Source organism: Isoptericola maris (assembly GCF_048065335.1).
GTDB lineage: Bacteria > Actinomycetota > Actinomycetes > Actinomycetales > Cellulomonadaceae > Isoptericola > Isoptericola rhizosphaerae.
Genome location: NZ_JBLUNY010000010.1, coordinates 41897 through 97530, shown reverse-complemented (window position 1 = coordinate 97530; position 55634 = coordinate 41897). Strand labels below are relative to the sequence as shown.

Here is a 55634-nt window from a genome sequence, read left to right as displayed (position 1 = left end):
TCCTGGAGGGTGGTTCGGCGATGGTGCTTGTGGTGCGGTGGTCGCTCGCGGCTCAGTCGTGGACCGGGCTCTCGGTGCGCGTCCGCTTGAGCTCGAAAAAGTGCGGGTTGGCGGCCAGCGTGACGGCGGCGTCGAACAGCTCCACGGCATCTTGTCCGCGCGGCACGCGCGTGAGGACCGGGCCGAAGAACGCGACGCCGTCGACGTGGAACGTCGGCGTGCCGACCTCGTCGCCGACCGGGTCCATGCCCGTGCGGTGGCTGGTCGCGAGCGCGTCGTCGTAGGCGTCCGACGTCGCGGCGTCGGCGAGCTCGGCCGGCAGGCCGGCCGCGGCGAGGGCTTCGGCGATGACCGTGTCGAAGTCCGTTCCGCCCTGGTCGTGCCAGCGCGTACCGAACTCCGTGTAGTAGCGGCTGAAGGCCTCGTCACCGTGCTCGACCCGCACCGCGGCGGCGACGCGCCCCTGTCCCTGGCTGGCCATGACGCGCTCACGATAGGACTCGGGGATGTCCTTGTCCTTGTTCAGGAGGTACAGGCTCATCTGCTTGAACGTGAGGTCGACGTCGCGGTGCTTCGCGACCTCGAGCGCCCAGCGGGACGTCACCCAGGCGAACGGGCAGGTGGGGTCGATGTAGACGTCGACGACGGGAGGGGTGGTGTCGGTGGAAGTCACGTCCAGCACAGTACTCCGGGACGCGAATCGGTTCGAGGCCGCCCGGTCCGGTTACGCTCGGGACGTGCTCCAGACTCTGCGCGACATCCGCTGGGCGAGCATCCTGACCGTCCTGGTCGCCGGAGCCTTCACCCTGGTAACCCTCGTGGCCGCGCTGCGCGGGCGGGTGTGGGCATGGGTCCCGTTCACGCTCTCGGCTGCGATCCTCGTGCGCGAGCTCCGCTACCTGCAGCGTGCCCGACGGCAGCCCGCCGGTTTCGACGAGCCGGACCGTCGCGCGGGACGCAGCTAAGGGTGCTACCTCGGCGAGCGCCGCACTACCTCGCGCCGTCGCGCATTACCTCGGCGCGCGCTGCACCACCTCGCGCCGGGGCGAGACCGCGGGCCACGCCCGCCGTCGCCAACCGCCCTGCGAGGAACAGCCCGAACCACGTGCACGCCAGGAAGCTGCCCAGCATCAGCGTCACGAACGTCACCAGGACAGCCGGCGCCATCGCGCCCATGTCGAACGCCACCCATCCCGAGGCGACGTACGCCGCACCGAACACCAGCGCGTCCACGAAGAACAGCCAGGGCCGCCAGACGCGGTAGCGGGTCACCAGGAACGCCAGCTCGACGGCGGCGCCCGCCATCAGGCACGTGACGACCGAGTAGACGCCCACCGGGGAGGCGGACGACACGACGCCCGCCACGAACATGGTCAGGATCCCCGCGCCCGGCCGTCGCAGCAGCGCCATGGCGAGCACCGGCCCGATGATCCACAGCCCCACCATCGGCGCGTAGGCCATGGGTGCCGCGGCCGCGAGCGGCGCGCTCACGAAGTTGGCCGGGACGAGCAGCACCCCCATGGCGGCGCCGATGGCGGCGCACGTCATGAGGTAGCGGGTGGTGACGGACTTCATGAAGGCCTCCGAGGCGGGACGGGTCAGGCGAGGGTGACGGTCGCGGCCAGGACGACGCACGCCGCGCCCCCGGCCCAGAACGACAGGAGCAGGACGACGTCGCGCGCCCCGAACGGGACGGCGGTGCGCTCGGTGCGGGTCGGGTGGGCGCCGAACCCCCGGGCGTCCATCGCGAGCGACACCCGTTCGGCGTGCCGGATCCCGCCGGCGAGCAGGGGCACGACGTATCCGGCCTGTCGGCGCACGGCCACCACCGGCCCGCGGCCGGGCGCGACGCCCCGGACACGGTGAGCCCCACGGATCACCTCGAGCTCGTGACCGAACCGGGGCACGAACCGCAGCGCCGCGAGCGCCGCGTACCCGACGCGGTAAGGCAGGTGGAGCTGCTGGGTCAGCGCCCGCACGAGCTCGGCGCCCGACGTCGTCAGGCCGCCGAGCAGCACGAGCATCATCAGCGCCACCGTCCGCACCGCGGTGGCGAGTCCGACGGCCAGGGCGCCGGACCGCACCTCGAACGTCCCGACGGTTGCGAGCAGCGCCGTGCCCTCGACGAGCGCCGGGTCGGTGAGCAGGCCGAACGAGAACGTCATGACAGCGCACAGCACCACCGCTCCCCCGGCGATCGCGGCGAGCACCCGCGGGCGCAGCCGACCCATGCCGGCGAGCACCGCGAAGGCACCGAGCGCGACCAGCGCCGGCGTGAGGACGTCGCGAGTGGTCACGACGTAGACCATGACGGGGACGGGGCCGAGCACCTTGACGAGCGGGTTGTACGAGCGCAGGTCTCCCAGGCCGGTCATGCGTCCACCTCCGCGAGACGCGCCGCGGGCAGGTCGGCCAACCGGGTCACGGCCCGCCACGCCGGGTCGCGCAGGGCTCGGGTGGCGCGCGCGAGCGGCGGCGTCCGCAGCCCGGCGGCGGCCAGCACCGCGTCGTCACCGAGCACGACGGCGGGGCTCCCGTCCGCGACGACGCGCCCGTCGGCCAGCACCACGACGCGCGTGGCGTGCTCGGCGACGAGCTGCATGTCGTGGCTGACCACCACCACGGTGGTGCCGTCGTCGTGCAGAGCCGTCAGCAGGTCGAGGAGCTCGACGGCGCGCTCGCGGTCCTGGCCGTACGTGGGCTCGTCGAGGACGAGCACGTCGGGCCGGCAGACGATCGCCGTGCCGACGGACAGCCGGCGCTTCTGCCCGCCGGAGAGCCAGAACGGGTGGCGGTCGCGCAGGTCGCCGAGGCCGAAGCGGTCCAGGACGTCGTCCACGCGGGCCGCGATCTCGCCGTCGGGCACCCCGCGCACCCGCAGGCCGTGGGCGAGCTCGTCGTCGACGCGGCCGGTGACGAACTGGTGCTCGGGGTTCTGGAAGACGAAGCCGACGGCGGGGGGGCGGGCGGGGCGGCCCCCCGGCCGGGGGGCGCCCCCGGGCCGGCGCACGGAGCCGGCGACGGCGCGGCGGCGGGGCCGCAGGACGCCCGCGACGATCTGGGCCAGCGTCGTCTTGCCGGCGCCGTTGGCACCGACCAGCGCGAGCAGGTCGCCGCGCGCGACGTCGAGGCTGACGTCGTCGAGCACGGTCCGGCCGCCACGGCGGAGCGTGAGGTGGTCGACGCTGATGACGGCGTCGCGGGCGTCCGGCGGCCGGTCCGGCGGCGGCCGGTCCGGCTCGCCGACCACCGGCGCCGGGAGGGTGACGGCGTCGAGGGCGGCGGTGAGCTCGGCCGGGGTGAGCGGCAGCGGGTCGATCGGCACGCCCGCCGCGCGCAGCCGCAGGGCGGCGATCGTCGTGGTGGGCAGCCAGACGCCCAGCTCGGCGAGCAGCTCGGCCCGGTCAGCGAGGACCTCGCGCACGGGGCCGGTGGTGGCGACGCGCCCGGCGGCGTCGAGCACCACGACGCGGTCGGCGGCGTCGACGGCGGCGTCGAGGTCGTGCTCGACGAGCAGCACGCCCCTCTCGCCCGCGGCCGTCACCGACCGCAGCGTGGCGTAGAACTGCTCGACGCCGTCGGGGTCGAGGTTGGCGGTGGGCTCGTCGAGCACCAGCAACCGGGCGCCCACGGCGAGGGCGCAGGCCAGCGCGAGGCGTTGGCGCCCGCCGCCGGACAGCAGCGCCGGGTCGTCCTCGCGGCGCTCCCACAGGCCGACCTGCCGCAGGGCGTCCTCCGCGCGGGCGAGCACCTCCGCGGGCGGCAGGCACAGGTTCTCGGGGGCGAAGCAGACCTCGTCGAGCACCGAGCCGGTGACCACCTGGGCGTCGGGGTCCTGGAAGACCATCGCGACGTCGGCGGCGAGCAGCGGCGGGCGCGTCTGGGCGACGTCGTGGCCGCCCGCGGCGACCTCGCCGGTGACGTCGGCGGCGACCGCGTGCGGGACGAGCCCGTTGGTGGCGAGCGCCAGGGTGGACTTGCCGCAGCCCGACGGCCCGAGGAGCAGCACGACCTCGCCGGGTCGCACGGCGAGGTCGACGCCGTCCGGGGCCGGTGCGCCGAGCCGGTGGCCGCCGTCGTCGAGCGGCAGGTGGTGCCGCACGCGCAGGCCACGCAGCTCCAGCAGGGGGGAGGTCACCTGGTCAGGATAGGCAAACCTCACCCCTCCTGGCGAGGGTCGGTGACCCCCCTCACATCTGAGCGGCACTTCGCGCTCTGTCCGGCACCTCGAAGTGCCGGGCAGAAGACGAAGTGTCGGACGGACGCCGCGCGCGACGCGGTCTCGTCCGGGAGTAGCCTCCTGCACATGACTGCCGTTCGGACGCACACGCACGCCCAGGCCGTCGACGCCGCCATCGACCTGTTCTCCCGCCAGGGGTTCGAACAGACGACGGTCGAGGAGATCGCCGACGCCGCGCAGGTCAGCCGCGCCACCTTCTTCCGCCGCTTCCGTTCCAAGGAGGACGTGATCTTCGCCGATCACGAGCTCCTCCTCGAGGAGGTGGTGGTCATGCTCGCCGCCACGCGGCCCGAGGCCCGCGAGACCGACGACGCCGGTGGCCGCGAGACCGCCTGGAACCCCGCCGTCGACCCCTACCTGGAGGTGTGCCGGGCCGCGCGGCTCGTGTTCGACCACCACGTGGGCCAGCGCGAGACGTCCCTCGCCCGCCACCGCCTGCTGCAGCAGGTGACCGCGCTGCGCGACCGCGAGCTCGTCACCACGCACCGCTACGAGCGCGCGTTCACCGCCTACCTGCGCGACACGCTGCCCCCGGACCGGTCGAGCACCACCATGTCGATCGCGTTCGCGGCCTCCGTCGTCGCGGTCCACAACGCGGTGCTGCGCCGCTGGCTGCGCAACCCCTACCTCGACCTGCGCCCCGACCTGGAGGAGGCGTTCGCCGAGCTGCGTCGCGCGGCCTGGGCACCCGGGGCCGACGGCGGCACCCCGGCCGACCCTGCGGGCACGGCCGCGCCCGGGGCCGCCGTCCCCACGAACCGTCGCGTCGTGGTGGCCGTCCTGGACCAGGACGCCGACGCCGACGACATCGCGCGGGCCGTGCGCGACGTCCTGGCCTGAGGAGCGAGATGATCGACTGGCTCTTCAGCGCCACGTTCAGCGTCGGCGCCGAGCAGGTCCTGTGGCGCGAGGTGATCGGCAACGCGTTCGGGCTCGCGTCGGCGCTGGGCGGGATGCGTCGCAAGGTCTGGGCGTGGCCGGTCGGCATCGTCGGGAACCTGCTGCTGTTCACCGTGTTCCTCGGGTCCCTGTTCGGGGACGCGGACCGCGTGGACATGCTGGGCCAGGCGGGGCGGCAGATCATGTTCATCGCCGTGTCCGTCTACGGGTGGATGCGGTGGCGCGAGACGCGCCGTCAGGACCTGGAGGTGCGCGCCGACGGCAAGATCCCGGCGTCGGGCGCGGAGGGTGTGCACCCGCGATGGGCCACCTGGTGGCAGCGGCTCGGCCTGGTGGCGGCGCTGGTCGGTGGCACGCTCCTGCTCACGCCGCTGTTCCGGGCGCTCGGGTCCTACGAGCCCGTGTGGGCGGACGCCTGGATCTTCATGGGCTCGCTGCTGGCGACGTACGGCATGGCCCGCGGCTGGGTCGAGTTCTGGCTGATCTGGGTGGCGGTCGACGTCGTCGGGGTGCCGTTGCTGTGGAGCGCCGGCTACTACGCGACGTCGTTCATGTACATCTTCTACGGGGCGTTCACGCTCGTCGGGTTCTTCGTCTGGTGGCGGGTGCACCGCCGCGAGCAGGCGGCCGCCGGCTGAGGCCGCCTGCTCTGCGGGCGGTCAGAGGGTGGCGTTCATCGCCTTGGCGAACCCGCGCGGGGTCAGCTCGCCGGTGAACACCCGGTGCAGGTTGTCCAGGAGCGGCCCGGCCTGGTCGGACGGGATCGCCTGGTCCCAGGAGAGCTGGAAGTGCGGCGCCGAGGCGACCATGTCGTAGACGTACTCCAGGTACTCGGCGTCGTCCCGCTGGGCGAGATGCTTGCCGAGGTTTCGGACCGGCGGGACGGTCCGCACGACGAGGAACCGTTCGACGGCGACGTCGGAGTACACCTGCTCGTTGAGGAAGTCGATCGCGGCCTGCTGCTCCTCCGGTGTCGCCGCGGACGAGACGGACCAGAAGTTGGCCGGGTTGCCGACCACGTTGTCCGGGTCGCCGGCGCCGTCCTCGACCGCGGGGAAGGGTGCGAACCCGAGCCCGTCGTTGGCGACCAGCGCCGGCGCGGCGGTGACGAAGTCCGGGTAGACCCAGGCGCCCTGGAGCACGAACGCGGCGGTCCCGTTCGCGACGAGACCCACGTCGCCGGACTCGTCGGCGACCGTCTCGGTGAAGTACTCCCCGAACGCGCCGGCGTCGACGAGCTCGCCGATCTTCTCCAGCGCCTCCAGGATCGCGGGGTCGGACCAGGCGTCGGGCTCGCCGTCGACCACGCGCTGGAAGACCTCGGGCCCGCCGATGCGGTCGGTGAGGTACTGGATGTACATGAGCTCCGGCCACCGGCTGCCGCCGGCCAGCGCGATGGGGATCACGCCGGCGTCCTGGAGCACGGGCACCGCGTCGAGCAGGTCGTCGAACGTCTCGGGCGGCTCCAGCCCGGCGGCGTCCAGCACCTCGGCGTTGTAGTACAGGACGACGGGCTGGGTCTGGTTGTTCGGCACGGCGTACGTGCGCCCGTCGACCTCGCCGTTCGCGGCGACGGCGGGCAGCACCCGTTCCTGGACGGGGCCGACGGCGTCGCTGAGGTCGACGACGGCTCCGTCCGCGACCATCCGGTCGAGGTCGCCGCCGGCCCAGCCGAAGATGAGGGTCGGGGGTTCACCGGCGCCGAGCGCCTCCTGGATGCGAGCCTTGTACTCGTCGTTCTCCATCCACGTGACCGCGATCTCGTCGCCGGGGTGGCCGCTGTCCCACTGCTCGAAGGTCTTCTCGAGGACCACGTCGCTGCCTCCGGAGAGCGCCCAGGCGGTCGGTCCGTGGGCGGGTGCGGTCTCGGGCCCTGTCGCCACCTCCTGCGGACTCTCGGCACAGGCGACGAGCAGCAGGCTCACGCCCCCCACTCCCGCCAAGACCTGCCCGAACCGTCGCCTCATCGCTTGCCCCTCCACGCCGTCGTCTGGGTCGTCACCCGGTCTTGCCGACGGTGTAAACCGTTTTCGATCCGGGCTGGTGCACATTACGTCAGAATCCGCGACCATCGTCAAGATCCTCGTGAGTTTCGATATCTGGCGAGACCTTGTTTCAATAATCAGTCGAATACCGGCCGCGAAATCCTTTCGACGCGAGAGGTCCGTGCCCACCGCGCCCGACCTCGGCAGGTGGGCCGACGACTACCTCCCTACCCTGAGCCTGTGATCTCGACACCCGGTACCTCGCGCCTCGCCGCGGCCTGGCCCGCCGAGCCCGGACGCGCCCGACGGGGGATCGTCGTCGGCGACCTCCTGCGCGTGTCCGCGCTGGTCAGCGTGGTGGTGACCGGCATCTGGTTCGGCTGGCCGGCCGTCGCGCTCTTCCTCCTCGTGCTCGGCGGCACGATGCTCCCCCGCGCCGCCGGGACACGTCCCGCGCTGGACGTCACCTATTGCGCGTCGCTGCTCGCCGCCGCATGGTGCGCGCAGCTCGGCGTCTACGAGCGCGTGGACCGGCTCGACCTCGTGGTGCACGCCGCGACGACCGGCGCGATCGCCGCCGTCGCCCACCACGTTTTCACCCGCGCAGGCCTGGTCGCACCGAGCCGGCACGCGCGCGCCTCGGCAGCACTGACGACCGTCGGGCTGGGCTCGCTCGTCGCCGTCGTCTGGGAGCTCCTCGAGTGGGTCGGCCACACGTTCGTCGACGACAGCATCTTCGTGACGTACACCGACACCCTCGGCGACCTCGCCGCAGGCCTCGTGGGCAGCGTGCTGGCGGCCGCGCTCGTGGCTCGCGGCGCCCGGGCCGAGACATGAGCCCCGCCGCCGCCCGACCGACCGTGTCGGTCGTGGTGCCCGCCCGCGACGACGCCGACGAGCTCGACCGGTGCCTCGCACTCCTGGCCGCCCAGTCGGTGGCGCCGCTGGAGGTCGTGGTCGTGGACAACGCCTCGCGGGACGCGACGGCGGAGGTCGCCCGCCGGTGGGGCGCCGTCGTCGTCCCCGAACCCCGCCTGGGCATCCCCGCCGCGGCGGCCGCCGGGTACGACGCCGCGCGAGGTGACGTGATCGCCCGCCTGGACGCGGACTCCCGGCCCGGCCCGCACTGGGTGCGCTCCGTCGTCGACTCGATGACCACGGACCCCGCCCCCGACGCGGTGACCGGCACCGGCACGTTCGTCGACCTACGGCACGGCGGCCGGCTCGCCTGCACGCTGTACCTCGGCCTCTACTACGCCCTCACCCGACTGGCGCTCGGCCACACCGCCCTGTGGGGCTCGAGCATGGCGGTCCGCCGCAACGTGTGGTGGGCCGTGCGCGACGCCGTCGAGCGCCACGACCCCGAGGTGCACGACGACATGGACCTCGCCTTCGCGCTCGGGCCCCACCGACGCCTCGTCCGGGACCGCCGCCTGCACGTCGGGGTCTCGGCCCGCTCGCTGCGCTCCGGACGACGACGGCGGTTCCGGCGCGCGTGGCGCACGCTGCGGAGCAACTGGGCCGACGCGCCGCCGTGGATCCGCTGGTGGGAGCACTGGCGCGGGCAGTGACCGGCGCCTCGCGGCACGCCGTTCGTCCACCGGCCTCCGATGCCACGGTGAGGCATGCGCATCGTCGTCGTGGGTCAGTCGGGGAACGTCGGGACCGCCGTGCTGCGGGCCCTGCGGTCCGCACCCGAGGTGGACTCCGTCCTGGGCATCGCCCGCCGCCTGCCGGACCGCACCTCCGCGCCGTACCAGGACGCCGACTGGGCGGCGCTCGACATCTCCGAGCCCGACGAGGAGAGCGTCGTCGACACGCTCGCCACGCACTTCCGCGGGGCGGACGCCGTCGTCCACCTCGCCTGGCTGATCCAGCCGAACCGTGACCGCGAGCTGCTGCGCCGCACCAACGTGGAGGGCACGCGCCGGGTGGCCGCCGCGGTGGTCCGGGCCGGCGTGCCGCACCTCGTGGTCGCCTCCTCGGTGGGCGCCTACGCGACGGTCGACGACGACGCCACCCGGCGCGAGGACTGGCCCACGACGGGCATCCCCACCTCGCACTACAGCGTGGACAAGGCGGCCCAGGAACGCGTCCTCGACGAGCTGGAGCGCGACCACCCCGAGGTCGGCGTCGCCCGCCTGCGCACGGCCCTGGTGTTCCAGGGCGACGCCGGGCACGAGATCGTGCGGTACTTCGTCGGGCCGCTCGCCCCCGTGCGCACCGCCCTCGCACTCGCCTACGCCGCCCACGCGGTGCCGGCCGACCCCGGCTGGCTCGACATGGGCATGGGTGCCATCTGCTCGGGCTCTACCTGTCCGACCACCTGACCGGCGCCACGGCCGGGCTGGGGCGCATCGAACGGATGGCCGGCTCGTACCAGGACACCCCGTTCCACGCCGACATCGCCGAGCTGACGGAGCAGATCCGCGGCGAGCGGCAGCTCTACCGCACGCTGCTGGCCACCCTGCGCATCCGCCGTCGTCGCTACCGACAGGTGGTCGCCGGCGTCGGGGAACGGCTCGGCCGCCTCAAGCTGAACGGCCGGCTGACGGAGCGGTCACCGCTGACGGTGATGCTCGAGATCGAGCTCATGCGATCAGCCGTGACGGGCAAGCTGGGCGGCTGGCAGACCCTCGAGGAGTACGCCGACGACCTGGGGCTCGAACCCGAGCGGTTCGCCCGGCTCGCCGCGGTGGCACGACGCCAGCTCGCGCTGCTCGAACGCCTCCACGAGCACGCCCGCGAACAGGCCTTCCGCCGGCCCGGCTGACCGGCCGGCCCGGACTCCGACGCCCGACGACGAAGCGCCGCCCCGGATCTTTCGGGACGGCGCTCGCCGCAGGTGCACCGCCTCGCCGGCTGGTGGACGGCGGCGGTGATGCACACGACCGGCGTCGACCCACGCCGGGAGCTGGTCGGGGACGTCTCAGGCGAAGGAGGAGATGCCCGTGATGTCGCGGCCGACGATCAGCGCGTTCATCGACTCGGTGCCCTCGTAGGTGTGCAGGGCCTCGATGTCGGCGAAGTGCCGCGCGACGCGGTTCGCGAGCAGGATGCCGTTGCCCCCGAGCATGTCGCGGGCGACCGACGCCACCTCGCGCGCGCCCCGGGTGCAGGTGTACTTGGCCAGCGACGCCTGCTCGCCGGTGAGCTCGCCGGCGTCGGCGAGCTCGGTGAGCCGGCCGACCAGGAGCTGCATCTGCGTGATGGTGGAGAGCATGCGGGTGAGGCGCTCCTGCACCATCTGCTTGGCGGCGAGCGGCTTGCCGAACTGCACGCGCTGCTTCGAGTACTGCACGGCCGCCTCGTAGCAGGCGATCGCCTGCCCGACGGCGGACCATGCCACGGCGAGGCGGGTCGCGAAGAGGACGGCGGCAGTCGCCTTGAACGAGGTGGCGCCGGGCAGGGCCGCGCTGGCCGGGACGAACACGTCGTCGAGCTCGATGTGCGCCTGCCAGATCGCGCGCAGCGCCATCTTGCCCTCGATCGTGGTGCCGGTGTACCCGGGGGCGTCCTGCGGCACGATGAAGCCGTGCACCTGACCGTCGCGGTCGCCGGCGTCCGGGTCGTCGAGGCGGGCCCAGACCACGGTGATGTCGCCGCAGGAGCCGAACCCGATCCACTTCTTCTCGCCGTCGATCACGTAGCCCTCGACGCCGTCGCGCACGGCGGGCCGCGCCGTCGTCTCCAGGGAGACCGAGTCGGAGCCGTGGGTGGGCTCGGTGAGCGCGAACGCGCCGAGCACCTCGCCGCGCGCCATGGGCTCGGCGTACTGCTCGATCTGCTCGGGCGAGCCGTGCATGACGATGGAGCGCAGGGCGAGACCGCCCTGGACGCCGCAGATGGTGGCGACCGAGCCGTCACCGCGAGACATCTCCATGCTGGCCAGGCCCTCGGCCATGAAGGAGACCTTCGGGCGGCCGGGCACGTCGACGCCGTCGCGCAGGAAGTCGTGCTCGGCGAGCTTGGTGACCAGGTCGAAGGGGACCTCGGCCCGCTCCCAGTAGCCGTCGATGACGGGCAGCACCTCGTCCTGCACGAACTGCCGCACGGCGAGCTGGTGCTCGCGCTCAGCCGGAGCGACGTCGGCGAACGCGGCCGCGTAGTCGAGGTCCAGGGGCTGGGAGACGTCGTACTCGGGCGCGGTGACGCCGGGCAGGACGGGGGCGGTGCGGGGCATGCGCGTCTCACTTTCCACGGGGGCGACCGCGCCGCCGCAGAGGCTGGTGACGACGGCGTCGGTCTCCCATCATAGTGCGACGCGACGGAGTCTCAGTCAAGCGATACGGCGTATCAGTTTGCGATCGTCAGCCAGAGCAGCGTCACGTTGAGCCCCACGATCACCGCCGCCACCGCCCAGGCGACCACCTGCATCGGCCGCCCGTTGCGGAACTCGCCCAGCAGCCCCGCGTCCCGCGTGACCCGCACCAGCGGGATCATCGCGAACGGGATGCCGAAGCTCAGCACCACCTGGCTGAGCACCAGCAGGTAGGTGGGCGAGATGTCGGTGGCCAGCAGCAGCAGCGCCGGGATCAGCGTCACCAGGCGCCGCGTCAGCAGCGGCACCCGTACCCGCAGCAGGCCCGCCATGATCTCCGAGCCCGCGTACGCGCCGACCGCCGTGGACGCCAGCCCCGAGGTCAGCAGCCCGACGCCGAACAGCACCGCGACCAGCGGTCCCAGCGAGTCCGAGATCGCCGCGTACGCCCCCTCGATGGTGTCCGTGCCCGTGCGGCCCGGCAGGTTGGCCGCGGCGAGCAGCAGCATCGCGATGTTGACCCCGCCCGCGATGATCAGCGCCGCGACCACGTCCCAGCGCGTCGCGCGCAGCAGGCGGCGCACGGCCGAAGGGTCCGACGGCGCCGCACCGGCCGCCGTCGCCACGTCCGACGGCGTCGCCCCGGCTATCGCGGCCCGCCGTGCCGCGTCGTGACGCACCCGGTCGCGGGCCAGCGAGCTGTGCAGGTAGATGGCGTGCGGCATGACGGTGGCACCGAGCATCGACGCGGCGAGGAGCACCGAGTCCGTCCCCTCGAAGCGGGGCACCAGGCCGCCCAGGACGGCCCCGGCGTCCGGCGGGGCCGCGAGCAGGCCCGCGCAGAAGCCGACGGTGATGACGCCCAGCATGGTCAGCAGCACCGTCTCGAAGATGCGCTGGCCCCGGCGCTGCTGGACCGCGAGGACCACCATCGACACCGCACCGGTGATGAGCCCGCCGACCACGAGCGGGACGCCGAACAGCAGGTTCAGCGCGATTGCCCCGCCGATCACCTCGGCCAGGTCCGTGGCCATGGCGACCCCCTCGGCCTGGAGCCAGTAGGCGATCCGGCCGCGGCGGGACATCCGGTCGGCGAGCACCTCGGGCAGTGACCGGCCGGTGACGACGCCCAGCTTGGCCGACAGGTACTGCACGAGCACCGCCATCGCGTTGGCCATGACGAGCACCCACACCAGCAGGTAGCCGAACTCGGCGCCCGCCGTGAGGTTCGCGGCCACGTTGCCGGGGTCCACGTAGGCGATCGCGGCCACGAAGGCCGGGCCGAGCAGCGCCAGCGCGCGCAGGCGGCGCAGGCCGCGCTCGGGTGGTGCGGTACGGGTGCTCACAGGGCTCCTTCGGCGACGACGGCCAGGCATGGTTTCGGGTAACCGAAACCATAGACGCTGCAGGCCGCATCCGAAACCCGTCAGATCCCGCGCCGGTCCGTGCCGGTCTGGCACGATGTGCCCCGTGCCTGCCGACCCGCCCACCGACGCGCCGTCGTCGTCATCGCCGTCGTCGCCCACCGAGCACCGCGACCGTGGCGGCAGCCTCCTGCAGTCTCCCTGGCTGCTGGCGCTCGCCTTCGTCATCGTGCACGCGCGCCTGGTGCACGAGGCGATCACCTGGCAGTACACGATCTTCGGCGACGTCACCCTGTACGAGTGGTGGGCCCGCCACGGTCTCGGCACCGGCGAGTGGCCCGTCCTGGACTACGACTGGGTCTACCCCGCCGGAGCGCTCGTACCGGTGGTCGCGCCCTCCCTCGTCACCGACGACCTGCTCGGCTACGAGATCGTGTGGACGGCCCTCATCGTGGCGCTCAACGCGGCCGCGACGGTCCTGCTGGTCCGGTCGACCCCGCGCGGGGCCCTCGGCGCCTGGTGGTGGCTGCTCTTCCTGCTGGCGCTGGGCCCCATCTTCGTGGGCCGGCTGGACGGCGTCATCGCCCCGATGATCCTCGCCGCACTCGTCCTGGCTCGGCGGCATCCCCGCATCGCGACCGCCGTCGCCACCGCCGGAGCCTGGATCAAGATCGCACCGGGCGCCGTCGTCGTCGCCATCGCCGCGACCCGCCGCGATGCGCGCGACCTGCTGCGCGCCGTCGTCGTCCCGGGAGCGATCGTGTCCGCCGTCGTCGTCGGGGTCGCGCTGGCCGGGGGAGCCGGCACGCGAGCGCTCAGCGTGTTCGGCGAGCAGGGCGCCCGCACCCTGCAGGCGGAGTCCGTGGCCGGGACGTGGTTCTCCGTGGCTCGGCTCTGGGACCCGGCCGTGACGATCGAGTACAACGACGACATCTTCACCTACGAGTTCCAGGGCTCCGGCGCCCGCAGCGTCGCCGACGCCCTCGACTGGATCCTGCCGCTGGCCGTGGTGGCGCTCGCCGCGCTCACCTGGTGGGCTGCCCGACGGCGTCCCGAGCGGGCCTACGAGATCGTGCTCCTGTCCTCCGCGGCGCAGCTCGTCGCACTCATCGTGTTCAACAAGGTGGGCTCGCCGCAGTTCGTGGCGTGGATCGGCCCGCCCGTGGCGGTCGCTCTGGCGACCCTGCCCGCCGGGCGGGCGCTGCGGGCCTGGTGGCCGCCCGCGCTCGGCATCGTGCTGGTCGCGTACGGCACCTACCTCGTGTACCCCGTGGCGTACGGCCCTTTCCTGGACGGCGCCACCTGGATGATCGTGGTCGAGGCCCTGCGCAACCTCGCACTGGTTGTCCTCATGGCCGGGGCGGCCTGGCGGATCGCGCGGCTCGGCGCCGTCCGCAACGCGTAGTTCCGCCTCAACGTTCGCCCGGCGTTCGACGGCGCGACGGCGACACGTCGCCTGCGCCACCCCCGTTCGACACCCGGGGCCACGACAGTTCGAGTCGTGAGGGTAGCGATCGTCGCAGAGTCCTTCCTCCCGCAGGTCAACGGGGTCACGAACTCCGTGCTGCGGGTCCTCGAGCATCTCCGCCGGGGCGGGCACGAGGCCCTGGTCCTCGCCCCCGACTCGGACGAGGGAGACGTCCCACCGTTCGCGCACGGCGCGCCCGTGGTCGAGATCCCCTCCGTGGGGCTGCCCGGGTACGCAGACGTGCGTGTCGTGATGGGCCAGCGAGCCCGCATCGAGCGGACGCTCGCGGCGTTCGGGCCCGACGTCGTCCACCTCGCCTCGCCGTTCACGCTCGGCTGGCGCGGCATGCAGGCCGCCGAGGCCCTCAGGATCCCCACCGTCGCCGTCTACCAGACCGAGGTGCCCAGCTACGCCGCTCGGTACGGCATGCGCCACCTGGAGCCGCTGCTGTGGCGTCGGGTGCGCAACCTGCACGAGCGCGCCACCGTCACCCTCGCGCCGTCGAGCCCCACGATCGACCATCTGCGTGCCCGCGGCGTGCCGCGCCTGCTCCGTTGGGGCCGCGGCGTGGACACCGTGCAGTTCCGGCCCGAGGCCCGCGACGACGCCTGGCGGCGGGCGGTGGGCGCCGGGCGGCCGCTGCTCGTCGGGTACGTGGGGCGCCTCGCCGTGGAGAAGCAGGTGGAGGCGTTGCGGGTGCTGTCCGGCCGCGACGACGTCCGGCTGGTCGTCGTCGGCGAGGGTCCGGAACGCGCGCTGCTCGAGGAGCTGCTGCCCGACGCGCACTTCACCGGGCTGCTGCAGGGCGAGGACCTGGCCCGCGCCATGGCGAGCCTCGACGTGTTCGTCCACCCCGGCGAGCTGGAGACGTTCGGCCAGACGCTGCAGGAGGCCAACGCCTCGGGCGTCCCCGTGGTCGCGCCCGCAGCGGGCGGGCCGATCGACGTCGTCGCGCACTCGCACACCGGCTGGTTGTACCCGCCGGGCGACCACGCCGCGCTGCGCTCCCACGTGGACGACCTGCTGGGCGACGACCGCAAGCGCCGCGCCTTCGGGACCGCCGCCCGGGAGCGAGCGCTCGGGCGCACGTGGGCGAAGGTGTGCCACGAGCTGATGGAGCACTACGAGGCCGCGATCAGCGTCTCGGCGGAGGTCTGACCCCGTGCGGATCGTCCACGTCGCCAACGCCTACGCGCCGCGGTCGGGCGGCATCCGCACCGCGATGCACGCCCTGGCCCGCGAGTACCTCGCCCACGGCCACGAGCCGGTCCTCGTCGTCCCGGGCCCGACGGCGGCCGAACGGCGAGACGGTGACCTTCGCGTCGTGCAGATGGCCGCGCCGCGGGTGCCGGGTGTGCCGGGCTACCGGGCCGTGGTCCGCCCCGGTGCGGTGCGCTCCGTGCTGGAGGCGCTGGCGCCGGACCGGGTCGAGGTCTCCGACCGCGCCACCCTGACGGGGATCGGCCTGTGGGCGCGCGAGGCCGAGGTGCCGTCCCTGCTGATGCTTCACGAACGTCTCGACGGCGTCCTCTCGGCGTTCTGGCCGGGTGCGGGCAGCGGCGCGCGGCCCGGGCCCGTCGGCCGTTGCCTGGCTCCCCTGGTGGCCGACCGCTGGAACCTGGCGACCCTCGGGCGGTTCGACCGGGTGGTCGCCACCACGGCGTTCGCCGCCGGGGAGGTGGAGCGCCTGGTCGGGCGGCGCCACGGACGCACGGGTGCCACGGTGCTGCCGCCGCTGCACCGGGTGCCCCTGGGGGTGGACCTCGAGCGGTTCACACCGGACCGGTTCGACGCGGACCTGCGACGGCGGACGGCCCCGCGCGGCGAAGCCGTCGTGCTGGTCATGAGCCGGCTCTCCCGCGAGAAGCGGGTGGACCTGGCCGTCGAGGCGGTCGGGCGGCTCGTGGCCGACGGTGTACCCGTGCGGCTGGTCGTGGCTGGCAGCGGCCCACGCTCCACGGCGCTGCGGGTGCGGGCCGAGCAGCTCGGCATCCGGCACCGGTTCCTCGGGTTCGTGCCCGACCGCGCCCGGGTGGCCGCGCTGCTGGCGAGCGCCGACGTCGTCGTCGCCCCCGGACCGATCGAGACGTTCGGGCTGGCGGCCCTCGAGGCGCTGGCCTCGGGGACGCCGGTGGTGTGCTCGGCGACCAGCGCGCTGCCCGAGGTGGTCGGCCCCGCCGGGGCGAGCGCCGCCCCCGAGCCCGAGGCGCTGGCCCTGGCGGTGCGCGAGGTGCTCTCCCGGGACGCGGGTGGGCGACGGGCGGCGGCACGAGCCCGGGCCGAGCTGTTCCCGTGGTCGGCAACGGGCGAGGCGATGCTGGCCCTCCACGCCACGGCGCCGGCCCTGGCGGGTGCACGGTGAGCGGGCCGGCCGTCGTCGCTCTCGGCGACTCCATCACCGCGGGCGTCGGCGACGCCGTCGGGCCCGACGCCGCGCACGGGCCCGGCTGGGCGGCGCACCTCGCGCTGCTCGCCGACTCGGCGCGGTTCGAGAACCTGGCCCGCAACGGCGCGCGGACGCAGACCGTCATCGCCGAGCAGCTCGACCTCGCCCTCGCCTCCGGGGCCGACCTCGCCACGCTCGTCATCGGGGGCAACGACGCGCTGCGCAGCGACTTCTCCCCCGCCGACGTCGCCCGCCGACTCACCATCTGCGTCGACGCGCTGCGCGGCCGGGGCGCCGCCGTCGTCCTCGCGACCCTGCCGCCCATCGGGCTGTTCGAGCTGTGCGGCGGCCGGATCCGGTCGGTGATGCGGGCGCGGATCGACGCGGTGAACACTGCCGTCCGGACGGTGGCGGCGCGGCACGCGGGCGGGTCGGGGTGCACGCCGGGCGTGGTGGTGTTCGACGTCGCCGAGGCCATCCGTCCCGCCGGGCTCGGCGCCTGGTACGTCGACCGCGTGCACCCCTCTCCCCTGGGCCACCGGCACCTCGCGGTCACGGCGGGACGCGCCCTGCACGTCTCGCTGCCCGAGCTGTCGCGGCTGCCCGCTCCGCCGCCCCCGCCGCCGGCGTGGGAGCGCGCTGCCTGGCTCGCGTTCGCCGGCGTGCCCTGGGCGTTGCGCCGCGGCCGCGACTTCCTGCCCGGCCTGGTACGCGCCGTCGTCGACGACCTGCGGGGCGCTTCCAACAACAGTAAACGGCGTTACCGTAAACGTCGCTACTAGTGTTCCGACGGAGAGCCTCGACCGTGCCGACCATCCCTCGCCCTGCCGATCTGTTCGACAGCGTCGACGCCCCGTTGACGGACGAGGCCCGCAGGGCCGAGCGCAGCGTCCTCGTGGCGGCGGCGGTCGGCTTGGGCGTCGGCGTGGTGGTGCCCGCAGCATGGGCGGACTACCCGTGGACGACCTCGGGGAGGCTGCCGTGGCTCGTCTGGATCGTGGTCCTCGGACCGCCCGTCGCGGCGGTGATCGGCGCGATCCGCGCCCGCTCCTACCGTCGTGGACCGCTGTTCTGGCTCACGGTCGCGCTTGCGGTGGTCGTCACGATCCTGTCGCCGCCCGCCCTCGTGTGGGGCGGGGGATCCGGCGCCGTAGCCGCCGGGCTCCTGGTCGCGTCCGGTCTGGTGCTGCTCGTCGGGCATCCGCATCGGTGGCGCGTGGTCGGCCTCGGCCTCCTGCTGCTGTGCGTGTCGCTGTTCGGGACCATGGGGTTCGTCGCGCACATCGTCGACCAGGCGTGGGCGCTCAGCCTCACCGCCAGCCTGCTCAACCTGGTCGCGATGGTCATCCTCATCCGCCGGGCGATGGCGCTGCGGGCGGTCGCCCGCTGCTGATCACGAGGCCGGCCACTCGGGTGACCTGGTTGCCCTCCCTCAGAAGACGTTGACCCTCTGCAACATATCTAGTAGACCTGTCTATGAGAGATGTCCACGAGGGAGGCACCATGGCACGCCAGGACACGGCCGACCGGCTGCAAGCGTCGCTGGATCGGAAGGCTCGGCGCCGAGGCTCGATGCCACCGCCGCAGGTGCTGGTGGTCGCACCCGAATGGCAGGTCGAGTCCGGAGGTGCGCAGCCGTTCCACGCGGCCAGCGTCGGCAAGGTCATGACAGCCACCCTCATCGCCGGGCTGGTCGAGCAGGGGCTGCTGAGCTTCGACAGCCCGCTCGGCAAGGTCCTCCCGGCGGCGGACATCGACGGGCTGCCCGGTGCACCGGGCGTCGACGTCGCCTCCGAGGTGACCGTGGAACACCTCCTCACGCACACCAGCGGACTCCCCGACTACTTCGAACCGCCCCGCGGCACGCAGACCGGCCCTTCGGCCAGCACCGCCGGGACACAACCGGATCGTCGCTGGACCCCGGCGGAACTGCTCGACGAAGCGCGCCGACTGCCCGCCGTCGGGCGTCCCGGCGAGCGGTTCCGTTACGGCGACACGGTGTTCGTGCTGCTGGGACGGATCGCCGAGGAGCTGACCGGGGAGCCGTTCAACTCCCTGCTGCGGCGGCGAGTCTTCGAGCCGAGCGAGATGGAGCACAGCTCCACGCCCTACAGCGACGCCCGCACCCCCGCAGACCTGCAAGGGCTCGACGTCGCACCGTTCTGGCTCGGTCGGCACGAGCTCAGCCGCGCGCTCAGCGTCAGCCTGGACTGGGCGGGCGGCGGCATCGTGGCCCCGCCCGCAGATCTCGTCAGCTTCCAACGCGCACTGCACGGCGGGAAGCTCGTGTCCTCCGAGACGCTCCGCTGGATGGCCTCGCCGCGGCACCGCCGTCGTCGGGGGATCCACTACGGCGCCGGCATGGTGACCGTGCGGTTCGCCGAGTTCACCCCGCCGTTCCTGCGCGGGCTCCACGAGCCGATCGGCGGCCTCGGGCACTTCGCCACCCACATGTTCTACTACCCGCGCCGGGACGCCCACGTGGTGCTCAACTTCCACACCTACCGCCGGATGAACCAGAGCTTCATGCTCCACGCGCGCATCGCCGGGCTGCTCGCCGCGTCGGCCTGACGCGGACGACGGCGCCCTGGCCCCTCAGCGCACCACGCCTTCAGCGCACGACGCGGTAGCGCAGGGCCATGCGCACACCGATCTCCTGAGCGCTCACCTTCTCCAGGGTCACCGCCGGACCGCCGGCGAACAGGCGCACGCCGTCACCGAGAAGTACCGGCATGACGTCGATCGACAGCTCGTCGACGAGCCCCGCCGCGAGGAGCTGACCGAAGACGTCGGCGCCGCCGATGAACGTCACGTCCCGGTCTCCGGCTGCCTCGACCGCTCGCTTCACCGCTTCCTCGACGCCGTCGGTCACGAACGTGATCGACAGGCGTCCGTTGCTCTTCGGCGTGACGGGCGGGGCTTCATGCGTGACGACGAACATCGGCACCTGGAACTCGTAGTTGTCCGCGTAGTCGTCGGGGTCCTCAGCCATGTCGAACGTGCGCCGCCCCATGAGGACCGCACCCGTCTCGTCCTGCAGTGCCTTCATGTACTCGCTGCCCGCCAGCTCCTCGAAGTCCGAGTACAGGGCAGCGGCACTGCCCTCGGCGTCCTCGACGAACCCGTCCAGCGACACCGTCGCCCCGGCGATCACCTTGGCCATCTCGTCCTCCTGTCTGCGCGCGAACCTGGGTACAGAGTTGGACCGGGGCGAGTGGCAAGACTCATCGGGCTGCTGCTGGGTGTCCGCCTGTCGTCCCAGCGGTGTCCCTGTTGTTACCTTGACGGGCGGGCCGGTACGGTCGGCGACCCGGTCCGAACCTCATGCTGGAGAACGAGCTTGCACCCACCGACGACGCCCACAGCGGGAGGTCTCGCGCTCAGGTCGCTGAGCGCCGTCGTCGGGGCGGCGGCGTACGTCGTCGCAATCGGCTATCTCGCCCTCCATGCCGAGGCCGCGAAGGCTGGCGCCGTGCTCGCGTGGGACGGCACCATCACGTCCTTCGCACCCCCGACGCCGCCACTGTGGTCGAGCGTCGGCGTCGTCGTCCTGGTGGCGGTCGCCTTCCTCCTTGCCTGGCGTTCCCACGCGACGGCATCGTCCCGGCGAGGAAAGCTGCCGCTGTGGACAGCGACGCTCACGCTCATCGTCCTCTCCGCCTACCTCATGGCGACGTCGCAGCTCCCCTTCAGCGCCTTAGTCGCGGTGTCGGGGATCGATGCCTCCGAATCCATGCCCGCTGTCGTCGCGTGGGCCCACCAGGGAGCGCTGAGCTCCGCCACCTACGCCGTGACCGGGGTCATGCTGGTGCTGTCGTTCCTCCGTCCTGGGCGCCGGACCGCCTTGCGCTCTGACGACGAGCCTGCTGCCGGCGCGACCATCACGGGCCCGGACCATGAGTCCGGCGTACAGGCCGGCTGAACCGCCCGACTCCATGAGGCCAGTCCCCCGGCGCGCGAGGTGCCCCCGCCCTGGCTAGCGTCGAGGCGTCGACCACGGAAGGGGCACGATGACGATGGACGGCAAGGTCGCGCTGGTCACGGGCGCTGGATCGGGTATCGGGCGCGCCACGGCGGTGCGCCTGGCCCGCGAGGGCGCCACGGTGGTGCCGCTCGGGCACCGGCAGGAGAGCGCGGACGACATCGCGGCCGAGATCCGGCACGACGGCGGCACGGCGCTCCCGGTGGCGGCGAACGTCGAGGACGCCGCCATGGTCCGCGACGTGCTCGCACGGGTCGATCAAGAGCTCGGCCGACTCGACGTCGTCGTCGCGAACGCCGGTGTCAACGGCGTCTGGGCCCCGCTCGAGGAGCTGGAGCCGGACGAGTGGGCCAGCACGATCGACACCAACCTCACCGGGACGTTCCACACCGTGCGATACGCGGTGCCCCTGCTCGTGCGGCAGGGCGGCGCGGTCATCGTCGTCTCGTCGATCAACGGGACGCGCACGTTCAGCAACTCCGGCGCTTCCGCCTACGCGACGAGCAAGGCGGGCCAGGTGGCGTTCGCGCGCATGGCCGCCGTCGAGCTGGGTCCGCGCGGCGTGCGCGTGAACTCCGTCTGCCCGGGCGCGATCGACACCCAGATTGAGGACAACACCGAGCAGCGCAACACCGAGGACCTCGGCGTGGAGGCCGACTACCCGGAGGGTCAGATCCCGCTGACCGGCGAGGAGTCGGGCGAGGCCGCGCAGGTCGCCGACGCCATCGCCTACCTCGTGTCGGACGCTGCGAGCCACGTGACCGGCACCGAAGTGTTCGTCGACGGGGGCCAGTCGCTCATCGCCTGACGTGCCGGCGCGCTTGACCGTGTTCGGACAACATGGTCTCTACTGCCGCCATGCACACAACGTCCGGCGTGACAGCCTTGCGCGTCCGTCCTCGGGTCTGGCTGGGCCTCGGTCTCTTCGTGACCTACCTGGCAGTCTTCTACGCCGTCTGGATGGTCAACGGCATCGACTACGCCCGCGTCGGGGAGAGCGAAGAGACGCTGGCGAAGTGGTATGTGGCGCCCCTCAGCGGTGGCCTCGCCGTGATCCTGGTCGGCCTCTCGGTCTTCGGGTGGTGGCGGCCGGCTCTGCGCGAGACGAAGCGGCTCCCGAGAAGTGGCGCCGTCGTCCCGGTGATCATGGCCGTGGTCGCGATCCTCAACCTGGTGTTCGGCGAGTTCTCCCGCGTCACGATGACGATGTGGATCCTCCTCGTGATCGGCAGCATCCTGGTGGGGTTCAACGAGGAGGTCGTCGCGCGTGGTCAGCTCTTCGTCGCGCTGCGCAGCCGGTTCGGCGAGACGGGTGTCTGGTTCCTGTCCACCGCGCTGTTCTCGCTGCTGCACCTGCCGAACTTCTTCTTCGGCATCGGATCGCTGGCGTTCCTCCAGGTCGTCATCCAGTTCGGGCTCGGATCCGTGTACTACCTGGCGTTCCGTTCGACGGGCTCGCTGGTCCCCGCGATGCTCCTCCACGGACTGTGGGACTTCTCGACGTTCTCGTCGAGCCTCCCCTGGGCCGGACTCGTCGCCCCGTTCCTCGCGGTCGCAGGCGTCGTCGTCGCCGTCGTGCTGCTGGTGAAGGAGCGACGGCGGGACGCGGACACGAGGAGCTTGTCGATCCGCTGATCGGCGTTCAGCCATCGGGCCGGGTCAGCGGACGACGAGGCGCACGAGCGTCTCGACCCGCTCCTCCTGGTGCGCGGCCGGGAAGCGTCCCGCGCGCCGGAGGGCGACGATGCCGTGGACGGCACCCCACAACACCTCCGCCGTCGTCGGCAAGTCGGCTGGCGGGTCGTCGAGAGAGTGGAGTGCGCCCTCGATCGCCTCGAACCCGGCTCGCACGATCGCCGGCGTCTCGTCCGAGGCGAACGGGACGAGGACGGGCAGCAGGAACATCGCGTCGTAGGTCGCCGGGTGGCGCTCGGCGAAGCCGAGATAGGCGGTCACGAGCGCCCGGACGCGCTCGGCGTCGCTCGCTACGGGGACGTCCGCCGACGGCGCGAGCGCGGTCGCCAGCTCCTCGAAACCCTCCAGCGCGACGGCGGTGACGATCTCCGTCCTGCCCTGCGGGAAGTGCCCGTAGAGCACCGGCTGGCTGTACTCGATCGCGTCGGCGAGTCGGCGGATGGTCACGGCGTCCCACCCCTCCGTCTCGGCGAGGGTGCGGGCCGCACCGACGATCTGCGACCGCCGTTCTTTGAGCTGACGGGCTCGGCGTGCCGCGGCGGGAGTCGTCATGCGCCCAAACTCTAGCACTGCTAGACAATCGCTGCTACATTCTCTAGCACCGCTAGATCTAGCGGCGCTAACCGAGGATGGAGCGCGTCATGGAATCGTTGTCGATCGTCGCTGTGGTTGTCGTCGGACTGATGGTGGGGGTGGAGCTGTCGGTCGCGCTCGTCATGAATCCGATCTTCGACCGGCTCCCCCGGGACGCCGGGATCGCAGCACGCTCCGACGGGGCACGCATGCTCGGACGCGTCATGCCGATCTGGTACATCGGCTCGGTCCTCCTGGTCGCCGGCACGGCACTGGCAGAGCCCACCACCGCGGGGCCCGCCTGGGCAGCGGTCGCCCTGCTGCTCGTCAGCGTGATCATGTCCGTTGCGCTGCTCGTCCCGATCAACAACCGGTCGAAGACCTGGACTCCTGAGACAGCTCCGGCCGACTGGCGCGACCAACGAAGCCGTTGGGACCGCCTGCACCTGGTGCGCCTGGCCCTGATCATCACCGCGTTCGTCCTCGTAACCGTCGCCGCCACGCGATGACCACGGAGCGGACGGCGGCACGCCGGCACGTCGGAGTCGTCGGCCACCCGGCCGAGGTGCCGCTGCCATGGGCTGCGTCGATGCTCGAGAGTGAGAGCGGGCGGTGACCGATGAGATCAGTCGGGTGCGGCGGTCTAGGGGTGGACACCTGTCGACCAACCCGGAGGACTCCCATGTCAGACACGAGCACCACACTCGACCACACGTTCACCGCGCCGATCGGCGTCGACGTGAAGGGCGAGACCTGGCCCTGCGTCGAGCTCACCGGTGCCGCCGAGCTGCTGGGGACGGGACGGTCGGTGCGGGTCGACGCCACCGTCGATGATGTTCCGGTCGAGAACATCGGCCTCATGCCCACCGGGCGCGGTGAGCTGATGCTGTCCCTCAACGCGAAGCTGCGCAAGCAGCTCGGCAAGGACGTGGGCGACACCGTCACCGTCCACCTGGCGAAGCGTCTGAGCTGAGGCCACTGCACCCGCGACCGACGAAGGGCCCCTGATCTCGGCGAGTTCCGTTGCGGCCGACGGCGGCACTCCGGTAGCGACGATGCATCGACTTTCGTCGCGGTCAGCGTCGTCCAGGGAACAGGCCAGCGAGCTTGTCCATGCACTGATCCAGGCCCATCTGGGAGCCGTCGCGGCCTGGGCCCTCCGCATACCCGGACTCGACGACCGTGACCCGCGTGCCACCGTCGACCGGTTCGAACGTGACGACGTGCGGCGTCCCGTCGGGCATACCGGACGGGACGCCGTCGTCGCCAGGAGTCAGCGCCGTGCCGTCTTCCGTGGCGAACCGCATCGTGTACTCGAGGCGGTGCGGGTGGTCCACGCGCGTGTACGTCCAGGTGTTGTACGTGGTGCCGCCGCCGTACTCGGGCGGAGCGGTCATCCCCGTGAGGGTCACGCCGCCTTCACGCACGTCCAGCTCCGCCGTCGTGCAAGCGAATCCGTCCACGGCCCACCAGCGGGAGAGCAGGCTCGACTCGGTGAACGCCGCGAAGACGTCGCCGGGCGGTGCGGGGACGGTCCGGCTCGACTCGACTGTCGCCGAGGGTTGGTGCGACATCTCGATCACTCCTGACGGGGCCTCCACTGTGAGGCCGATCGCTGCCACGGTGAGATCGACGCTAGACGCTACGATCATCGTAGTCAATAGTGTGGAGGTAGTTGGTGAAGAGGTCCGGCGGCAAGTCGCACTGCCCGATCAACTTCGGGCTCGAGGCCTTCGGCGACCCGTGGTCGCTGCTCATCGTGCGCGACGTCGTGTACTCCGGCAAGCACACGTTCAACGGTTTTCTCGCCTCGGAGGAGGCCATCGCGCCCAGCGTGCTGGCGGCACGGCTCGACGGGCTCGTCCAGGCCGGCGTGCTGCACCGGTCACCCGACCCCGCAGACAAGCGGCGCGTTCGCTATTCCCTCACCGAGCGTGGCCTGGACCTCATTCCCCTCCTCCTGGAGATGGCGGAGTGGAGCGCGGGCGTGGATCCCCAGACGCAGGCGCCCCCGGACTGGATCACGTACGTCAAGGCGAACAAGACCGAGGCGATCGCACGCGTGCGCGAGACCGTGCGCCGTGGTGGCAGCGTGTTCGTGGGCGACGACAGCGTCGTCGCCCAGCTCGCGGACGAGAGCACGAACCGCTAGGCCGTCCTGGATGCCAGCGACCACACCACGAGCATCAGCAGCGTTGTCATGGAGACCACCCGCACCGGGTGCCACCGGCGCAGCGCCAGGACGACGAACTGCGTCGCGAAGATCCCGAAGAAGAACGCGACGACGGCCTGTACCAGGAAAGCGACACCCATCATCGCGTTGCTGACGGGGCCAGGGCCGGGCGGATCAGAAGACGCGTGCCGCGATGCCGTCCGAGTGGTGAGGGCAGGGCAACGTCGAGCAGTTGATGGCCATCGTCGGCGCAGACGGGCGCAGGCATGCGGACGGTCCCGTGGGGTGGTCCTGTCGAAACGTTACTGCAGCCGCGGGCGGCAGCAGCGAAGCACGAGTTACGGGAACGACGAAGGGCCCCACAGCCGCAGAATCTTGCGGGCGGGGCCCTTCGGGTGGCGGTAGCGGTGGGCTTCAGTCGCAGGCTTCGGACGTGGTTGGCAGGGCGGGACAATCTGCCCCTGACCTGGGTCGACGCCTCGTCGGGGCGTGTAGCGCGTTGTACCTGTTCGCGCTGGTTTCGCTGGCAAAGCAGAGTGAAAAAGGTGACTTGCGGGCTGGAGGTAGACCCGGGTGCTTTGCCAGGTCACTGCTGGTCGGCCGACGGGGCTCCCGGCGCTACATCGCGGAGGTACTCGAAGGCCTCTTCGGTCGGGCGCCAGCACATCCACTGACCATCAGCGAAGCCGTTGAGCGTCGCGATCTCGGGATTAACGAGCTCGTCCGCACTCGGCCGGAGTCGGACTGCGCCAGTCTCGAACTCGATGCTGATGCCCGCGCCGACCCCCTCGTGCGTTGCCGTGATGCTCTGCCCGGCCAGCCCGACGAGAGCGTCAGCCCAGCCGTGTTGACCTGGCGCGATCACGCGATCGCTCACGATGACGGTCGGGCTCACGTCGCAGGTCAGCATGGGCATGTCCGCTGTCGGGAAGACGTCGAAGTGCAGTTGCACGAAGTCCAGGACGAATTCGACCGAGTACAACCGATAGCCCACAAGCCGGCCAAGAAGCGAGTTGAAGACGTAGCTCACGGCGCGAGTGTACGGAGCGGCACCCGACCACGGCCGCGAACTGTGGCCGAGTCATCGGCGGGGACACTCCGAGGCGCCGTGCCGATAGCGGAGCACAGGAGGTCGGCGGAGGTCCGGGTCAAGGGTGGCCGCAGGCCATCGCGCAGCGACGCCGCAGGCGCCCTTGACGCGGGCCGGAGCCGGCCGGATGCTCGGCTGTCGGTGCGGGGCCGGAACGCGAGAGAGCAGCGCTACCCGACGACGGCGGCTCCCGCCTGCACGCACCCCTGTCGCCACCTCGCCGTAGGGTGGCGACCGCTCAAGTCCTGGCGATCGGAAAGGCACCAACGACGATGCTCATCGCGCGGCCGTTCACCTCGGCGGCCATCAAGCTCCATCCGTTCGACTGCGGCGAGCCGGAGCTCAACGAGTGGCTCGCCCGGTACGCCAGCCAGAGCGAGAAGAAGGACAACGTCCGCACCACGTTGCTCCTCGACGAGGAGGCGCAGCGCGTCGCCGGCTACTTCTCCATGCGCACGTTCGAGCTGTCAGCGGCCGACGGCGAGTCAGCGATGGGACGCAGACGCCGCTACCCCGTGCCGGCGATGCTCCTTGCACGGCTCGCGGTCGACAACGACTACAAGGGTCAGGGCGTCGGCAAGTTGCTCCTCGTCGACGCCCTCCAGCGGCTGCTGGCAGCGGCCGACAACGTCGGCTTCGAGATCGTCGTCGTGCATGCGCTCCACGAGGACGCCGCCTGCTTCTACCTCAAGCACGGCTTCCGCCGGTTCCTCGACCACGATCTCAGTCTCTTCCTCACGACCAAGGACCTGCGCGCGACGTTCGCTTCAGCAGAACCAAGTTGAGCCGTACGCACCACGTGCGTACAGTAGACGTACACCAAAGATCCGAGGAGCCACTATGCCCACCGCCAACGCGCGGTCAGAACGTCTGAACATGCGCCTGTCGCCCGATGCTCTCGCGACCATCCGCGAGGCCGCTGCCGCCCAGCAGCAGGACGTGTCCGCGTTCGTGCTCGGGGCTGCGATGGAGCACGCCCGCGAGGTCCTGCTCCGGGACCGCGTCCTCCAGCTCACCCCGCGCGAGCTCGACCAGGTCGACAGCGCACTCGACGCCGAGCCGAGCGTGGTCCCGGAACTTGCCGCGCTCATCGCCGCGGTCCGACGGGACACCCCGCAGCACGGCAAGCAGGAGCTGACGTCGCACTGAGCGATCAGCCCGAGCGCGAACAGAGGGCGGCCACGGAACTGATCCGGGGCCGCCCTTCGTCGTCTCGGGACGGGATGTCGGGTGGGGTGCGCGCAGCGAGCGAAGCGCGGGGCCCCGCCCGCGATGCCGCCCAGCGCGGCGGAGCCGCGCCTTGAGTCAGCAAGGAAAGTTCTCACAGGGCGGGCGCACACGGACGCGGACGTACACGACCGCGAACGGCAGCACGGCAGCACGGCAGCACGGCACGACGTCACAGCGTGGGATCGGCCGACCGGCGCCGGCTCCAGCAGATAGCCTGCTCGGCCCGGACCCCGAAGACGAGTCTGCGGGCAGTGCGCCGACAGCCCGTACCGACTCCTCGCGAAGTGGGCTCACATGCTCGGCATCCGCGGCCACTTCTCGAGCAAGTCGCGCCGCTACTCGATCCCGCTCGGACGCCTGCGCCGGGCCCGCATGCGGTTCCAGCGACTCAAGGCCGACGCCGACCGCGACGGCACTCCCATGGACACCGCCGACCTCGAGAACCGCCTGCTGGCCGACGAGGAAGAGACCATGCTCGTCGTCGCCACCTGGACCTACCAGGGCACCGGCTGGACCAACCCCGGCGCCAAAGCCCTGGCCGACGCCGCAGCCGCCCGGGCACGCGAGTACGCGCAATGGAGGGCGCAGCGCCTGAACTGACGCGGCTACGAGTCGTAGAAGGCCTCGATGGTCCAGGCGATCTGGATCAGCACCGTGGAGGAGAACACGACGAAAGGGAGGTTCTCGTGACGCCGAACGGCCGCGTGAAGTTCATTGAGGATTGCCCCGACGAACGCGGTGACGGTCACCGTGCTGAGCCACACCGGGATCGTTCCGATCCCGTTGGACCGGTCACCGAGGTTCTCCAGCCAAGCGCCGACGAAGAACGCTCCGAGAAGGGCCTGGAGCAGCAGGAGCACGACGACTCCGGCGATCGTGGTCGACCCGGCCCACGGGATTCGGGGTCTATCGGCCGTCAACGCGCTCGCCTCGCCTGGTCGGGACTCCGCTTCCATGCACTGACCTCCCAGATCGATGCTCCGGACCACCGTATCGAGGTGGAGCGGCCGTCAACAGCCCTACCCCCACCCATCACCACACCACAACGACGTAGGAGGCACCGTGAAAACGGAGTACGGGGAACGACGAAGGGCCCCACAGCCGCAGAATCTCGCGGGTGGGGCCCTTCGGGTGGCGGTAGCGGTGGGCTTTGCTGGCGCCTTCGGACGCCGTCGCCTCCGAGGCCATGAAAACACCTCTGACCTGCATGTTCACGACGGGGATGGTCGCACGGGGTTGCACGTGATCGGCCGCATCGCCACCCCAAAACGGAGGGAATCTGGTGACCTGGCGGGTGCCCGACCGGCTGGGACACTCCGAGGCGCCGTACCGATAGCGGAGCACCAGAGGTCGGCGGAGGCCCGGGTCAAGGGTGGCCGCAGGCCATCGCGCAGCGACGCCGCAGGCGCCCTTGACGTGAGCCGGAGCCGGCCGGATGCTCGGCGATCGGTGCGGGGCCGGCAACGTTCGCCCGAAGCGCCAGCCTCGGAGGCGGGCGGACCGTCGCAAACAGCCGATGACCTGCGAGAATCCCGGCCATGATCGCAACCGCAGCTGGTGCCATCCTCACAGCAATCGGCGTCATCTGGGGCGTCGCCGAACTGGGCCCTGAAGACGCTTTGATCTTCCTCCTCCCAGGCATCGCCCTGCTCGTCGTAGGGCTGATCCTGCAGTCGAACGCCAAGACGCGCCGGGAGCTCATGGGCATTCGCCTGCAGCTCGAGGCGCTGGGGCGCACGCGTCGGCAGCCGGAGAAGTAGGCGCCGCACAGCAGCCGGATGAACGTATGGCGGCCCGGGGAGACTCGGTGCCGCCTTCGTCTTGCCATGGGGAGGTCGGACGGGTGGGGTGCGCGGAGCGAGCCTGCGAGCGGAGCGCGGGGCCCCGCCCGGACGACCGACCGCGCGGCGGAGCCGCGCCTTGAGTCAGTAAGGAAAGTTCTCACAACGAACCAAATTCTCGGCGCACTGGATCGTGGGACGTTCAGACTCTGAGGTGTTCTCACCAGCGTGGTCGTCGGGTTCCTCGTTGAAGGTGGAGCAGGACGAGGGCAGCGGCGGTGATCTCGGTGAGGCGGTGCGGGTCGAGGGTGATCATCTGCAGGGCGGGCCAGGTCTTCTTGAGCAGGGCGTTGCCGCGTTCGGCCACGGACCGCAGGCCGGTCAGGAGCTTGTTGTGGGTGACGTCGTCGAGGTGCGGGTTGGCGGGCAGGCGCAGCGGGTGCCAGATCCCTGCTCCTGCGCCTTGGTAGCCGGCGTCGGTCAGTGTCGGGATGCCGGCGGCGGCTGCGGGGTAGAGCGCGGGCAGGGCGAAGGCTCTGGCGGCGGTGATGTCGTGGGTCGAGCCCGGGCTGACCGGGGAGACCCACACGGGGTAGCCGCTCGGGTCGCACAAGACCTGGATGTTGCCGCCGTGGCGGTGGTGCTTGCCGGAGTACCAGGATTCTGCTCCGGAGGGGTTCTTCGGGCCGTGCAGTTGCGTCGTCGGGATCAGGGTGCCGTCGAGGCAGACGTACGGCCAGTCTTCGTCGCGCGCGGTGGCCAGCACGTCGTGCAGGTCGGGAGCCCGCAGGGCGATGACGTCGATGGCCTCGTGCAGGTACCGGTAGGCCGTCGCGATCGAGATCCCCGCATCGCGGGCCAGCAGGTGGACCCGCGTGGAGCCGGAGAACCAGCGCAGCACCAGCAGCGCCTGCGTGCGTGCGGTCGCCACGCGTTGCCACGGGCGGATGTCTCGAACCTGGCGGTGCGCCGCGATCCAGCGCGTCACGGTGCGCAGGGTGTGAGCAGGCACGTCGAGGGTGGCACGATAGGTGATCAAGCAGGGTCCCAGTCGTCCGGTATGTGTGTTTGGCGACTTGCATCCTGGCCCTGGGACCCTGCTGCTGCCAAACCACTCCCGCACGAACCTGCAGGTCACCGCACCGTCGCGCTGATCACCTCACACGGCCTGGTGAGAACACCTCTGAGTCGAGGGCCGCTCGTCTCGATTCGTGCTGCGGTCACCGGGTCGAGTCGGTCGGCCCAGTGCTCGGGCCGGGGGAAAGCGGAGTGAAAACGGAGTACAGGGAACGACGAAGGGCCCCACAGCCGCAGAATCTCGCGGGTGGGGCCCTTCGGGTGGCGGTAGCGGTGGGATTTGAACCCACGGTGGCTATGAACCACACAGCATTTCGAGTGCTGCACCTTCGGCCGCTCGGACACGCTACCTCGCCGGACGAACCGGCCCACCGAGGATACCGAACGCGGACAGATCTGCGAAATCTGCGCCCCTGCGACGTCGGTCACCGTCACCCGTGCCGCGAAGTAGTACGCCCGGCGGTGGTGGAGTACCCGCGGGGCACTTCACCAGCACGGGAGGTACTACTTCGCGGCGCGGGTGGGGCGGTGCAGCCTCAGGCGCAGGGCGCTCCCGCGTCCCACGCGCCGGTGACCGACGTCCCGGGCACCTCGCCGCGGGTCCACCACAGCGCGGTGTGGTTCACACCAGCGCGCGAGACCACGTCGCCGGACGCGTATGTCGCAGCCGGGTCGAACGCCTCCCCGCACTCTTCGGCGGCCACGGGGTGGTCGCCGTGCACGCCGACCTCCACCCACGGGCCCTTCGACGCCTTGGCGGCAGCGCCCGGCATCTCGCCGCGCGTCCACCACTTCGCCTCGTACTCGACGCCGTTGTGCGACACCACGTTGCCGGCGGTGTACACCCCGGAGGCGTACCAGGGCGCGGCCCCGTCACCGACGACGAGCGGTCCCGGTGCCGCAGCCCGGAAGGTGTCGGCGAGCGCGCCGCCGAGCTCGTTGCGGTAGTCCCCGGCGATGTCCCAGAAGTAGGCGCCTCCGTACCCGTTCTCCGCGAGCCACTCGGCCTTGGCGGTCACGGACGTCGGGGTGTCGAGGCTCCACCACTGGTCGCCGTCCCACCGGTAGGCGGCCACGGCCTCGGCGTCGTAGTACTCCTCGCCGACGGTGCGCAGCTCGGAGTAGTTCTTCACGCCGAGCGCTCCACCGGCCGGAGCGCCCGGAGTCGGGTCGTCGACCCCTTCCCAGCCCTGGCCGTAGGCGGCGAGGCCGAGCACGATCTGCTCGTCCCGGTAGCCCGCCGCTCGGTAGGCGCCGAGCAGGCTGTCGGCCGCGAGACCCCAGTTCGCGTCCTGGTCCGGCGCGTCCGGCCAGGAGTACGGGTGCAGGTTCCCCTGGTGCCCGGTCCGGTCGGCGACCCAGGTGCCGTGGTAGTCGTAGCCCTGGATGTTGAGGAAGTCGACGACGGCGGCGAGCCGCGGGTCCACCCAGCCGCCGTCGGTGCGCGGGGCCCAGCCGGCCGGTGCGAACCCGGTCAGCAGGTAGTCCTCGCCGTCGGCGGCGGAGCGCTCGTCGAGCTCGGCGCGGAACAGCTCCATGAGGGCGAGGAAGTTCTCGCGGTCGGCCTCGGGGTTCGGCGAGGGGTGCTCGCCGGTCGCGGCCGGCCACTCCCAGTCGATGTCGAACCCGTCGAAGATGCCGGCGGCGACACCCTCGCCGCCCTGGTCGCCGACGACAGGCAGGTTGCCGTCGAGGTACACGTCGAGGCAGGACTCGACGAGCCGCGCGCGGCTCTCCGCCGTCGACGCGGCCTCGGAGAAGTTGTCCGACCAGGTCCAGCCGCCGAGCGAGACCATGATCTTCAGGTCGGGGTAGAGCTCCTTGAGCTTGCGGAGCTGGTTGAAGTTCCCGGCGAGCGCCTGCCCCTCGACGTCGGCGACACCGTCGACGGCGTCCCCGGCGCCGACGATCCGCAGATAGTCGTTCTCGGGGTCGCCCTCCGGCTGGCCTGGGTCGACGCCGTCGTCCGGGACGACGTCGTCGCTGATGTCGCACACCAGGTCGCTGGTGACGTTGCCGAAGGCGTAGGTGAGGTGGGTGAGGTCGGCGACGGCGCCGGTCTTCACGAGGTCGGCGACCTCGTAGTCGTGGGTGTCCCCGGTGCCCCAGGCAGGGAAGTAGCCGAGCGTCGTGTAGCCGTTGACGCCGTCGGCGTCGTGGGTGGAGCTCGCGTCGGGTGGTGCGGGGGCGGGCTTCGCCGCGGCTGCGGGCGCGGCGAGTGCCGCTGCGGTGAGTCCGGCGGCGGCGACGGTGGCGGTGAGGGTGGTCAGGACGGACGTGCGCTGTTTCATCGGGGAGCCTCGCTGCTTCCTCGGGATGCGACCGAACCCGGTTTGTTCGGTTCCCTGCACAATAGCGAGGCGTCGGCCGCAGCACCAGGGCCCGAGCCGCAAGAGCCTCCTTCGTGATGACTTTGTGAGAGCCGGGCACGGGACGACCGCTCGGACGGCAGGTCCGCTCCGGCGGGGATAACGTCGCGGTAACGACCCACCGCTGAGACCCAGCGACGGACCAACGGACAGAGGAGAGCGCGATGGACCCTTCACCGGGTAGCACCGAGCACCAGCCGCTCGAGAACGTCCTTGCCCTGGGTGACGCACACCGACCGGCACCTACCGCGTCGACCTCACCACCCAGGAGTGGTGGTGGTCCGACGAGACCTACCGGATCCACGGGTTCGAGCCCGGCGAGGTGGTCCCGACCACGGCGATGGTCCTCGCCCACAAGCACCCCGCCGACCGTGAGCAGGTACGCCACGTGCTCGAGGACGCACGCCGCACCGGCGCCCCGTTCGCCTCGGTGCACCGCATCATCGACGCCCACGGCAAGAACCACGTGGTGTCGATCGTCGGCCGCGGCCGGACCGACGACCACGGCGACCTCGTCGACCTCGTCGGCTACGTGCTGGACCTCACCGGCAGCATCAAGCGCTTCGCGTCCGAGGAGGCGAACTTCTCGATCCGCGCCGCCGCCCAGAGCCGCCGCGACATCGAGCGGGCCAAGCTGCTCGTGAGCCTCGCGCTCGGCGCGGACGACGACGAGGCCTTCGCCCTGCTGCGCCGTCGCTCCAACGACTCGAACGTCCCGCTCCGGGCGCTCGCCGAGCGGCTGGTGCGGCACGTGCGCACCGCCACCGTGCCCGGACAGCCCGTCGACCCGACGCGCGCCCTGCGCCACTTCGACGCGAGCCTCCGCACGGAGGGATGAGCCTCACCGCAGAGCGGGGAGCGGGCCGACGCGCGACGCCGTCAGGCGCCGACGCTGTCGGTCAGCTCGGCCCCGGTGCTGACCCGGGCGCAGTGGCTGCAGCAGAACGTCTCGTCGTCCACGTCGACGCCGTGCCCCAGCACCGCGCACCCGCAGTGGGCGCACCGCGGTGCCATCGCGTGGATGGCGCACTCGAACGAGTCGTAGACCCCGCTCGCGCCGTCGGCCTTGGTGATCGTGAAGGTGTGTGCGTACTCGTTGCCGCACATGTCGCAGGTTGCCATGTCGCCCCTCCGTCGATGAACGGGTCGGCCCGTGGCTGGACCAGTCGCGCGAGGTGCGCCCGGTCCCCCGGGCTCGCCGGCCCCGCCCTTTCCACGCTAGGGCGAAACCGGCGAGCAGGCCACCGCGGCGCTCGAACTGCCGACGTCGGTAGTCCGTGCCCAGATCGGTAGTTCGCACTACCGACCTCGAGACGAATTGCCGACGTCGGTAATTCGGGGGCAAGGGCTGGGCGTCAGCCGATCCCGAACAGGCGCTTCAGCCAGTCGATCAGACTGTCGACGACGTCGCCGAGCCAGCCGCCGTGACCGCCCCCGTGCCGCTCGTCGACCGTCACCGGCTCCGACGTCGCGACAGCAGGTTCGCCGCCGCCCGCGGGGACTGCCGTGACCTCGACGCTCAGCTCGTGCCCCACGTCGGCCTTCTTGACCCGGTAGTCCTGCTCCGTGCCCTTGCGGCCGATCGGCTCGCCGTCGCGCAGCCAGCGGTACGAGAACTCCGCGTCCGCGGACCACCGGCCCGGGTCGGCCGTCAGGCGCGAACCCTTGACCGCGTCACCCACGATCGAGGGCGCCACCGTGTTCTCCAGCGGCGTGGTGACCTCCGGCAGCAGCTCGATCTCGGTGGGCCCCGGGTTCGCCACGAGGCGCGCCCCGGTGTCCGACGGCGCCACGTCCGTGAGCTCGTACAGCCCGTTCATCTCGATCGAGCCGTCCGCCGCGATCTGCGGCACCGTGGCCGCGGAGTCGGTCGTGACGAACCAGTCCTCGCCGACCTCGGCCGGCCGCCCGTCGGAGGCGTCCGCCGTCGTGCCGTCGAAGTAGTTGGACGGGTCGGTCAGCAGCGACGTGTCGTCCTGGGCGAGGCCCAGCACGTCCGACGCCGCGGCCCGCCACGACAGCACCCCGGCAGCCTCGTACGCCGTCTCGCTCGCGTTCGTCTCGAGCCGGACGCCCCGCTCGTTGTCGACGGAGGTGACGCGGTCGAGCCGGATGTCCGGACCGGAGTTGGACGTCACGCCCGTGGCGAGGTTGTCGAAGGCGACCGCGTTGCGCAGCAGGTGGTCGCCCGGCATGGACTCACCGCCGAGCTTGAACCCGTTGCCCTCGCCCGTCCGCGTCGGGTCCGCCTCGAGCCACCCGTTGCTGTACGCCACCGAGTCCTCGACCACCACGGTGCCGATCGGGCCGGTGGTGGACTTGGCGAACAGGTCCCAGCCGTCGTCGATGTTGTGGTGGGCGATGTTGTACCGGAACACGTTGCCCTCGCCGACGGTGAGCTTGGCCGCGAACCCGTCGGCGTCGTTGCCGCCGTCGTCGGCATTGTTGTGCGACACCGAGGAGACCACCAGGTTGTGCGACGGCCACATCGACGGCGGCTCCGCGGACCGGCCCGAGATCTGGATGCCGGTGTCCCGGTTGTGGTGCGACTCGACACGCTCGACCACGTTGTGGTGCCCCTCGACGAGCATCGGCTTCTGCTTGTCCGCCGAACCCGTGATCTCGAGGTCGTACACATGCCACCAGTCGCCGCGGATCACGAGGCCGCCGTCGGGCGACTCCGACAGGTCGAGCACCGCACGGGTGCCCGGCTCCGACAGGATCGTGATCGGCGCGTCCTCGGTACCGTCCCGGCCGCGCTCGGCCACGACCGCGCGCTGCGGCGTGTAGGTGCCACCCGCCAGCACGATCTGCTGCCCGGGCTGGGCGAAGCCGACGGCCGTGTGCAGGTCGAGCGGGTCGGCCTGCGTGCCCGCACCGTCGGCCGAGCCGTCGGGCGCCACCCAGATCGACTCGCCCGGCTCGCCGTACGAGTCGACCGTGACCGTCAGGGGGACGTCGACCGGGTCGGTCGACTCGATCCGCTCGTACTCGCCGAGCTGCGGCTGCTCGGCGTCGGGCAGCAGCCGCGCGGTGAGTGCGTTCTCCCCCGGCGCGAGGTCGACGCTCACGAGCTCGCGCTCCCCCGGCGCCAGCTCGACGCCGTCGACGACGACGTCACCGGCGGCGTCGAGGATCTGGCCCTCGCCGTGCATGGTCGAGACGAGCGGCACGTCGATCTGGTCGTGCGGCGTGGTGGAGGTGACGTCGACCTGCAGGTCGGCCGGCACGTACTCGATCGGTCGCTCCTGCGCGGGCTCGTCGTCGTCCGGGTGGATCGTCGTGAGCTCCCAGTCGGTGACCGTGACCTGGATCTTGCGTGCCACGGCCATGCCGACGTAGAGCGCCTCGGGGTCCTGCTGGAGCAGCATCTCGGGGTCGTACTGGATGACCTCGATGTCCTCGCCGTCCGCACCGGCACCGTGCCAGATCGCGTGGAACCCGGTGTTGGACCTGCGCAGCGTCAGCTCGTAGACGTCGCCGTCGCCGAACTTCGGCCCGGTGGCGATCTCCGGCCGGTAGTCCGGGTCGAACACGACCGAGTCGCTCTGGTCACGCGACCCGGCGGTGTTGTCGTCGGTGGCGCCGGTGTAGCCGTGCACGAACCGGGCGCCCGGCATGCCGTTGACCACGTTCTCGGTGCCGTCGCCGAACCGCGTGAGCAGCGCGCCCGCCGAGTTGAAGTAGCGGTGCGGCGAGGACTCGGCGACCAGGTCGTCGACCGCCACGACGCCGAACCCGGACTGGTTGTCCTTCGCCGCCGAGTCGTCCACGTGGAACGTGGCGGTCAGCGTGAAGTTCTCGGTGGCCGGGTCGATCCTCGTGAAGTAGTACTGGAACCCGTCCTCGGACGTGGCGAGCTTGGTGGAGCTCGCGCGGGCGTCGAAGGTGATGGTCCCGTCGGCGTTCTCGACGATCTCGCCGCCGGAGCCGGCGTTCGATCCGACGTCCGCCGACTGCCAGCGCTCGACCGAGTCCGCCACGGTCACCTCGAAGGGCGCACCGGCGGCCTCGTCCGTGCCGCGCTGCGCGACGACGCGCACCTGGTAGGTCTGGCCGACGGTCAGCCCGGCGATCTCCGCGCTCGTGCCGGTCACGCCGTCGACGGCGGTGGTGAAGCCGGTGCCGTCGGTGCTGGTCTGCACGGCGTAGGTCGTGGCCTCGGGCGTGGCTCCCCACTCGACGGCGACGGTGCCCTGACCGCCGGAGACCGCCGTGGTGAGCGCGCCGGTGATCTCGGGGCCGACGAGCGGTAGCGAGAACTCGCCGGTGGTCGCCCGCTCGGAGACCAGCGGGTCGGCCTCGCCGGAGCGGGTCAGCCGCACCTCGACCTCGTAGGTGCCGGAGGCCGGTGGGGTCAGGGAGACGGTGCCGGACGTCCCCTGCGCCGCGGTGAAGTCGCGGTCCACGATCTCGCCGGCCGCGTCGTACAGCAGGGCGTGGGCGATGTCGCCGCCGTCGGTGCCGACCAACCCGCTGTAGGCGACGGCGAGCCGGGCCGGGTCCTGCGGGTCGGGCGTGACGCCGTCGACCACCGGTGCCGCGACGTCCGCCCAGGGCGCGCGGGCGACGTCGTCGTCCATGCCGAGCTGGGCGTAGTAGACGTTGACGCCCGAGGACGGCGAGGAGAGCCAGTAGGTCCCCGCGGCCGGCACCTCGAGGACCTCGGTGGCGACGGGCACGCCGGAGTCGTCGGCGAGGGCGGGGGCGGCGTCGACGACGGTCCACGACTCGTCGAAGAGCGCGAGCTCACGGTCGCTGCTGCCGCTGCCGGAACGGGCGTGGACGAGGACCTCGGTCGCCTCGTCCACCGTGAACCGCAGCGACCGGTGGTCGGCCGTGCCGGATCCGTTGAGCTTGAGCCGCTGGGTGTACTCGTCGCCGCGGTCGGAGGTACGGCTGCTGCCGTCGACGTCGACGTCCTTGCCCTCGGCGGCCTTGACGGTGAAGTCCCCGGCGACGACGTCGCTCGTGTACTCCCCGGCGGTGAGGTCGTCGGCGCTGAACGCCGTCTCGGGGCCGGCGGCGACCGCCGCGACCGCCGGGCCGAAGGTGAGGGCCGCTGCCGCGACCACCGCCCACGACGCACGGAACCTGCTGCCTGTCGGTGTCATGGATCTCCTCGTCGAGATGCGCATCGCTCAGCGTCGAACGTGCGGGAAACCGGTTTCCGACAAGGTAGCCGCATCCTCGTCCCGGCGTCAAGGGTCGGCCCCGCTCGCGCACCGCGCCGCCGTCGTACGCTCGAACAGTGCAACCCGCCCCCCGGCCGCTCGCCCCCACCTACCAGCAACGCCGCTGGGAGCTGCCCCCCGACGCCGTGATCCACCACGGCACGGTGGACGACGCCGCCCGCCTGCTCGAGGGCCGCACCGTCACCGCCCTGACCGGCGCCGGGATCTCCACGGACTCGGGCATCCCCGACTACCGCAGCCCCGACTCGCCACCCCGCAACCCGATGACGTTCCAGCAGTTCACCGGCGACCCCGACTTCCGCCGCCACTACTGGGCCCGCAACCACGTCGGCTGGCAGCACGTCCGCCGCACGCACCCCAACGCGGGCCACCGGGTGCTCGCCGACCTGGAGCAGCGCGGCATCGTGCGGGGCGTCATCACCCAGAACGTCGACCTGCTCCACGAGGACGCCGGCTCGCGCACCGTCATCGACCTGCACGGACGCTACGACCGCGTGATCTGCCTGCAGTGCGGCCGCACCATCTCGCGCTCCCACCTGGCCGAACGCCTCGACGCGCTCAACCCGGGCTTCGTCGAGTCCGTGCTCGACGGCGGCACCACCGTCGCGGACATCGAGATCGCCCCGGACGCGGACGCCGTCATCGCCAAGACCTCCCACTTCCGCCCGGCGGACTGCGAGTTCTGCGGCGGCGTGCTCAAGCCGGAGATCGTCTACTTCGGCGAGAACGTGCCGCGCGCCCGCGTCGACGACGCCTACGCGCTGGTCGACTCCGCGGACGCCCTGCTGGTCGCGGGCACCAGCCTCACCGTGATGAGCGGGCTGCGGTTCGTGCGCCGGGCCGCCCAGGCGGGGCAGCGGGTCGTCATCGTGAACCGCGGCGAGACCCGCGGCGACCCGCTCGCCACGGTCAAGGTGGACGCCGGCGTGAGCGAGACCCTCGTCGCCCTGGGTGAGATGCTCTGACGCGTGCCAGCACCGTCCACCGCGCGGACCGACATCCAGGGCCTGCGCGCCCTCGCGGTCGCCGCGGTTCTCGGCTTCCACCTGTGGCCCGCCGCGGTCACGGGCGGGTACGTCGGCGTGGACGTGTTCTTCGTGGTGTCCGGATTCCTCATCACGAGCCACCTGCTGCGCCGCCCGATCCGTGACGGCCGCGACCTGCTCGGCTTCTGGGCCCGGCGGGTGCGCCGCCTCATCCCGGCCGCCAGCCTCGTGCTGCTCGTCACGATCGTCGCCGCGGCCGCCTGGCTGCCCACCACCACGCTGGTGCAGGTCGGGCGGGAGGTGCTCGCCTCGGCGCTGTACCTGGAGAACTGGGCCCTGGCGAGGTCGGAGACGGACTACCTCGCCGCCGACCAGCTCCACTCCCCCGTGCAGCACTACTGGTCGCTGTCCATCGAGGAGCAGTTCTACCTGGTGTGGCCGCTGCTCCTCGCGGCGGTCGCCTGGGCCGGCCTGCGGGCGCGGCGCCGGCATCGCGACCCGGAGCGCACGACGGCGGCACTGGCGGTCGCGCTGACGGGTGCGGTCCTGGTGGCCTCGCTCGGCTGGTCGGTGTGGATGACGTGGGCGGAGCCCGCCGCCGCGTACTTCGTGTCCACCACACGGTTCTGGGAGCTGGCGCTCGGCGGGCTGCTCGCCGCCGTGCTCGCCCTGCGGACCGTCCGGGCGCCCGCCCCGGAGGGTCAGGTCGGCGCGGAGCCCGGCTCGCCGCCCTCCGTGTCCGCCCTGCGCGCCGCGGCCGCCTGGACCGGCCTGGCCATGATCACCGTCGCCGTGCTGACGTTCGACGCCGAGACCGCGTTCCCCGGGTACGCCGCCCTGCTGCCGACCGTCGGGGCGCTGCTCGTCATCCTCGCCGACGCCGACCGGCTCCGCGCCGGCCCGGGTGCCGCCCTGCGCTGGCGGCCCGTCCAGTGGCTGGGCGACACGTCCTACTCGGTGTACCTGTGGCACTGGCCGCTGATCGTCATCGCACCGTTCGCCCTGAGCCGCGACCTCAGCGACGTCGACCTGCTGGCGATCCTCGGGGTGACCCTCCTGCTGGCCTGGTTCTCCCAGCGGTACGTCGAGGACCGCCTGCGGTTCCACCCCCTGCTCACCCGCCGTCTCGGGGCGACCTTCGCGATGCTCGGGCTGTGCGTCGCCGTCGTCGGAGGCACCGCCGTCGGCGTCCGGGAGTGGGCGAGCGCCGCCGAGCGGGACGCCGTCGTCGACGCGCGCGCCGCCGTCGCGCAGGCCGGGCCGTGCCTCGGCGCGCAGGTGGTCCGCGACGAGGCCTGCGACGACCCGGGCCTCGTGCTGCCGCCGACCGCCGCCGCGCAGGACAAGCCGGTGGTGTACGCCGACGGCTGCTGGAACGACTCGCCCTTCACCACCCGGAACGTGTGCACCTACGGCGGGGACGGCACCGGGGAGCCGACGGCGCGGCTCGCCCTGGTGGGCAACTCGCACGCCGGGCACTGGGTCCCGGCGCTCGAGGACGCGATCGCCACCGACGGCTGGCAGCTCGACACGTACCTGCAGTCCGTCTGCTACACCGTCGACGCGCCGATCGAGCTCCCGGGCGAGGGCGTGACGCAGGCGTGCCAGGCCACGAACCGGTGGGCCGTCGAGAGCGTCGTGACCGGCGGCTACGACCTGGTGGTCCTGTCCGACCGCACCCACCAGCCGCTGGCCGGCGTCGCCGAGGAGGACCAGGTGGCCGCCGCCGAGGACGCCTACCGCGAGACGCTCGCGGCGTTCACCGACGCCGGCATCCCGGTGCTGGTGCTGCGCGACACCCCGGCGATGCCGCGCAACGTGCCCGAGTGCCTCGTCCAGCTCGCCTACGACCCCGACGCCTGCGGCGCCCTGCCCGCGACCGCGCTCGAGCCAGACCCGCTCGCCGCGGCCGCGAGCGCCGACACCACCGGCCTGGTGTCGGTGACCAGCGTCGACCACCTCATGTGCGACGAGATCTGCCACCCGGTGATCGGCGGCGTCACCGCGTACTTCGACCACGGGCACCTGACGGCGACGTTCGCCCGGACGCTCGCCCCCGAGGTGTCGGGTGCCGTCCGCGCGGCGCTCGAGAGCCCGCCGTAGGCTGCGAAGCATGCTGGACGCCGTCGTGGTGGGATCGGGGCCGAACGGGCTCACGGCCGCGGTCACGCTCGCGCGCGCCGGCCTCGAGGTCGTCGTCCTGGAGGAACAGCCCACGGCGGGCGGGGGCGCCCGTACCCTCGACCTCGGCCTGGCCGACGGGATCGTGCACGACGTCTGCTCCGCCGTCCACCCCATGGCGTGGGCCTCGCCCGTGCTGCGCGCGTTCGACCTGGCGACCCACGGCGTCGAGCTGCTGACCCCTGGCGTGTCCTACGCCCAGCCGTTGCCCGGCGGCCGCGCCGGGATCGCCTACCGCGACCTGGAGCGCACCGTCGAGCGCCTCGGGGCCGACGGCGACGCGTGGCGCTCGCTGCTCGGCCCGCTCGCCGAGCACTGGCAGGCGGTCGTCGGGCTCGCGCTGTGCGACAAGCGCTCCTGGCCTCCGGGCCTGTCCGACGGCGGAGCAGCGGTCACGGCCGCCCGCTTCGGCCTGGCGGTGGCCGAGCAGGGCACCGGGCTGTGGGGGCGGCGGTTCCGCACCGAGGAGGCGGCGGCGCTCCTGACCGGGGTGGCCGCGCACGCCATCGCCCCGCTGCCGTCGACGGGGGCGGCCGGGACGGCGCTGCTCCTGGGGGCGTTGGCGCACGCCGGTGCGGGCTGGCCGATCCCGCGCGGCGGGTCGGGCGCGATCACGGCGGCGTTGCAGGCCGAGCTGGAGTCCCGGGGCGGCACCGTGGTGACCGATCATCCGGTGCGGTCACGCGCCGACCTGCCGCACGCCGCGACATACCTGTTCGACACCTCGCCCGGGACCCTGCTGGACGTGCTGGGCGACGACCTGCCGCCGTCACGACGCCAAGGACTGACGGGGGTCGCGCGCGGCGACGCCGCCGCGAAGGTCGACCTGGTGCTGTCCGGCCCGGTGCCGTGGACCGAGCCGGAGGTCGGCCGGGCGGGCACGGTGCACGTGGGCGGCACCCGTGCGGAGATGGGCCGGGCGGAGGCGGCCGTCGCGGCGGGCGACCACGCCGAACGGCCGATGTGCCTGGTCAGCGACCCGACCGTCGTCGACCCCTCCCGTGCGAAGGGCGGCCTGCGCCCCCTGTGGGCGTACGCGCACGTGCCCGCCGGTTCCACCCGCGACGTGACGGACGACGTGCTGGACCAGATCGAGCGCTTCGCGCCCGGCGTGCGGGACGTCGTCGTCGCCTCGCGGTGCACCCCGGCCTCCCGGCTGGCCGAGCACAACGCGAACCTGACCGACGGCGACATCGCGGGCGGGCGCGTCACCCTGTGGCGGATGATCGCCCGGCCGACCGCCCATCCCAACCCGTACCGGCAGGCCGGCGGGGTCTACCTGTGCTCGGCGTCCGTGCCGCCGGGCCCCGGGGTGCACGGCATGGCCGGCTGGCATGCGGCCCGGCACGCGCTGCGGGAGGTCTACGACCTGCGCACGGCGACCCTCTGAGCTCCGGTCGGGCTCAGGGAGCGAGGTAGGCCACGTCCCCGTTCGAGCTGCGGACCTCCACGGTGCGCTGCGCCGCCGGGTCCGTCGGGCCCTCGATCGTCTCGCTGCCGTTCGACGTATCGATGACCAGGTTCACCGGCTCACCGTCGCCGACCACCGTCGCCGAGCCGTTGCTCGTCCGGGCCAGCACGTCTCCGGCTGCACCCGCCACCTCGACCCTGCCGTTCGAGGACTGGGCCTCGACCTCCCCGCCGACGGTGGACACGTCGACCGACCCGTTGCTCGTGCGGGCGAGCACTCCCGCGCCGACGTCGGAGGCCGCGACGTCACCGTTGCTCGACCGCGCCGTCACCCGCCCCTCGACGCGGGACGCCTCCACGTCACCGTTCGAGGTCCGCGCCTCCACGTCCCCGCCCACGTCGGCAAGGACCAGGTCACCGTTGCTCGACGTCGCCAGCACGTCGCCACCGATCGCCTGCGCGACGACGTCGCCGTTCTCCGAGCGCAGCTCGGCCCCGTCGAGGCCCGACGCCTCCACGTCACCGTTCGAGGTCCGCGCGTCCACCGCCGTCCCCGTCGGGACGACGGCGCGCAGCTCGCCGGAGCACACCCAGGAGAACCAGGCCCACGAGGGGCACTCGTGCGTCAGCACCAGCCGGTCGCCCACCTGCTCGACCCCGTACCGCGGGGAGACCAGACCACGGTGGGCGACGACCTCCACCTCGATCCCGGTGATCGCGTCGTCGGCCCGGACCTCGACGTCGCCGTCGGCCACGAGACCCAGGTCCGCCGAGGCGTCGTAGTCCTCGCGGGTGGTCTCCGTCGAGGACACGGCCCGGTCGACCAGGAGCAGCGCCGCCCAGGCGACCACGAGGACGCCGAGGCCGAGGCCGACGGCGAGCAGCACGCGCCCGGCCGTCCCGCGGCGCCCGTCGGTCGCGGGTCCCGGGGCGGGCGAGGAGCCCGGGGAGGATGTGGTGTCCGGGGTGGGTGTGGTCATCGCAGATCTCCGTTCAGGTCGAGCCAGCGCAGGACGGCGAGGACGCGCCGGTGCGCGTCGGCGTCGGGCGGCAGGCCGAGCTTGCTGAGGATGTTGGTCACGTGCTTCTCCACGGCGGCCGGCCCGACGACGAGCCGGTCGGCGATGGCGGTGTTCGAGCGGCCCTCGGCCATGAGCGCGAGCACGTCGCGCTCCCGTGGGGTGAGGTCCGCCAGGTCGTGGCGTGAGCGGGCGAGAACCTGCGACACGACCTCCGGGTCGAGGACGGTCCCGCCGCCCTCCACACGCGCGACGGCGTCGAGGAACTCGTCGACGTCCGCCACGCGGTCCTTGAGCACGTAGCCCAGGCCGCGGGTGCCGCGGGCGAACAGCTCGGCGGCGTAGCGCTGCTCCACGTACTGCGAGAGCACCAGCACCGGCAGGTCGGGGTGCAGGCTGCGCAGGTGCACGGCGGCACGCAGCCCTTCGTCGGTGTGCGACGGCGGCATGCGCACGTCGGTGACGAGCAGGTCGGGCAGGGTCACGCCCGGGGTGCTGAGGGCGGCGACCATCTCCTCCGCGGTGCGGTGGCCGGTCACCTCGTGCCCCTCGGCCTGCAGCAGCCGGGTGAGACCGTCGAGCAGGAGGACCGAGTCCTCGGCGATCACGATGCGCACGGGAGCTCCACGGTCAGTCGGGTGCCGGCGTCGGCCGGGCTGGTCAGGTCGAAGGTGCCGTCGAGCGCGGCCACGCGCCCTCGCAGGCCCGCGAGCCCGCCCCCGGGCGCGGTCCCGGCACCGCCGCGGCCGTCGTCGGTCACCTCGACGCGCAGCACCGGTCCGGAGCCCGCGGCGCCCTCGGGGACGACGGCGGCACGGACGTGGGCGACCGACGCACCGGCGTGCTTGGCGACGTTCGTCAACGCCTCCGCGACGACGAAGTAGGCGGCTGCCTGCGCCGTCGTCCCCGCTGCCTCGAGCCCGGACGCCTCCACCCGGACCGGGACGGGGCTGCGGGCCGCGAGCGCCGACAGCGCCGCGTCGAGACCGCGGTCGGAGAGCACGGCGGGGTGGATGCCGCGCACCAGGTCCCGCAGCTCGGCGAGCGTCTCCTTGACCTCGCCGTGGGCCTGCTCCAGCGCGTCGACGGCGGCGGCGGGTTCGCGCTCGGCCACGCGCCGCGCGGTGCCCAGCGTGACGCCGAGGGCCACGAGGCGCTGCTGGGCGCCGTCGTGCAGGTCGCGCTCGATGCGACGCCGTTCGGTGTCCGCGGCCTCGAGGGCGGCCGCGCGGGTCTCGGAGAGGACGTCCGCGCGCTCCGTCGCCGCGGCGGCGGCCGACTCGGCGACGCGCGCCTCGGACTCCGCGAGGGCCTGGGCGGCCCGCGCCTGCGCGGCGGCCGACGGCCCGAGCAGCGTCCGCGCCAGGCGCACGATGGTCAGGGTGCCGGCCTGCGCGCAGCACGCGGCGAGCCAGAGGGCCACGACGACAGCGACGAGGAGGAGGAGGGTGCCGGCGGCCGTGGCGAGGGGCCCGGCGTCGCCGCCGCCCAGGAGGAACCGGGCGGCCAGCACGACGCCTCCGACGGCGCCGGCCGCCATCGCGACGACGAACGCGAGGTAGACGCTCGTCAGCAGCAGCGCGACGACGGCGTACGCCGTCGCGCGCCAGCCGACCGGGTCGCTCGAGGCCGCCCACAGCCGGGTGACCCGGTGCGGGCCGCCGGGCCGCCGTCGGGCCGGGGCGGGCACGACGGCGCCGGTCTGCGCGGCCAGGCGCGCCCGCTCGGCGCCGCCGAACGCCCGGGCGAGGGCGAGCGCCGGCGGCAGCACGAGCAGCCCCAGGCCGAGCACGGGGACCAGGGCGGCCGCCGTGACGACGACGATCATGACGGGGAGGCCCGCCGTCAGGGCCCAGAGCCAGCCGACGACGACCTGCGCGACGCCGTGGTAGGTCGCCGGGGCGAACGGGGCGCGCAGGAACCCGGAGGTCGTCAGCGCCGGTGCGACGCGGCCGGTCGCCGGCTCTGTGCTGGTCATGCCACCGACCCTACGGAGGCGGCGACCCGTGCGGAATGCGGCGCACCCACGGGTCGGCGTCGGGTTGTCCCTACCCTCGGCGGGCATCGAAGAAGGCGCGCAGCACGTCGGCGCACTCCTGGGCACGCACGCCGGTCACGACCTCGACCGCGTGCAGCGCACGCTGGTCGCGCACCATGTCCCACACCGACCCCGTCGCCCCGGCCTTCGGGTCCCACGCGCCGAGCACCAGGCGGTCGACCCGCGCCGCGACCAGCGCCCCCGCGCACATCACGCACGGCTCCAGCGTCACGACCAGGGTGCAGCCGTCCAGCCGCCACCCGCCGCGCTGCTCGGCCGCGGCGCGCAGGGCCAGCACCTCGGCGTGCGCCGTGGGGTCGCCCGTCTCCTCGCGGCGGTTGCGGCCGGTGCCGAGCACCTGCCCGTCCGGGCCGACGACGACGGCGCCCACCGGCACGTCGTCCGTGGCCGTCGCGTGCGCCGCCTCGGCCAGGGCCGCTCCCATGAGCTCCGCCCAGACGGCGCGGCGGGCACCGAGGGAGGGCGGCGGGAAGGTGTCGTCCGGGGCTGACCGGTCGGCCGAGGGGTGGTCCACGCGGTCAGGCTACCGACACGTCCGCGGAGCCGGTCGTTGCGCCGAAGGACAATTCACCCGAGGTCGGACCTTCCCCTCGACGCCGACATGATGCTCTAATAGCATGCGTCCCCGTTTCCTGCCCGCTGAGCGCCTCGGTTCGCGCTCGCGCCCACCCGCTGAAGGGATCACACAGCCGTGAAGAGAATGCTCGCGAGCGTCGCCACCGCCGCGCTCGCACTGGGAGGGCTCGTCGCCACCGCGATGCCCGCCTCCGCCCACACGCCGAAGGTCAGTGTCGACTGCCAGAACCTCACCGTCGACCTCTGGGCATATGCCGGCGGCGACGGGAACTCCGTCACGGTCACGGTGAACGGCGAGGTGAAGATCGACGAGTCCTTCGGGACGTCGTTCCGCCGGACCCTCGAGCTGGACCCCACGCAGAGCAACGAGTGGACCGTCGACGTCGACGCGTGGGACAACGACGTCTACGACTTCGACGAGGCCGGCACGACCGAGCCCTGCGTCGCGCCGTCGCCCCAGCCGGAGCCGGAGAACGAGATCCAGACCGCGTTCTACGTGTACCCGAAGCTGCGCGACCACGAACCGGCCGCCTGGCACAACTCGGGCAAGCAGACGCGGATCGCCGTCCGGGACGGTGCCGAGTTCTGGGAGACGCTGCCCGAGGAGTACCCGGGTGAGTACTTCGACGTCGCGGACCTGCCGGCGGACGTCTGCGAGTCCTGGGGCGTCCAGCAGGACATCGTCGGGATCCACCAGGGCTTCGACTGGGCAGACTACGTGCACATCACGTACCCCCACGGGCCGCTCTTCCAGGACCTCATCGCTCACCGTCACACCGACCTGAGCGAGTTCCTGCCCGAGTGCGGCGACCAGCCCAAGGAGAAGGTCACCCTGCCCGCCCCCTCGTCCGTCGAGCAGTGCGACGCCGAGGACTCCGTCGAGCTCCCCGAGAGCGAGCACGCGACGTACACCGAGAAGTGGAACGACGACCGCACCGAGGTCACCGTCACCGCGACCCCGCACGAGGGCGTCGAGCTCGCCGAGGACAGCGAGACCAGCTGGACGTTCACGTTCACCCATGAGCCCTGCGAGGTCGAGCCTGAGCCCGTGGTCGTGACGCCGGACCTCCCGTCCGTCGAGGACCTGTGCGGCACGGAGAACGACGACGTCCGCCTCCCCCAGAACACGGACGAGGTCATCTACGAGACCACCGCCGACGGCATCGTCGCCACCCCGGCCGAGGGCTTCGCCTTCGACGAGAAGCTCCCCGCCGAGTACACGGCGCAGGACGACGGCACGGCGATCTACACCCTCCCCGAGGGTTCCTTCACCGACGAGCCCTGCGAGCTGGTCCCGGGTGACATCGGCGCCGTCTGCGACGCCGAGACGCCGTACCTCGTCTACGAGGTCTCCCTGCCCGAGGGCTCCGAGGCCACCGGCGAGAACCCGCTGACGGTCACGTTCCTCAACCCGGACGGTGACGACCACGTCACCACCGACCTCCCGCTCGAGGGCCGCCTGCTGTGGCCGGGCGCCTCCGCCGAGGAGCCGCTGCAGTGGCCGGGCTGGGAGCAGCTCGAGGACGGCTCGTACGTCGAGACCGACGACAACTACGCGTGGACGCGCGACGGCGTCCAGGTCCAGTTCGAGGTCAACCCGGACTACTCGATGGTCGTGAACTACCCGCCGGCCTCCGAGGAGTGCGCCGACGCGCCCAGCGATCTCCGTGAGGCACCCGCGCAGACCGTCGTCGACGTCCCCGTGGACGCCGAGGAGGTCGCCGCCCAGGAGGACGAGCTCGCGGTGACGGGTGCGACCATCGGTGTCGCCGCCGCCGTGGCACTCCTGCTGGTCGGTGGTGGTGTCGCACTGTTCGTCGTGCGCCGTCGCCTCCAGCAGAGCTGACCTGCTCACGACTGAGCACTGAACGGCGAAGGGCCCGACCGGCACGACCGGTCGGGCCCTTCGCCGTGCTGACGGCCGAGCGGTCGTCGTGCCCCGGTACGGTGTGACCATGCGCCTGCACGTCACCGACCACCCGCTGGTCGCCCACAAGCTCAGCGTCCTGCGGGACGAGTCGACGCCGTCGCCCATCTTCCGGCTGCTGGTCGACGAGCTCGTCACCCTGCTCGCCTACGAGGCCACCCGTGACGTGCGGACCGTGCCCAAGGAGATCACCACCCCGGTCACCACGACGACGGGCGTCAAGCTGAGCGATCCCAGCCCGATCGTCATCCCGATCCTGCGCGCGGGCCTGGGCATGCTCGAGGGCATGACCCGCCTGCTCCCGACCGCCGAGGTCGGGTTCCTCGGTCTGCAGCGGGACGAGGAGACGTTCGAGGCCGTCACGTACGCCAACCGGCTGCCCGACGACCTCACCGACCGCCAGGTGTTCCTGCTCGACCCGATGCTCGCCACCGGCGCCACCCTGGTCGCGGCGATCGACTACGTGCTCGAGCGCGGCGCCCACGACGTCACGGCCGTGTGCCTGCTCGCCGCGCCGGAGGGGTTGCAGGTGCTCCAGGACGCGATCGGTGACCGCGTGGACGTGCAGGTCGTCGTCGCCGCCGTCGACGAACGGCTCAACGAGAAGAAGTACATCGTGCCGGGGCTCGGCGACGCCGGGGACCGGCTCTACGGCGTGGTGTGAGCGACCGCGTGGCGTGAGCGACGGCCGTCCCGCGTCAGCGGTACTCGCAGAGGCCCGTCTTCTCCCACTGCTTCCACTGGCCCATCCACACGCCGTCCCACTGCTCGGACTCGTACCAGCGCTTGCCGTGGTCGTGACCCTTGCCACGATCACGGCCCTTGCCGTGACCGTGCTCGCCGGCGGGCGGCGCGCCGTCCCAGTCCAGGTAGCGGTAGGCGTGGCCGTTCCACGACCGCACGTCGCCGCTGGCGTACTTCGCTCCCCAGGCGATCCGTTCGGCACACCACCCGGCCTCTGCCGCAGTGAACGTCTCGACCTCGAGCTTCGTCGACCAGTCGCCGGCGGTCACCGTCCACGTCCCGCCCTGACGGCCGTCGACGCGTCGGCTCTCGACCGCACCCGTCTCGCCGGCCGCCACGACGATCTTCTGGGCGTGGCCGTGCGGGCCCTCGACGCGGAAGGTCGTGCGCACGGTCGATCGGCTGTTGTCGAGAAGCACACCGACCTTCCGCCACGACGTGGCGTGATCGCCGTGCAGGTCCATCTGGACGTCACCCTCGTCGAGGCGGGCCCGGGGGTCACGGACGACGCACCGGGCGGAGTCATGCGACGCCTCCCGCTCGGCGGTGAACTCGCGCCCCTCGATGGTGCGTGCGAGGCGGACGGTCACGCTCCCTGAGCCGGTGCGCCACGAACCGTCGTCGATCACGAACCGGGTGGATCCGCGTGCCGCGAGGGCCCGCGTCTCGACACCCTCCCCGCGGCGCAGCAGCATCGCCGCCCAGGCCCGGTGGTCGTCTCCGGCGACCTCCACGACGACCTGCGCGGTTCCCGCGTCGCACTGCGCGGCGGCGGAGACGTCGACGGCGGCCGGCCATCCGGGCGCCTCGGCACAGCTGTCGAAGCCGACGTCGATCCCCCGCAGCTCGACGCCGTCGGCGAGCACGGTGCCGGACGCCGTGCCCCAGGGGACGCTCAGCTCGAGGGTGCCCTTCGCCCCGGCGGCGAGGCGGACCTCGTCGGTGCTCCCGCCGGCCCGGGCGCTGAAGACCACCGGCAGGGTCGAGCCCGTGTTGTCGACCGGGATGGTGAAGGTGCGCGTCGACGTCTCGCTCGCGGCGTCGTAGGTGCAGGCCTCCGCCGCCTCGGCCCGGCCCGCGGCGGGGGCGATCCGCGCTCCGTCGTAGGCGGCGGTCGGGGCGACGGCCGGCACGACGCCGGAGGTCGGCTGGTCGCCGTCGGAGTCGGTCACCCATCGGTACAGGTTGAACGTGGCGGTGCCGGCGGCGAGATCGCCGCCACCGGTCGTGCGCCCGAGGTCGACCGACTCCCCCGCGCCGAGACGCACGGCGTCGGTGGTCCCGCCGGCGGCCGTCAGCGACGCCTGCATCGGTTCGCCCGTCCGGTTGGTGATCGTGCCCTCGATGCGGACCTTCCCGCCGTCGTTGAGCACGGTGGCCGCTGTCTGCACGTCCCAGCTCGGGTCGTAGCACTCGGCGGAGCCGTGGGTCCCGGCCGTGACCGTCCGGCTGTACGTGGTGCCGCCGACCACCGTCGACACCGTCCAGGTGCCGGCGCCGGCGGGGACGCGCAGCCCGTCGGGTGCCGTGAGCGTCGTCGACTCGCCCGGGGCCAGCGTCGAGGGGGTCGAGACCTTCGTGCCGGCGGCCTCGAGCGTGGCGGAGATCGTGCGGCCGGTGAGGTTGGTGTAGGTGCCGGTGACGACGGCGTCCGCCGTGGCCAGCCCGCCGGTGGCGCGGCACGACGCCTGCATCGACGACACCCCGGCGTTGGCACCCTGCCACCCGCGGGGCGCCGTGACGACGGCGACGGAGCGGACCGTCGGGACGCCATCCAGCGCGGGGACCACCGTGACGTCGTAGCTGCCCTGCGCGGTGGTGCCGTCGGCGACCACGGCGGCGCTGCCCGAGACGGACTCTCCGGGAGCGAGCCCGGCCCCCGTGCACAGCCACACCGAGGCGCCGTCGTCGGCCGAACCGTCGCGGGCGGTGCAGTCGAGTCCTCCACCGACGCCGTGCGGGACGAGCCCGGCAGGGACGCGGACCTTCGCCGTCCATCCGGCGTCGACCGGCTGGTCGCCGCTGTTCCGCACGGTGAAGGGGATCTCTGCCAGGCCAGGGTTGGCGACGGAGGTCGCGCCGGCGGCCGCCGCGGTGAGCTCCGGGCCGAAGTACTCGACCCGGACCGGATCGAGCGCGACGCTGCGGGCGTCCACGCCGTCGGCCCACGTCTGCGCGGAGACGGTGTACGAGCCGCCGTCCCGCACGACGAGAGGGACGGTCACGGTCCGCGCCTCGCCCGGCGCCAGCGTGCCCACAGCGCAGAGGGTGTCCTGCGGCCTCGTCGTCGGGGTGCAGGCCAACGACTCGGACGTCGGGTGATGGGTCCCGGCGGAGGCGCCGGACGGCGTCGACGTCGACGCGAGCCGGACGCCCTCGGGGAGCGTGAGGAGCACGTGCGATCCAGCGGCCGCGACCTCGCCGAGGTTCGTGACCCGCAGCGCCAGGTCGTTCGTGACCCGCGGCTCGAGGTCGGCGTCCGGTTCGGCGACGGCGACGACCACCTCGGCGGGCGTCGGGACGTGGACGTCGTCCGAGACCAGCTCGGCTTCCTTCAGGAAGGGGACGTTCGCCGGGTCCGTCGGGTCGTCGCTCGGTGCCGGCGTCGGGTCGCTCGGTGCCGGCGTCGGGTCGGCGGAGGGCCACGGCAGGCTCTCGGCGGAGTGCAGCGGAGGCTCCGGGACCCCCGGGGGTTCCTCGGAACCGATGGCACCGAGCACGCTGACCACACCGGCGGCAGCGACGGCGACAGCGCCGGTGGAGGCCGCCACGGTCGCTCCCGAGACCCCGGCCGTGGTCGCGGCGACGGCAGTGGTCGTCGTGCTGGCGGTGACCGTGGTCGCTCCAGCGGTGGCAGCAGTCGCGGCACCTCCGGTCGCGGCACCACCTGTCGCCGCGCCCGCGGTGGTGGTCGTGCCGGCAGCGGCACCGACCCCGGCCGAGACGCCCGAGGTGGCCCCCGCCGTCGCGCCCCCGACCGATCCCGTGACGCCCGCACCGACACCACCCGCGGTGCCCGCGGCACCGGCGGCACCCGCAGCTCCGACCGCGCCTCCGGTGACGAGACCCAGCGGCAGCGCCCCCAGCACTGCCATCCCGGCCACACCGACGACCAGCGGCGCGACGACGCCACGCATGCCGTGCGCCACGTCGCCCAGCTCGAGGACCAACGTCCGGCAGTCGCCGCAGCCGTCGAGGTGGGTGTCGACCTGGGCGATCTCGCGGCGGGCGAGGCTGCCCCGGACGTACCCGCCGAGCAGCGCGTTGACCTTGCGGCACGAGTCGGCGGGCTCCGCCGTGAGGTGCTCCTGCAGGTAACCGACCCGCAGCCCTTCGCGCGCGCGGTAGGCGAGGGCGGAGACCCCGTTGGGCGTGAGCCCCAGGATCGGCGCCACCTGGGCGGGCGTGAGCTGTTCGATCTCGGTGTACCACAGCACCGCCTGCCACCGTTCCGGCAGCCCCTGGTAGGCCCGCGCCACGATGGTGCTCTCGAACCCGGCCAGCGTGGGGTCCTCGGGCGAGGCCGACGGGCCGAGGGCGGCCTCGAAGGTCCAGTCGTCCGCCGTCGGGCGCGTGCGCTGAGCACGGCGAGCGAGGTCGGCGGCGAGCCGACGCACCACGGTGAAGAGGTAGGCCCGGAAGTGGGTGTCGGGGCCGTCGCCGTGCTGCAGGACCCCCAGCACGCGGTGGAACGCCTCGGAGACCACGTCGTCCGCGTCGCTCACCGTCGTGACGTACTGGCGGGCGAGGACCCGCGCCGCAGAGGCGTGCCGCTCGTAGAGGGCGCCATAGGCGTCGAGACTGCCGCTGCGCACCTCAAGGATCAGCTCGCCATCGCTGGGAGCTGATCCGTCCGAACCCACGTAGACGTCGGTCACGTCGCAACCCGCTTCTTCGTCACTCCCCCGAGCGTGCCCGCACCCAGCAGAGCACGGACGGCGTCACTCTACGCTGGATCATGGCCGGCGGGGTGCTGGGCGGAGGGTGAATCATCAGTGGCGCGATTCACCCTCACCGGTTGGCGCGAACTGCGTCATGATGGAGACCTATGAAAGTCCCTCCACCATGAGTTTCCCACCCAGCGGTGCACCCGCCGCCGCCACCCGTGAACGCTGGCGCACCGCCAGCCTCACGGAGGTATGGCTGCGCCCCGGCGACTGGTACCACCCTGCCGTGGACGCGCTGGTCGAGGCGGTCGAGGCGGGGCGCAGCCCGGAGGCTGCCTCGCACCGGCTGGGCACGGCACGCAGCGCAGCGGGCATCGGCCTCGACGAGACGCTGGACGACGTCGCCTGCCTCTACCGGTCCGTCGGGGCGCCGCTCGACGTGGATGCGGTCCGCGGTGCCGCGCAGGGCTGGGTGCTGGTGCGCGAGCGGGACCCGGCACCCCGGGGCATCCGCGACCCTGCCACCGGGCTGCCGACGTCCGCCTACCTCGGCGAACGGCTGCGGGAGACGTACGGCCGTGCCGCCGGGAACGAGCAGGACGCCTCCGACTCGCACTGCCTCGTCGTCCTCGACGTGGCGGTGGACGAGCTGGACGCCTGGCAGCGCATGGGGCGGGCCGCGTCGGTCGGCAGGACGCTGGGACAGGTCTTCGGTGACGGCCACCCGATGGCGTCGCTCAGCGACGGCGTGTTCGCGGTCCTCTGTGAGCGGAGCGCCGCCACGGCACGGCTGGCGCAGTCGGTCCGCAAGATCGTCGAGCGCAACGCGGAGGTCCTGGGCGTCGCGGAGAGCCTGCGCCGCCCGGTGCGCGTGTGGGTCGAGCGGCTGCCGGAGTCCCACCAGGCCGCCCTGGAGCTGATGCGGAACCTGCGCCGCTGACCGGCCGTCCCATGACGAGGGCCCCGGACGCTGCCGTCCGGGGCCCTCGTCATGTCCGGCGACCTGTCATGCCGTGGTGAAGGTGAGACAGTCCGCGTGGCTCGGGTCCTGCGGTCCGGCGCCGACGCGGATGGCGCTGGCCGCACACTCCAGGTCCTCGTTGTGGACACAGTCCGTGCGCTGGCAGGCACCGACGTGCGCCACGACCTTCTCGAGCCCGCCCTTGGTGCTGAGCGGGATGAACGTCGCGCAGGAGGCGTCCCCGGGGACGCCCGCGATCGTCACGGCCCCCGCGTGGCAGTCGTGGTCGTGGTTGTAGCTGCAGCCGTCCACGGTGCAGCTGGTGACCTCGGGCATCTCCATCAGGGTGGTCATGATCTCGCTCCTCGCGTCAGGTCTCGCACTCGCCGATATCTCGATGATAGGCGTGAATGAGATTCCTGCACAGGAAAGCGAGATATTCACCAGCGGTAAGGAAAGCCTTACCAGAGAAGAATCTATTGACGAAAGAATGCCGTTCCTGAAAGCAGGCGCTCAGTCGCGGTGCGGCGCCGGGCGCCACAGCACGAGCGCTCCGCCCTGCTCGCGGCGCGACTCGACGTACAGCTCGGTGCGCCGCACCCGCTGCCCGCGCGGCACCGCCACCACGTCGCCACCGGTCCCGGCGGCGAACACGCGGCCCTCGGCACGCTCGCGCTCGGCCAGGAGGCTCGCGAGCTCGTCCAGGCGGTGCTCGAGCACCATGACGTGCTGCTCGAGGTCGAGGATGCGCTTGACCCCGGCGAGGTTGATGCCCTCGCTCTGCGCGAGGTGCTGCACCTCGAGCAGGCGGGCCACGTCGCGGCGGGAGTAGCGCCGTCCGCGGCCACGGGTCCGCCGCGGCACGACCAGTCCGAGCCGGTCGTACTGGCGCAGCGTCTGCGGGTGCAGCCCCGTGAGCTGCGCGGCCTGCGAGACCGTCAGCACGGGTGCGTCGTCGGTGACCATGTGGACCTCCTTCGCTCCCTGACGTGGTCCGGCGGACCAGCCCTTACTGTGCGGCCTGGGCGGCCAGCGCGGCGCGCACGTCCTCGCCGTCGGCCTCCGCGGCGAACTCCTCCAGAGCCTTCTTCGCGGCCCGGCTCAGCTTCTGCGGCACCACCACCTGCACGCTCACGAGCAGGTCGCCGGTACGCTTCGCCGTCGCCACGCCGCGGCCCTTGACGCGCAGCACCCGGCCCGACGGCGTGCCCGCCGGCACCTTGAGCCGCACCTTCTCGCCCGAGAGCGTCGGGACCTCGACCGTGGTGCCCAGCGCGGCCTCCGCGAAGGTGACCGGGAGGGTCATGCGCAGGTTGACGCCGTCGATCGAGAACACCGGGTGCTCGCTGACGTGCACCGCGATGAGCAGGTCGCCCGCGGCCCCGCCGGCCGTGCCCGGACGGCCCTTGCCGCGCAGCCTGATCTTCTGCCCGTCGTGCACCCCGGCCGGGATGCGCGCGGTGATCTTCTTGCCGTCCACGGTGAGCTCGACCGTGGTGCCCTCGACGGCGGCGCGGAACGGGAGCGTGGCGCGCGTCTCGACGTCTGGCCCCCGGCGCTGCTGCGGGCCTCCGAACCCGGCCGGCCGGCCGGTGCCCGCGCCGCCGAACATCGAGCCGAGGATGTCCTCGAACCCCGCACCGCCGGACTGGTACTGCTGGTACTGCGACCCGGGGCGCGCTCCACCGCCGAACATCGAGCTGAAGACGTCCTCGAACCCACCGGACGCGCCGCCCGGGCCCGCGTTGAAGCGCGCGCCGCCACCGGCCATCGACCGCACGGCGTCGTACTGCTGGCGCTGCTCGGTGTCCGAGAGCACCGCGTAGGCCTCGCCGATCTCCTTGAACCGGGACTCGGCGGAGGCGTCACCGGGGTTCTGGTCCGGGTGGTACTGGCGGGCCAGCTTGCGGTATGCCTTCTTGATGGCCGCCTGGTCGGCGTCCTTGGGGACGCCGAGCGCGGCGTAGAAGTCCTTCTCGATCCAGTCCTGACCGGTCACGACGTCCCTTCCTCACCTTCTCCGACGGTTGTGGGCGCGATTTCTGGCCCGTTTTGCCCGTGATGGCCGGGGTAGGTGCCCCCCAAACCCGCCCACCCCCCACACGCCGGGCCCAC

54 protein-coding genes, 1 tRNA gene and 2 pseudogenes are annotated in these 55634 nt (G+C 72.6%); 31 read left to right on the top strand and 26 right to left on the bottom strand.

Features of this window, described 5'->3' with window-relative positions; genetic code table 11:
* Positions 1 to 52: 52 nt before the first annotated feature.
* Entirely contained in the window at positions 53 to 673 is a 621-nt protein-coding gene (locus tag ACH5HR_RS14365; protein ID WP_416478469.1) for a mycothiol-dependent nitroreductase Rv2466c family protein, read from the bottom strand.
* Between the two features lie 64 nt (positions 674 to 737).
* Between ACH5HR_RS14365 and ACH5HR_RS14360 the strand changes: the two genes are divergently transcribed.
* Complete coding sequence (locus ACH5HR_RS14360) at positions 738 to 965, top strand: hypothetical protein (protein ID WP_416478467.1); 228 nt, start codon at positions 738 to 740, stop codon at positions 963 to 965.
* 25 nt (positions 966 to 990) lie between these two features.
* Here the strand turns inward: ACH5HR_RS14360 and ACH5HR_RS14355 are convergent, their stop codons facing one another.
* The 3 genes from ACH5HR_RS14355 to ACH5HR_RS14345 are packed head-to-tail and all read right to left on the bottom strand — an operon-like array spanning position 991 to position 4138.
* Entirely contained in the window at positions 991 to 1575 is a 585-nt protein-coding gene (locus tag ACH5HR_RS14355) for an ECF transporter S component (RefSeq protein ID WP_402376892.1), read from the bottom strand.
* Positions 1576 to 1598: 23 nt separating this feature from the next.
* Positions 1599 to 2375, bottom strand: coding sequence for an energy-coupling factor transporter transmembrane component T family protein (locus ACH5HR_RS14350; protein WP_402376894.1), 777 nt, complete (start codon positions 2373 to 2375; stop codon positions 1599 to 1601).
* Positions 2372 to 4138 carry an ABC transporter ATP-binding protein gene (locus ACH5HR_RS14345; RefSeq protein ID WP_416478465.1) on the bottom strand — a complete coding sequence of 589 codons (1767 nt, stop codon included), beginning with the start codon at positions 4136 to 4138 and terminating at the stop codon, positions 2372 to 2374. The genes ACH5HR_RS14350 and ACH5HR_RS14345 overlap by 4 nt, the downstream gene beginning before the upstream one ends.
* Positions 4139 to 4306: 168 nt before the next feature.
* On the opposite strand from ACH5HR_RS14345, the gene ACH5HR_RS14340 reads away from it, so the two are divergent.
* Together ACH5HR_RS14340 and pnuC are read left to right on the top strand one after the other, a co-directional pair.
* Positions 4307 to 5080, top strand: coding sequence for a TetR/AcrR family transcriptional regulator (locus tag ACH5HR_RS14340; RefSeq protein WP_402376899.1), 774 nt, complete (start codon positions 4307 to 4309; stop codon positions 5078 to 5080).
* 8 nt (positions 5081 to 5088) lie between these two features.
* Positions 5089 to 5778 carry a nicotinamide riboside transporter PnuC gene (pnuC, locus tag ACH5HR_RS14335; protein ID WP_402376902.1) on the top strand — a complete coding sequence of 230 codons (690 nt, stop codon included), beginning with the start codon at positions 5089 to 5091 and terminating at the stop codon, positions 5776 to 5778.
* A gap of 21 nt (positions 5779 to 5799) precedes the next feature.
* Here pnuC and ACH5HR_RS14330 read toward each other — a convergent pair whose 3' ends face one another.
* A complete protein-coding gene (locus ACH5HR_RS14330) occupies positions 5800 to 7065 on the bottom strand; it encodes an ABC transporter substrate-binding protein (RefSeq protein WP_402376905.1) in 1266 nt (421 codons plus the stop codon).
* A gap of 300 nt (positions 7066 to 7365) precedes the next feature.
* Here ACH5HR_RS14330 and ACH5HR_RS14325 point away from each other — a divergent pair, with 300 nt between their 5' ends.
* Genes ACH5HR_RS14325 through ACH5HR_RS14310 form a run of 4 tightly spaced genes read left to right on the top strand, consistent with a single transcriptional unit; the run spans position 7366 to position 9898 of the window.
* Positions 7366 to 7962, top strand: a complete 597-nt coding sequence (locus tag ACH5HR_RS14325) for a DUF2238 domain-containing protein (RefSeq protein ID WP_402376908.1) — start codon at positions 7366 to 7368, stop codon at positions 7960 to 7962.
* Positions 7959 to 8696, top strand: coding sequence for a glycosyltransferase family A protein (locus ACH5HR_RS14320; RefSeq protein ID WP_416478463.1), 738 nt, complete (start codon positions 7959 to 7961; stop codon positions 8694 to 8696). The genes ACH5HR_RS14325 and ACH5HR_RS14320 overlap by 4 nt, the downstream gene beginning before the upstream one ends.
* Positions 8697 to 8750: 54 nt before the next feature.
* Positions 8751 to 9455 (top strand): NAD-dependent epimerase/dehydratase family protein, encoded by a 705-nt coding sequence (locus ACH5HR_RS14315; protein WP_416478461.1) that lies wholly within the window; start codon positions 8751 to 8753, stop codon positions 9453 to 9455.
* A 35-nt stretch (positions 9456 to 9490) separates the two neighbouring features.
* Positions 9491 to 9898 (top strand): hypothetical protein, encoded by a 408-nt coding sequence (locus ACH5HR_RS14310; RefSeq protein WP_416478460.1) that lies wholly within the window; start codon positions 9491 to 9493, stop codon positions 9896 to 9898.
* 156 nt (positions 9899 to 10054) lie between these two features.
* On the opposite strand, the gene ACH5HR_RS14305 is transcribed toward ACH5HR_RS14310, so the two are convergent.
* Complete coding sequence (locus tag ACH5HR_RS14305; RefSeq protein WP_402376914.1) at positions 10055 to 11308, bottom strand: acyl-CoA dehydrogenase family protein; 1254 nt, start codon at positions 11306 to 11308, stop codon at positions 10055 to 10057.
* A gap of 113 nt (positions 11309 to 11421) precedes the next feature.
* On the bottom strand, positions 11422 to 12762 hold the full coding sequence (locus ACH5HR_RS14300; protein WP_416478459.1) for an Nramp family divalent metal transporter: 1341 nt from the start codon (positions 12760 to 12762) through the stop codon (positions 11422 to 11424).
* Between the two features lie 85 nt (positions 12763 to 12847).
* Between ACH5HR_RS14300 and ACH5HR_RS14295 the strand changes: the two genes are divergently transcribed.
* The 6 genes from ACH5HR_RS14295 to ACH5HR_RS14270 all read left to right on the top strand — a co-directional run bounded on the left by ACH5HR_RS14295 (position 12848) and on the right by ACH5HR_RS14270 (position 19175).
* A complete protein-coding gene (locus ACH5HR_RS14295; RefSeq protein WP_518486618.1) occupies positions 12848 to 14155 on the top strand; it encodes a glycosyltransferase 87 family protein in 1308 nt (435 codons plus the stop codon).
* Positions 14156 to 14251: 96 nt separating this feature from the next.
* The gene (locus ACH5HR_RS14290; protein ID WP_416478457.1) at positions 14252 to 15376 is read left to right on the top strand and encodes a glycosyltransferase family 4 protein; all 1125 of its coding nucleotides are present in this window, start codon (positions 14252 to 14254) and stop codon (positions 15374 to 15376) included.
* Positions 15377 to 15380: 4 nt separating this feature from the next.
* The gene (locus ACH5HR_RS14285; protein ID WP_416478455.1) at positions 15381 to 16580 is read left to right on the top strand and encodes a glycosyltransferase; all 1200 of its coding nucleotides are present in this window, start codon (positions 15381 to 15383) and stop codon (positions 16578 to 16580) included.
* On the top strand, positions 16577 to 17386 hold the full coding sequence (locus ACH5HR_RS14280) for an SGNH/GDSL hydrolase family protein (protein ID WP_416478453.1): 810 nt from the start codon (positions 16577 to 16579) through the stop codon (positions 17384 to 17386). Before ACH5HR_RS14285 ends, ACH5HR_RS14280 begins: the two co-directional genes overlap by 4 nt.
* A 23-nt stretch (positions 17387 to 17409) precedes the next feature.
* Positions 17410 to 17997, top strand: coding sequence for a hypothetical protein (locus tag ACH5HR_RS14275; RefSeq protein WP_416478451.1), 588 nt, complete (start codon positions 17410 to 17412; stop codon positions 17995 to 17997).
* A gap of 110 nt (positions 17998 to 18107) precedes the next feature.
* Positions 18108 to 19175, top strand: coding sequence for a serine hydrolase domain-containing protein (locus ACH5HR_RS14270; protein ID WP_402376930.1), 1068 nt, complete (start codon positions 18108 to 18110; stop codon positions 19173 to 19175).
* Between the two features lie 40 nt (positions 19176 to 19215).
* Here ACH5HR_RS14270 and ACH5HR_RS14265 read toward each other — a convergent pair whose 3' ends face one another.
* The gene (locus ACH5HR_RS14265) at positions 19216 to 19767 is read right to left on the bottom strand and encodes a dihydrofolate reductase family protein (RefSeq protein ID WP_416478450.1); all 552 of its coding nucleotides are present in this window, start codon (positions 19765 to 19767) and stop codon (positions 19216 to 19218) included.
* Between the two features lie 177 nt (positions 19768 to 19944).
* Here ACH5HR_RS14265 and ACH5HR_RS14260 point away from each other — a divergent pair, with 177 nt between their 5' ends.
* The 3 genes from ACH5HR_RS14260 (at position 19945) to ACH5HR_RS14250 (ending at position 22221) form a co-directional block, all read left to right on the top strand.
* Positions 19945 to 20526, top strand: a complete 582-nt coding sequence (locus ACH5HR_RS14260) for a hypothetical protein (RefSeq protein ID WP_416478448.1) — start codon at positions 19945 to 19947, stop codon at positions 20524 to 20526.
* Positions 20527 to 20614: 88 nt separating this feature from the next.
* Positions 20615 to 21394, top strand: a complete 780-nt coding sequence (locus ACH5HR_RS14255; RefSeq protein ID WP_416478447.1) for an SDR family oxidoreductase — start codon at positions 20615 to 20617, stop codon at positions 21392 to 21394.
* Positions 21395 to 21444: 50 nt separating this feature from the next.
* The gene (locus tag ACH5HR_RS14250) at positions 21445 to 22221 is read left to right on the top strand and encodes a CPBP family intramembrane glutamic endopeptidase (protein WP_416478445.1); all 777 of its coding nucleotides are present in this window, start codon (positions 21445 to 21447) and stop codon (positions 22219 to 22221) included.
* Positions 22222 to 22245: 24 nt separating this feature from the next.
* Here the strand turns inward: ACH5HR_RS14250 and ACH5HR_RS14245 are convergent, their stop codons facing one another.
* The gene (locus tag ACH5HR_RS14245; RefSeq protein ID WP_416478443.1) at positions 22246 to 22833 is read right to left on the bottom strand and encodes a TetR/AcrR family transcriptional regulator; all 588 of its coding nucleotides are present in this window, start codon (positions 22831 to 22833) and stop codon (positions 22246 to 22248) included.
* Between the two features lie 89 nt (positions 22834 to 22922).
* On the opposite strand from ACH5HR_RS14245, the gene ACH5HR_RS14240 reads away from it, so the two are divergent.
* Together ACH5HR_RS14240 and ACH5HR_RS14235 are read left to right on the top strand one after the other, a co-directional pair.
* Positions 22923 to 23363, top strand: a complete 441-nt coding sequence (locus ACH5HR_RS14240; protein WP_416478441.1) for an anthrone oxygenase family protein — start codon at positions 22923 to 22925, stop codon at positions 23361 to 23363.
* A gap of 173 nt (positions 23364 to 23536) precedes the next feature.
* Entirely contained in the window at positions 23537 to 23827 is a 291-nt protein-coding gene (locus ACH5HR_RS14235; protein WP_402376951.1) for a DUF1905 domain-containing protein, read from the top strand.
* 103 nt (positions 23828 to 23930) lie between these two features.
* Here ACH5HR_RS14235 and ACH5HR_RS14230 read toward each other — a convergent pair whose 3' ends face one another.
* On the bottom strand, positions 23931 to 24428 hold the full coding sequence (locus ACH5HR_RS14230; protein ID WP_402376953.1) for an SRPBCC family protein: 498 nt from the start codon (positions 24426 to 24428) through the stop codon (positions 23931 to 23933).
* Positions 24429 to 24532: 104 nt separating this feature from the next.
* Here ACH5HR_RS14230 and ACH5HR_RS14225 point away from each other — a divergent pair, with 104 nt between their 5' ends.
* On the top strand, positions 24533 to 25006 hold the full coding sequence (locus tag ACH5HR_RS14225) for a winged helix-turn-helix transcriptional regulator (RefSeq protein WP_402376956.1): 474 nt from the start codon (positions 24533 to 24535) through the stop codon (positions 25004 to 25006).
* On the opposite strand, the gene ACH5HR_RS14220 is transcribed toward ACH5HR_RS14225, so the two are convergent.
* The gene (locus ACH5HR_RS14220; protein ID WP_402376959.1) at positions 25003 to 25167 is read right to left on the bottom strand and encodes a hypothetical protein; all 165 of its coding nucleotides are present in this window, start codon (positions 25165 to 25167) and stop codon (positions 25003 to 25005) included. The two genes, ACH5HR_RS14225 and ACH5HR_RS14220, sit on opposite strands and share 4 nt — an antisense overlap.
* 446 nt (positions 25168 to 25613) lie before the next feature.
* A complete protein-coding gene (locus ACH5HR_RS14215) occupies positions 25614 to 26057 on the bottom strand; it encodes a hypothetical protein (RefSeq protein WP_416478438.1) in 444 nt (147 codons plus the stop codon).
* A gap of 332 nt (positions 26058 to 26389) precedes the next feature.
* On the opposite strand from ACH5HR_RS14215, the gene ACH5HR_RS14210 reads away from it, so the two are divergent.
* From ACH5HR_RS14210 to ACH5HR_RS14200, 3 genes and pseudogenes are all read left to right on the top strand, one after another.
* The gene (locus ACH5HR_RS14210) at positions 26390 to 26902 is read left to right on the top strand and encodes a GNAT family N-acetyltransferase (protein ID WP_416478437.1); all 513 of its coding nucleotides are present in this window, start codon (positions 26390 to 26392) and stop codon (positions 26900 to 26902) included.
* A gap of 55 nt (positions 26903 to 26957) precedes the next feature.
* Positions 26958 to 27266, top strand: coding sequence for a type II toxin-antitoxin system TacA family antitoxin (locus tag ACH5HR_RS14205; protein WP_416478436.1), 309 nt, complete (start codon positions 26958 to 26960; stop codon positions 27264 to 27266).
* A gap of 348 nt (positions 27267 to 27614) precedes the next feature.
* Positions 27615 to 27947: pseudogene (locus ACH5HR_RS14200) on the top strand (replication initiator); the annotation flags it as partial.
* 5 nt (positions 27948 to 27952) lie between these two features.
* Here the strand turns inward: ACH5HR_RS14200 and ACH5HR_RS14195 are convergent.
* Positions 27953 to 28207 (bottom strand): hypothetical protein, encoded by a 255-nt coding sequence (locus ACH5HR_RS14195; RefSeq protein ID WP_416478434.1) that lies wholly within the window; start codon positions 28205 to 28207, stop codon positions 27953 to 27955.
* Positions 28208 to 28885: 678 nt separating this feature from the next.
* Here ACH5HR_RS14195 and ACH5HR_RS14190 point away from each other — a divergent pair.
* Positions 28886 to 29107, top strand: coding sequence for a hypothetical protein (locus ACH5HR_RS14190; RefSeq protein ID WP_416478432.1), 222 nt, complete (start codon positions 28886 to 28888; stop codon positions 29105 to 29107).
* A gap of 241 nt (positions 29108 to 29348) precedes the next feature.
* On the opposite strand, the gene ACH5HR_RS14185 is transcribed toward ACH5HR_RS14190, so the two are convergent.
* The 3 genes from ACH5HR_RS14185 to ACH5HR_RS14175 all read right to left on the bottom strand — a co-directional run bounded on the left by ACH5HR_RS14185 (position 29349) and on the right by ACH5HR_RS14175 (position 32496).
* On the bottom strand, positions 29349 to 30167 hold the full coding sequence (locus tag ACH5HR_RS14185) for a transposase family protein (RefSeq protein WP_416478430.1): 819 nt from the start codon (positions 30165 to 30167) through the stop codon (positions 29349 to 29351).
* A gap of 300 nt (positions 30168 to 30467) precedes the next feature.
* Positions 30468 to 30556, bottom strand: a tRNA-Ser gene (locus ACH5HR_RS14180).
* 185 nt (positions 30557 to 30741) lie between these two features.
* The gene (locus ACH5HR_RS14175; RefSeq protein WP_416478429.1) at positions 30742 to 32496 is read right to left on the bottom strand and encodes a glycosyl hydrolase family 18 protein; all 1755 of its coding nucleotides are present in this window, start codon (positions 32494 to 32496) and stop codon (positions 30742 to 30744) included.
* Between the two features lie 361 nt (positions 32497 to 32857).
* Between ACH5HR_RS14175 and ACH5HR_RS14170 the strand changes: the two are divergent.
* Together ACH5HR_RS14170 and ACH5HR_RS14165 are read left to right on the top strand one after the other, a co-directional pair.
* Positions 32858 to 33094: pseudogene (locus ACH5HR_RS14170) on the top strand (PAS domain-containing protein); the annotation flags it as partial.
* Between the two features lie 12 nt (positions 33095 to 33106).
* On the top strand, positions 33107 to 33412 hold the full coding sequence (locus ACH5HR_RS14165) for an ANTAR domain-containing protein (RefSeq protein ID WP_416478527.1): 306 nt from the start codon (positions 33107 to 33109) through the stop codon (positions 33410 to 33412).
* A 41-nt stretch (positions 33413 to 33453) separates the two neighbouring features.
* Here ACH5HR_RS14165 and ACH5HR_RS14160 read toward each other — a convergent pair whose 3' ends face one another.
* Positions 33454 to 33696, bottom strand: a complete 243-nt coding sequence (locus tag ACH5HR_RS14160) for a metallothionein (RefSeq protein WP_402376996.1) — start codon at positions 33694 to 33696, stop codon at positions 33454 to 33456.
* A gap of 233 nt (positions 33697 to 33929) precedes the next feature.
* Positions 33930 to 37688: a right-handed parallel beta-helix repeat-containing protein gene (locus tag ACH5HR_RS14155; protein ID WP_416478427.1), complete on the bottom strand. Its 3759-nt coding sequence runs from the start codon at positions 37686 to 37688 to the stop codon at positions 33930 to 33932.
* Positions 37689 to 37825: 137 nt separating this feature from the next.
* Between ACH5HR_RS14155 and ACH5HR_RS14150 the strand changes: the two genes are divergently transcribed.
* The 3 genes from ACH5HR_RS14150 to ACH5HR_RS14140 are packed head-to-tail and all read left to right on the top strand — an operon-like array spanning position 37826 to position 42326.
* Positions 37826 to 38734 (top strand): Sir2 family NAD-dependent protein deacetylase, encoded by a 909-nt coding sequence (locus ACH5HR_RS14150; protein ID WP_402377002.1) that lies wholly within the window; start codon positions 37826 to 37828, stop codon positions 38732 to 38734.
* A gap of 3 nt (positions 38735 to 38737) precedes the next feature.
* Positions 38738 to 40858, top strand: coding sequence for an acyltransferase family protein (locus ACH5HR_RS14145; protein ID WP_416478425.1), 2121 nt, complete (start codon positions 38738 to 38740; stop codon positions 40856 to 40858).
* Between the two features lie 10 nt (positions 40859 to 40868).
* On the top strand, positions 40869 to 42326 hold the full coding sequence (locus ACH5HR_RS14140) for a phytoene desaturase family protein (protein WP_416478423.1): 1458 nt from the start codon (positions 40869 to 40871) through the stop codon (positions 42324 to 42326).
* A 13-nt stretch (positions 42327 to 42339) separates the two neighbouring features.
* Here ACH5HR_RS14140 and ACH5HR_RS14135 read toward each other — a convergent pair whose 3' ends face one another.
* From ACH5HR_RS14135 to ACH5HR_RS14120, 4 genes are all read right to left on the bottom strand, one after another.
* Entirely contained in the window at positions 42340 to 43326 is a 987-nt protein-coding gene (locus ACH5HR_RS14135) for a DUF4097 family beta strand repeat-containing protein (protein WP_416478422.1), read from the bottom strand.
* Positions 43323 to 43982: a LuxR C-terminal-related transcriptional regulator gene (locus ACH5HR_RS14130; protein WP_402377011.1), complete on the bottom strand. Its 660-nt coding sequence runs from the start codon at positions 43980 to 43982 to the stop codon at positions 43323 to 43325. The genes ACH5HR_RS14135 and ACH5HR_RS14130 overlap by 4 nt, the downstream gene beginning before the upstream one ends.
* Positions 43970 to 45343, bottom strand: coding sequence for a sensor histidine kinase (locus ACH5HR_RS14125; protein WP_416478421.1), 1374 nt, complete (start codon positions 45341 to 45343; stop codon positions 43970 to 43972). Before ACH5HR_RS14125 ends, ACH5HR_RS14130 begins: the two co-directional genes overlap by 13 nt.
* A 70-nt stretch (positions 45344 to 45413) precedes the next feature.
* Complete coding sequence (locus ACH5HR_RS14120) at positions 45414 to 45848, bottom strand: nucleoside deaminase (RefSeq protein WP_416478525.1); 435 nt, start codon at positions 45846 to 45848, stop codon at positions 45414 to 45416.
* Positions 45849 to 46115: 267 nt separating this feature from the next.
* On the opposite strand from ACH5HR_RS14120, the gene ACH5HR_RS14115 reads away from it, so the two are divergent.
* On the top strand, positions 46116 to 47846 hold the full coding sequence (locus ACH5HR_RS14115) for a hypothetical protein (protein ID WP_416478419.1): 1731 nt from the start codon (positions 46116 to 46118) through the stop codon (positions 47844 to 47846).
* Between the two features lie 109 nt (positions 47847 to 47955).
* Entirely contained in the window at positions 47956 to 48591 is a 636-nt protein-coding gene (gene upp / locus ACH5HR_RS14110) for a uracil phosphoribosyltransferase (protein WP_402377019.1), read from the top strand.
* A gap of 34 nt (positions 48592 to 48625) precedes the next feature.
* Here upp and ACH5HR_RS14105 read toward each other — a convergent pair whose 3' ends face one another.
* Entirely contained in the window at positions 48626 to 52549 is a 3924-nt protein-coding gene (locus ACH5HR_RS14105; protein WP_416478417.1) for a sigma-70 family RNA polymerase sigma factor, read from the bottom strand.
* Positions 52550 to 52736: 187 nt separating this feature from the next.
* Between ACH5HR_RS14105 and ACH5HR_RS14100 the strand changes: the two genes are divergently transcribed.
* Positions 52737 to 53498, top strand: a complete 762-nt coding sequence (locus tag ACH5HR_RS14100; protein ID WP_402377024.1) for a nucleotidyl cyclase domain-containing protein — start codon at positions 52737 to 52739, stop codon at positions 53496 to 53498.
* A gap of 66 nt (positions 53499 to 53564) precedes the next feature.
* On the opposite strand, the gene ACH5HR_RS14095 is transcribed toward ACH5HR_RS14100, so the two are convergent.
* The 3 genes from ACH5HR_RS14095 to ACH5HR_RS14085 all read right to left on the bottom strand — a co-directional run bounded on the left by ACH5HR_RS14095 (position 53565) and on the right by ACH5HR_RS14085 (position 55518).
* Positions 53565 to 53873: a DUF1540 domain-containing protein gene (locus ACH5HR_RS14095; RefSeq protein ID WP_402377026.1), complete on the bottom strand. Its 309-nt coding sequence runs from the start codon at positions 53871 to 53873 to the stop codon at positions 53565 to 53567.
* A 159-nt stretch (positions 53874 to 54032) separates the two neighbouring features.
* Positions 54033 to 54485, bottom strand: coding sequence for a heat shock protein transcriptional repressor HspR (locus ACH5HR_RS14090; RefSeq protein ID WP_402377028.1), 453 nt, complete (start codon positions 54483 to 54485; stop codon positions 54033 to 54035).
* 43 nt (positions 54486 to 54528) lie between these two features.
* Positions 54529 to 55518 carry a DnaJ C-terminal domain-containing protein gene (locus ACH5HR_RS14085; protein ID WP_402377030.1) on the bottom strand — a complete coding sequence of 330 codons (990 nt, stop codon included), beginning with the start codon at positions 55516 to 55518 and terminating at the stop codon, positions 54529 to 54531.
* Between the last annotated feature and the right edge of the window lie 116 nt (positions 55519 to 55634).

Excerpts from the sequence above, each read along its gene's own strand:
- ACH5HR_RS14355 (WP_402376892.1), bottom strand. The coding sequence starts at position 1,575 with ATGAAGTCCGTCACCACCCGCTACCTCATGACGTGCGCCGCCATCGGC.
- ACH5HR_RS14350 (WP_402376894.1), bottom strand. The coding sequence starts at position 2,375 with ATGACCGGCCTGGGAGACCTGCGCTCGTACAACCCGCTCGTCAAGGTG.
- ACH5HR_RS14340 (WP_402376899.1), top strand. The coding sequence starts at position 4,307 with ATGACTGCCGTTCGGACGCACACGCACGCCCAGGCCGTCGACGCCGCC.
- pnuC (WP_402376902.1), top strand. The coding sequence starts at position 5,089 with ATGATCGACTGGCTCTTCAGCGCCACGTTCAGCGTCGGCGCCGAGCAG.
- ACH5HR_RS14320 (WP_416478463.1), top strand. The coding sequence starts at position 7,959 with ATGAGCCCCGCCGCCGCCCGACCGACCGTGTCGGTCGTGGTGCCCGCC.
- ACH5HR_RS14315 (WP_416478461.1), top strand. The coding sequence starts at position 8,751 with ATGCGCATCGTCGTCGTGGGTCAGTCGGGGAACGTCGGGACCGCCGTG.
- ACH5HR_RS14310 (WP_416478460.1), top strand. The coding sequence starts at position 9,491 with ATGGCCGGCTCGTACCAGGACACCCCGTTCCACGCCGACATCGCCGAG.
- ACH5HR_RS14305 (WP_402376914.1), bottom strand. The coding sequence starts at position 11,308 with ATGCCCCGCACCGCCCCCGTCCTGCCCGGCGTCACCGCGCCCGAGTAC.
- ACH5HR_RS14300 (WP_416478459.1), bottom strand. The coding sequence starts at position 12,762 with ATGCCTGGCCGTCGTCGCCGAAGGAGCCCTGTGAGCACCCGTACCGCA.
- ACH5HR_RS14295 (WP_518486618.1), top strand. The coding sequence starts at position 12,848 with ATGTGCCCCGTGCCTGCCGACCCGCCCACCGACGCGCCGTCGTCGTCA.
- ACH5HR_RS14270 (WP_402376930.1), top strand. The coding sequence starts at position 18,108 with ATGGCACGCCAGGACACGGCCGACCGGCTGCAAGCGTCGCTGGATCGG.
- ACH5HR_RS14265 (WP_416478450.1), bottom strand. The coding sequence starts at position 19,767 with ATGGCCAAGGTGATCGCCGGGGCGACGGTGTCGCTGGACGGGTTCGTC.
- ACH5HR_RS14255 (WP_416478447.1), top strand. The coding sequence starts at position 20,615 with ATGACGATGGACGGCAAGGTCGCGCTGGTCACGGGCGCTGGATCGGGT.
- ACH5HR_RS14250 (WP_416478445.1), top strand. The coding sequence starts at position 21,445 with ATGCACACAACGTCCGGCGTGACAGCCTTGCGCGTCCGTCCTCGGGTC.
- ACH5HR_RS14245 (WP_416478443.1), bottom strand. The coding sequence starts at position 22,833 with ATGACGACTCCCGCCGCGGCACGCCGAGCCCGTCAGCTCAAAGAACGG.
- ACH5HR_RS14240 (WP_416478441.1), top strand. The coding sequence starts at position 22,923 with ATGGAATCGTTGTCGATCGTCGCTGTGGTTGTCGTCGGACTGATGGTG.
- ACH5HR_RS14235 (WP_402376951.1), top strand. The coding sequence starts at position 23,537 with ATGTCAGACACGAGCACCACACTCGACCACACGTTCACCGCGCCGATC.
- ACH5HR_RS14230 (WP_402376953.1), bottom strand. The coding sequence starts at position 24,428 with ATGTCGCACCAACCCTCGGCGACAGTCGAGTCGAGCCGGACCGTCCCC.
- ACH5HR_RS14220 (WP_402376959.1), bottom strand. The coding sequence starts at position 25,167 with ATGGGTGTCGCTTTCCTGGTACAGGCCGTCGTCGCGTTCTTCTTCGGG.
- ACH5HR_RS14210 (WP_416478437.1), top strand. The coding sequence starts at position 26,390 with ATGCTCATCGCGCGGCCGTTCACCTCGGCGGCCATCAAGCTCCATCCG.
- ACH5HR_RS14205 (WP_416478436.1), top strand. The coding sequence starts at position 26,958 with ATGCCCACCGCCAACGCGCGGTCAGAACGTCTGAACATGCGCCTGTCG.
- ACH5HR_RS14190 (WP_416478432.1), top strand. The coding sequence starts at position 28,886 with ATGATCGCAACCGCAGCTGGTGCCATCCTCACAGCAATCGGCGTCATC.
- ACH5HR_RS14175 (WP_416478429.1), bottom strand. The coding sequence starts at position 32,496 with ATGAAACAGCGCACGTCCGTCCTGACCACCCTCACCGCCACCGTCGCC.
- ACH5HR_RS14160 (WP_402376996.1), bottom strand. The coding sequence starts at position 33,696 with ATGGCAACCTGCGACATGTGCGGCAACGAGTACGCACACACCTTCACG.
- ACH5HR_RS14155 (WP_416478427.1), bottom strand. The coding sequence starts at position 37,688 with ATGACACCGACAGGCAGCAGGTTCCGTGCGTCGTGGGCGGTGGTCGCG.
- ACH5HR_RS14140 (WP_416478423.1), top strand. The coding sequence starts at position 40,869 with ATGCTGGACGCCGTCGTGGTGGGATCGGGGCCGAACGGGCTCACGGCC.
- ACH5HR_RS14135 (WP_416478422.1), bottom strand. The coding sequence starts at position 43,326 with ATGACCACACCCACCCCGGACACCACATCCTCCCCGGGCTCCTCGCCC.
- ACH5HR_RS14125 (WP_416478421.1), bottom strand. The coding sequence starts at position 45,343 with ATGACCAGCACAGAGCCGGCGACCGGCCGCGTCGCACCGGCGCTGACG.
- ACH5HR_RS14120 (WP_416478525.1), bottom strand. The coding sequence starts at position 45,848 with ATGGGAGCGGCCCTGGCCGAGGCGGCGCACGCGACGGCCACGGACGAC.
- upp (WP_402377019.1), top strand. The coding sequence starts at position 47,956 with ATGCGCCTGCACGTCACCGACCACCCGCTGGTCGCCCACAAGCTCAGC.
- ACH5HR_RS14100 (WP_402377024.1), top strand. The coding sequence starts at position 52,737 with ATGAGTTTCCCACCCAGCGGTGCACCCGCCGCCGCCACCCGTGAACGC.
- ACH5HR_RS14095 (WP_402377026.1), bottom strand. The coding sequence starts at position 53,873 with ATGACCACCCTGATGGAGATGCCCGAGGTCACCAGCTGCACCGTGGAC.
- ACH5HR_RS14090 (WP_402377028.1), bottom strand. The coding sequence starts at position 54,485 with ATGGTCACCGACGACGCACCCGTGCTGACGGTCTCGCAGGCCGCGCAG.